Raw genomic sequence first — 57,420 nt, 5'->3', positions numbered from 1 at the left:
CTTAGCGGCGCTTGCATCGATGACCTGTCCGCTCAAACCAAGACTACCAAGCAGGACACTAGTTGCAATTAATGATGCACATACACGAAATTTAGGATTCATATCAGAATTCCACCTTTGTTAAATTAAGTTTCCGTTAGTTGTTAATCTATTACCCTTAATCATTATAAGGAAAGCTTTCAATGTATTGGTAACAAAGTGAATGACAATTTTGACTCCATGCCATAGGACCTATACATTCTCATGATTCTTTCCGGACGAACGCCGCTGCGCTAAGAAACACACCGAACAAGAGAGCACTTGAACCCGCAAGCAGCAGTAGTTCACTGCCTTGGACAACGTAAGCAAGAAGAATCAAACCGATGCCAACGAGTGCACTGTGAATGCTCGTCAGCAGCAGATGCAGCGCGCTTTTCCTGAAAAAATTCAGAAATAAAACAGCCGCGATGCCTGCAACAATCAAAGCAATAAACCCCATGCTCGTCAGATCACTCAAGCTGCTTCTTCCTTTCCGGGATACCCCATTTATAAAAAACGGGCCTAAACGGTATACAACCTCCTTATATATAACAACGAAAAGGATCCTGAAGTTGTGGTGGAATTCCTGAAAATCGGCCAATTCTTCCCACTTTGGGACTAATGTCTCATTCTGCTCTGCAAAAAAAAGAGCCCATCCCCTTTAGGGGACAGGCTTCCTTTATTACAAAAAGATGAAGAACCGAAGCTTATATTAACGACCGCTCTTCAGTTCGGTCCATAAACGATCATAGACGGAGAGCGAGTCACCGACATTATCGAGCCACTCGGTACGGCCCAGCTCCTCTTCCGTCAGGTTGATCATCGTATTGGCGCGGTATTCCTCGCTATGGAATTCCATTGCTTTGGTGTTCGGATTGCTGTATCCGATAAATTCATAGTTTTTGGCGCTGACTTCGGGCTCCATCATGAAGTTGATGAATTTCTCGGCCAGCTCCTTATTCTTCGCACCTTTAGGAATCGCGTAGTTGTCCGAGAATATGGTCGCTCCTTCTTCAGGCACCACGTACGCTACATCCGGATTCTCCGCCGCGATGAACGCCGCGTCTCCGGACCAAACCGTGGCAATCCAGCCTTCCTCCTGAATCATCTTCTGCTTAATATTGTCCGTATCAAACGCAAGGACATTCGGCAGCAGTGTCTTCAGCTCATCGGATGCAGCCGTGATTTCCGCCTCATCCGTGCTGCTGTTGGATTTCCCTTGCTTTTTCAGCGCCATGCCGATCATTTCCCGGTTGTCGTCCAGAAGCAGGACTTTGCCCTTGTATTCCGGATTCCAGAGGTCTTCCCAGCTGTTGATTTCGTCCTTCACATACTTCTTGTTATATGCAATTCCCGTTACGCCGGACGTGTATACGATCGAATATTTATTGCCCGGGTCATAAGACGGATCTTTGAAAGTATCCGTAATATTGACGAAGTTCGGGATATTATTCATGTCAAGCGGCTCAAGCAGCTCCGATTCAATCATCGTTTTGACCATATAATCGGACGGCTGAATGAGGTCATAACCGCTGCCGCCAGCCTTGATCTTAGCCAGCAGGTCTTCATTGTTCGCGTAGTTGTCGTAGGTTACCTTCACGTCGAACTTCTCCTCAAAGTCCTTCAGCACCTCCGGATCGAAGTTATCCGCCCAGCTGTAAATATGAAGCGTCTCCTTATCCGAGCCGCAGCCGGCCAGCAGTCCTACAGACAATACCGCAACCATGCCTGCCGCCAGCAGGCGGGTCCATCTTGATTTTTTCAATTCAATATCTCCTCTCTTTCCACTTGCATGTTTTAGTTTTATATCGAAAAAAGCGTTTCTATCGCTTAGATCGGTAATGTTTTGTGTTTCTTCTGCCCATTGCCGCGGTTAAGAATATATTGGGCTAACAGGATCAGCGTGATGCTGACCAGTATGAGCAGCGTGCACAGCGCGTTGATCTCTGGCGAGATGCCGCGTTTCACCTGAGCGTATATATAGATCGGCAGCGTTGTTGAGCTTGGGCCGGCGACGAAAAAGCTGACCATAAAATCGTCCAGCGACAGCGTGAAAGCAATCAATGCGCCGGAGATAATGCCCGGTGCAATCTGCGGCAGCGTGACGTGCCGGAACGTTTGCCAAGGCGTGGCGCCCAAATCCTGGGCCGCCTCATCCAGCTGTTTGCCCATGCCCGACAATCTGGCCGTTACCACAACATACACATACGACAAGCTGAACGTGATATGTGCGATGATCACCGTTGTCTTGCCAAGCGGCATGTTCAGTTGACTGAACAGCACCAGCAGCGACAGCCCCATAATAATATCCGGAATAATGACCGGCAGATACAGCAGGCCATTCATGCCGCTGCGGCCTTTACGCCCTAAATTCCGAAGCGAGAGCGCCGCTGCGGTCCCGAGCAGGGTGGAAACGATCGTCGAAATGACGGCCACCGTCAAACTGTTCATCAGCGCTTCCATCACGTGCCGATTCTGAAATAACGATACATACCAATCCATCGTAAAGCCTTCCCAATTGCCGCTAAGCCGCGTATCGTTAAAGGAATAGATGATAATCATGACGATGGGTACATAGATGAAAGCCATCATAAGGAAAGAGTGAACCCCGAGCAGCGGGTGATTCTTCTTTTTCACTTATCTCCCCTCCCCTACGCGTTGATGGCGGGCTTGCATGGCCCGGTTAAAGAGCAGGATCAGCACCAGGGACGTAATCACAAAAATAACCGATAACGCCGCTCCAAAGGGCCAGTTGCGCGCACCCAGAAACTGCTGCTGAATGATATTGCTGATCATGGAGGACTTGGCGCCTCCCAATATATCCGTAACGACAAACATCCCGGAAGTCGATACATAGACAAGAACCGCACCCGTCATGATGCCGGACTTGCTCTGTGGCAAGGTAATATGCCGAAATGCCTTCCATCTGGAAGCGCCCAGATCGCTGGCCGCATCCAGCAGACGTTTGTCCATCTGCTCCAAGGCCACGTAAATCGGCAGCACCATGAACGGAATGAAGTTATACACCATCCCGAGCAGTACGGCGCCGTACGTATACAGCATCTGAATCGGCTCGTCGATCCATCCCGCCCACAGCAGCAGGCTGTTTACCACGCCTTGCGTCCGGAGCAGCAGAACCCACGCATAGGTTCGGATCAAAAAGTTGATCCAGAACGGAACCGTGATCAGAATCAATCCCCAGGTTTGGATACGCGGGGAAGCGTTGGCTATATAATAGGCCAAAGGATAGCTGACTAACAAGCAGATCACCGTAGTCAGCAGCGACAGTACCAAGGTATCCCAGTAGATACCCAAATATAATGGATCAAAAAAAGTCTTGTATCCTTCCAGGCTGAAGGAAAACACGACATTCCCGAGCGAATCCCGCGAGAGAAAGGAAATGCCGACCACGATCAGCATCGGAACGATCAGGAACAGGGATAACCACAGCAGCACCGGAGTCAACAGGAACCTTGATTTCCTCATGGCCCGATGATCACCTCATCCTTGGCGTTCCAGTTCACCCCAACCCGTTCGCCAACCTCCCACGGATGGTCATCCGAAATATCGAGGGCAATCGTGACCTTCATCGGCTCATCGTCCAATTGGACCAGCAGCTTATGAACGCTGCCGAGGTACTGCACATCCTCAATCACGCCGCTCTTCTTGGCACCCGACTCCCGCTGGGGAATGAGTTTCTCCGGCCGTACGGCAAAAAGCCCCTCAGGCGAGGAGAAGACGTTATTCTCCCCTACAAACGTGGCGGCAAACAGCGTTTGCGGTCTCGCATAGATCTCGCGCGGCGTGCCGATTTGCTCTACCCGTCCATGGTTCATGATGACGATCCGGTCTGACAGCATCATGGCTTCCTCTTGGTCGTGCGTTACATATACAAACGTGATCCCGAGCGTCCGCTGCAAATGCTTGAGCTCGGACTGCAGGTTCTTCCGCAGCTGCAAATCCAGCGCGCCGAGCGGTTCATCCAGCAGCAGCACCTTCGGCTTGTTGGCGATGGCGCGCGCAATGGCCACGCGCTGCTGCTGTCCGCCGGACAGCTGGTGCGGGAAGCGTTCCCGCAAGGCGGTCAGCTGCGTCATCGCAACAGCCTCGTCCACGCGCTCCTTGATGAGCTGGCGCGGCATTTTTTTCATTTTCAGTCCAAAAGCGATATTATCTTCTACGGTCATATGCGGAAACAGAGCATAGTGTTGGAATACCAAATTCAAATCCCGCTTGTTCGCAGGCATATCCGTCACATTCTGACCCGCCAGCCATACCTGTCCTTCGGTCGGCTGCTCGAATCCTGCTATCATTCGGAGAATCGTCGTTTTGCCGCAGCCGCTGGGGCCCAGCAAAGTCAGGAATTCCCCTTCTTTAATGGAGAGCGACAGCGGATGCACGACCGCTTGTCCCTGAAAATGCTTCTCGATCTGGACAAGTTCAATCACATGCATCAACCCCTTCTTCAAAATGTGACCTGTTCGTTTCCATGTGTACATCCTATTACCAGTATGCACAAAAACGTTCTCCACTAAGAAGAAACGGTCCTACTGCCTGTTGTGCTCAGGTTGGCAGAATCCGTTTCTTAAGGGTGGAGGCGGTTAGAAATCTCTACTAAGAAAAAAAAGCCATATCCATGGGTATGGCTTTAAACGTTAGATCAAAGTTCAGTTTTTCGCATATTCACTATACCTCGTTTTCCCCCTATACACAACACTTTTCTGTGTATTTCGACAGGGGAAGGGCCGGATATGGCACCGGAAAATGGTATTTCATTTTTTAAAAAGACATGCTAAAAAAACCGTTCACCCGATAAAGGTGAACGGTTTTCTGTATGCTGCGTCGATTACAGCGACTATTTCAGCTGGTATTGCACGTACAGCTGCGTCGAGATTTTGATCTCGCCCGGCTTCACGGATGTGTTGGCGCCCGCGTCCGCTGCAACGGATTGTGCTTCCATCTGCATTTTTTCGAGACCGTAGATGGTATCTACGCCAACGGAACCTTCAACAATGTTCAGCACGATGCCCAGCTGGCGCTTGGAGGCTTTTGCCATCGCTTGGGCCTTCAGGTCTGCATTCGCCATCGCCTTATCAATTACTTGAGCTTCGAAGGCATCACGATTCTCAACCGAGAAACGGGCGTTGCCGATGGAATTGGCACCGGCATCGGATGCTGCATCGAGCAGGTCCCCGACTTTGCTCAGATCGCGAAGCGTAACTTCCAGGGAATGATAGGCGGTGTAATTTTTCACTTTACGTCCATTCTCATCGGAGTACGTATAGTTAGGCTGTACGTAGAACTGCTCGGTTTTGATATCCTTGTCGTCGATCTTCCAGGTTTCTTTCAACAGCTTCGTAATCTTATCCATTTTCAGCGCATTGCTCTTCTGTGCGGATTTTGCGGTTTCCGCATATGATTCTGCCCCGATGGAAAGATAAACGATATCTGGCTTCACCGAGATCTCGCCTTTACCAAGTACGGTAAGAAGGTTTTGCTGTGCTGCCTCCGCCGCGTGCACCTCGGTTGCTCCGCTCAACCCGACCCAAGCCGTGCTGCCAGTCAGCAGTGCGCCTGCAATCATGATAGAACCTACTTGTTTGACCCATCTTTTCATCTTTGTCAGCCTCCTTCGATATTGGCATCGCTGCCATGCTTGCCTTACCCTTCTAACGTGAGGGCATTGGTAAATGTTGCATCCGAATCGGAGCGTTTTGATATTTTTCTTGTAATAAATTTTTTACGCCCAATTCATTGGTATTTCTAGGCATGATTGGCTATTTAGCCAAATAAGATACCGAATGAAGCCGGAAGCTGCTGTTTAACATGGAAGCCTTAATGGGTAACTAACTTACACGGTGTTAAGAACAGGAGGTCATTATGAAATCATTGCGTGTATTCTACGTGTTCATGTCACTGCTGCTCCTCATGGCCGTTGGCGTTCCCTATGGATCGGTAAGCGCGGCGGGAGAGCCAGCCTCCGGCAAAACCTATCAGATCGGAACGGACGTTACGTTTGCCCCGTTTGAATTCCAGGATGCGAGCGGCAAATTTGTCGGCATCGATATGGATCTGCTGGATGCGATCGCGAAAGACCAGAACTTCAAATACGAGATCAAGCCGCTCGGCTTCAATGCGGCGGTTCAGGCGCTGGAAGCCAATCAGGTGGACGGCGTCATCGCGGGCATGAGTATCACGGATGAACGGAAGCAGAAATTCGATTTTTCCGATCCCTATTTTGATTCGGGCGTTGTCATGGCCATCCGCCAGGACCAGGAATCCATCAAATCCTATGAGGATTTAAGGGGGAAAAAGGTTGCTGTCAAAACCGGTACGGAGGGCTACAGCTTCGCGGAATCCATATCCTCCAAGTACGGCTTCACCATCGTGCCTTTTGACGATTCGGCCCAAATGTATGACGATGTCAAAACCGGCAATTCCGTTGCCTGCTTTGACGATTTTCCCGTACTCGCTTATGGAGTGGAACAGAACAACGGTCTGAAGATCGTTACGGAGATGGAGCCCGGCGCCTCCTACGGATTCGCCGTCAGCAAGGGACGGAACCAGGAGCTTCTGCAGAAGTTCAACGCTGGTTTGGTGAATCTGAAGGCAAGTGGAGAGTACGATCGCATTAAGGAAAAATATATCGGGGAGAATGCCGTAAGCGCACCGAATCAAAGCCGCTGGGGACTAATCGTGGAGTCGCTGCCTTCCCTGCTGAAGGGCCTTGGCAATACGCTGCTGCTGACCATCGTGTCGCTGTTTTTTGCGTTTTTCTTAGGGCTGATCTTTGGTTTCATGAAGGTCGGTCGCAATCGATGGCTCCGGGGCATCGCCACCGTATTCGTGGACATCTTCCGCGGCATTCCGCTGCTGGTGCTTGCCTTCTTCATCTACTTCGGCATTCCGCAGGCGTTCGGCTTTACGATGTCGCCGATCGTCGCAGCGGTCCTGACGCTGAGCTTGAATGCCGGCGCTTATGTCACGGAGATTATTCGCGGCGGCATTCAATCCATTGACCCCGGACAGCTGGAGGCGGCCCGCTCGCTCGGACTGCCATACCGCAAAGCCATGATGAAAATCATCATTCCACAGGCGATCAAAGTCATGATTCCGACCTTTATTAACCAGCTGGTGATCACGCTGAAGGATACGTCCATCCTGTCGGTGATCGGTCTGGTCGAGCTGACCCAATCCGGGAAGATCATCATTGCGAGAACGTTCGCCTCGTTTGATATCTGGCTCGTGGTGGCCATCATGTATTTGGTCGTGATCACGATTCTGACGAAAATTTCGGACCGTCTGGAAAGGAAGGTGCGTCATGGATAAAATCCGCATAGAAGGACTGAAGAAGAGCTTTGGCACGAACGAGGTGCTGAAGGGAATCGATATGCAAGTCCAGGAAGGCGAGGTTGTCTGCGTGATCGGGCCATCGGGCTCGGGCAAAAGCACCTTTCTGCGCTGCATCAACCGGCTGGAGGAAATTTCGGCTGGCAGGGTCTTTGTCCATGATCAGGATATCAATGACCCTAAAACGAACATCAATAAGGCGCGCGAGAACATCGGCATGGTGTTCCAGCATTTTAATCTCTTTCCGCACTTCAACGTGCTGAAGAACATTACCTTCGCCCCGGTCGAGCTGGGCAAGCAAAACGCCGCCGAGGCACGTGCCACGGCGCTGAAGCTGCTGGACCGAGTAGGCCTCTCGGATAAAGCGGAGGCTTTCCCGAGCCAGCTGTCCGGCGGTCAGAAGCAGCGCGTGGCGATCGCCCGGGCTTTGGCGATGAATCCCGACATCATGCTGTTCGACGAGCCGACCTCGGCGCTGGACCCGGAGATGGTCGGCGAGGTGCTAGGCGTCATGAAGGACCTGGCGCGCGAGGGCATGACGATGATGATCGTTACGCATGAGATGGGGTTTGCCCGCGAGGTTGCGGACCGGGTCATCTTCATGGACGGCGGGTATATCGTAGAGGAAGGTCCGCCGGAAGAGGTGTTCGGCAGCCCGAAGCATGAGCGGACGATCAGCTTTCTGGAGAAGGTGCTGTAACGGTGCAGCTGAACCAGCTGTGCGGCTGCATACACCTTGCCTGTGCGCACGGTGAGTGGCCTCGGGGTGCGCTTGGATGGCTGTCGACAGTTCAAAGCAGCACAGCAACCTATGGTCCGGCTGGCCCGTTAGAGTGAAACCTGGTTATTGTACGGCTATGGAATGATATCTGTATGTTATCGTGTGGCTATGGAATGACATCTGCCTATAATCGTACGGTTATGGTATGGCATCTGCCTATAATCGTACGGCTATGGTATGGCATCTGTATGTTATCGTACGACTATGGGGCATCTGCATGATATCGTACGACTATGGGGCATCTGCATGTTATCATTTAGAGCCCACTTCGATGGTTATACGATGGCTGCATGCTGCTTTAGAGCAGCTAACGGACCGAGAGGACCTTATTCGAGGGAAAATAGGGACTTTTCGAAAATTACCGGACCGAGGATCCGTTATTCCTTCAAAAAGGCGGCATTTGCCTATACAAATTCTTGAATAACGGATCTAGTGTCCGCTATTTCCAAATATGGCCGTGATTTCGGCAAATAAGGTCTATGGTGTCCGTTAAACTCCCGAGATTGCCAGGGAAATGTTTATACTACTCTCGCATCATCCCTGTAATGCCTTGAATCACTTATTGCTGGAGTTGCTTGAGTTGGTTGAGTTGGTTGACTTACTTGTAATGTCTGAACTACTTTTATTACTGGTTTGGCTTATAACGCTTATTTCTTGTATTGCGTGTAATGTGTGTAATGCTTGTATTGTGTGTACTCCTTGTAATGCTTGAATCATTTGCATCCTTACCTGTTTTTTTGTATTGCTTGCATTGATTGCTTTTGGTAATGCTTGACTTCCTGTATTCCTATTAATGGTTGAATTGCTCATATGGCTCATATGACTTGTATTGCTACTGCTTGCACGAACGCACTACCTGAACTGTTCCAGCAAATCACCTTCTACTCCCCGTCAGCGGAAAGCTTGTACATATCGCATCGCGTATAACTCCATAAGGAGTAAGGACGACAAGTTCTTACTCCTTATTTATGGCTATGACCCGTCCCCTACTAAAAGTGCCCAGAAGCCAGCCATGGTCCCACGCAGTGACCCCCTTTGCTCGGAACAGCCAAATCACTCCTGGTCCGTGCCCTCCCCAGCTCCTGAAGGAGAGCCCGCAACCATCACCGATTTCTTTGGTTATCCAGCCCCGGCTGCCTCAAACTTTATATAACTCTAAGCACCAAGCCGAACACGATCACTGCTTCGTATTGCCGGAACTCTTGTATGGCACCACCACGGTAAATGCCGATCCCTTCCCCGGCTCCGATTGGACCGTTATTCTCCCTTGGTGGATATCCACGATCCGCTTCACGATCGACAACCCAAGTCCGCTGCCGCCAGCCGCGCGATTACGCGATTTGTCCGCTTTGTAGAAGCGCTCGAAGATATGCAGCTGATCCGAGTCCGACATCCCGACCCCCGTATCGGTCATGGTAACCTCGGCTCCGTCTTCCCCTGCTTTCAGCACGATGGTGATCATGCCGTCCTCGGGCGTGAACTTGATGCTGTTGTGCAGCAAGTTGGTCCACACTTGACTCAGCAGATCCTCCGTCGCCTCAATCTCGACCTCGGCGAGATCCAGATCCACCTGAATCCGCTTCGCCAGCCACTGCGGCTCATGCGCCAATACGACGGCGCGCAGCTGCCCGTCGAGCCGGTAACGGGCCTTTTCAAAGGCAGGCTGATCGCCTTCCAGAGATGACAGCTTCAACAGATTGTCACTCAGCTGCGATAAGCGACGGCCCTCTCCCTCGATGATCTCCAGGTAACGAGCTCTCTTCTCCTCGGTGAGACGTGGATTTCGGAGCGCCCTTGCAAACCCACGAATCGAAGTGAGCGGGGATTGGATTTCATGGGACACGTTGGAGATGAAATCCTGCCGCATCGTCTCCATGCGCCCCAGCTCGCCGGCCATGTCGTTAATGCCGGAAGCAATCATCTTGAACTCCCCGCGCCATTGTTGTTCATCCATCTTCACACTGAAATCCCCTTGGGAGATCCGGCGCATGGCATCCGTTATGGAATTCAGCATGGCCATTTGCCGGTGCTTGAAGAACATCCCCACGACCAGCATGAACAGGAAGAAGATCATGACGCCGACAAACAAGTCGATCAGCTGGACGGCATAATCCCATGGCGGCGTCCCCGTCCAGTTGTAAACAAACCGCGTCACGTAGGTCGCCGCCGTCCATGACGCTCCCAAGACCGCGAAGATTAGGATGGTCTGAATCGTTTCCCGAACGATTTTCCACAAGATTTTGAACGGTCTCCTCATCAGCTCTCACCTGCCTCCAGGCGATACCCCAGGCCGCGCACCGTTCGAATCCTGAACCGGTACTTCTCCTCCGGGAACCGTTCCCGCAGGCGATTCACATGAACGTCCAGCGTGCGTTCGTTCCCTTCAAAGTCATACCCCCATATATCCTCGATCAGCCGGTCGCGCGTCAGTGTGCTCCCCGGATAACTGGCCAGCTTGAAGAGCAGCTCAAACTCCTTTAACGGCAAGGTAAAAACCTCATCGCCGGCTTTGGCCTCATAAGTTTTACGGTTCATCTGCAAGTTCCCGATCGTGACCGTCTGCGATGCGGCTACCTGATATCGCTTCAGCAGCGCTTTGACGCGTACGACAAGCTCCGCGGGTTCAAAAGGCTTCACGAGATAATCGTCCGTGCCCAGCTCAAAACCCTTCACGATCTGTCTCGTCTCCCCTTTTGCCGTCAGCATCAACACCGGAATGCCGGTATTCCTCCGAATCTCCCGGCATAGCTCCCATCCGTCCATATTAGGCATCATGATATCCATCACGACCAGATCGACCGAAACTTGCTCCATCACGGACAGGGCCTCGACGCCATCCGAGGCCTCCATCACCCCTTCCATCCCCGCCTCCTCCAGGAACACCTTGATAAGTTCGCGGATGTTCGGATCGTCGTCCACAACCAATATTTTTGCCATGATGGCCCCCCTTCCTTCTATGGCTCTACAAGCTGCCTTTAAGCCTCGATTGCCTCATTCATCTGCAGCTGCTGAACGGCAAACTCCCTGTACATATCATGCTGCCCGATCAATTCATCATGCGTTCCCCGGCCGGTCACCGTTCCTTTTTCTATAAATATGATCTGATCGGCCCCCACCACCGTGGATAACCGGTGCGCGATAATGATCGTCGTCCGTCCAGCCATGAGGTTCTTGAGTGCCTTCTGCACCTCGATCTCGGAACGGCTGTCCAGACTGGAGGTGGCTTCGTCCAGCATCAGGATCTTGGGATCCCGCAGCAGAGCCCTGGCGATGGCAATCCGCTGCCGCTGTCCGCCCGAGAGCTTCACGCCCCGTTCACCCACATCCGTATCAAAGCCGCTTGGCAGCTCATCGATAAATCCATCGGCATACGCCATTTCTGCCGCTCTTCGAAGCTCAGCGTCACTCACTTCCCGGTCCATTCCGTAACATAAGTTGTCGCGTATGGTTCCGGCAATCATCGGACTTTCCTGCGATACATAGCCGATCAATCCGCGCCAGGAACGTAAGGAGAAAGTATCTATGGGTGTCTTGCCCAAGCGAATCTGTCCCTTCTGGGGCAGGTAGAAGCGCTCCAGCATGGAGAACAGCGTCGTTTTCCCTCCGCCGCTCGGCCCGACCACGGCCGTGACCGTCCCCGGCTCCATCTGAAAGCTGATATCATGCAGCACAAGCTCATCGGGCTTATACCCGAACGAAAGGTTCTCGATCGACACCCGCTGGTTGGCATCCGCCACCTCGTCACCGGCCGTAATGGATTCTTCGTCTGCATCCAGGGTCTCCAATATTCGCTCCGTCGCTCCCTTCGCCTTCTGCAGCTGGGTAAAAAACGTCGTTAACTGCGTCATCGGCATGACGATCTGAATCAGGTACAGGATGAACGCAACCAGCTCTCCCGCGGTCAGTGCTCCGGTGGATACCTGCAGTCCGCCATACCCGATCACCACCACCAGCAGCATCATCAGCACAAAAGACATCAGCGGTGCGATCCAAGCAGAGACTACGCCTTCCTTGATACCGAAATTCAGCAGGTTGGTGATGCCTTTGTTCCCGTTCTCATACTCTCTATTCTCCGCATTCGAGGCTTTAACCAGCCGAATCTCCGACAGCACTTGGCTGATATTCGCCGTAAACGACGCCGTCTCGTCCTGCATGCCCAGCGATATTTTGTACATCTTCCTGCCGAGCGGGACAAGGATCAGCGCCGCAATCGGAATGACGATAAACATCGTCAGCGTCATTTTCCAGTTTAGATAAAGGAGCACCCCAATGGAACCCACAATGGAGATGATCCCGCTAAAGAATCCGGCCACATGGTCCGATATGAGGCTTTTGATCACTCCTGTATCATTCGTCATCCGGCTGACCGATTCCCCCGAACGGTTATGATCGAAATAGCGGATCGGCAGCACAAGCAGCTTTTTCCACAGCCGCTCCCTCAGGGCAGCCACCATCTTTTGTCCCGTATAGCTTAACAGAAAAATCGAGACCCCGGCAGCAATCGTCTGCACCACAAACGCGATGCCGAGCCCGATGATATGGGACCGATTCATATCCGTCAGCGAGAAGCCATCCACCAGGCTTTTCGTAAACATCGGTATGACAAGCCCGACCAAGGTTGAGATCACATTCAGCAGGATCGCCCCGATCAGCAGCAGCATCGGCGGTTTCGTTTCCTTCAATAACCGGAAGAACGCCTGGGAACCTGCTTTCTTGCTCCCGGCCTGTTCTTCGCGCTTGATTTCCTGTATAGCAGTACCCGTTGAACTCATTGTATTCCCTTCCCTTCCCATCCCTTTATATTGTCTGTAAGAAGAGAATATATCAGCAAGTTAAACTGAAGTTAAACGAAGGCTTACGATTCGGAAAACAACGCAAAATAACCCCACCAAGTGGAGCTTATGCTTCGATGCTTATTCCCAATGCTTTGACGGCGACCCCAAAAACGGATTTAAAAAAGGACGGATGTCTCCGCCCCTTCTCTTCCATCCATTCTTATGTACGCGACACACAAGCGAGAATCCAAAGGCAGCGCCTGATAGCAAAAAAAGCCTTGCTGTAACAAGACTTTTCTTAAACTTGAATCACGGTTACCCTATTGGTTCTCGAGTTCCTCTTTGCTCACCAAGTTCACGAGTGAAGTAACCGCTTGCTCAGCGTCAGCTCCCTCAGCACTAATGTAAACTTCCGTTCCTGAGCTGATCGCAAGGCTCATAATTCCCATGATACTTTTGGCATTTACTTTTTTATCATCTTTTTCAACAAAAATTTCAGATGAGTATTTATTCGCTTCCTGAACGAACAGCGCGGCCGGTCTGGCGTGAAGACCCGTCTTTAACCGAACGACTACCGGGTGCTTTGTCATGAAAATTACCCCCTATCTAATAAATCTGCTGCATTGAAAGCGCGATTGACATTTTATAATATTATACCATTTTACCATACAGGACACTAGAAGAAAAAATCTTAAGCATTCCGAATCTTTTCGGCCAATTCATCGATTTTGCGCAGACGGTGATTGACGCCTGATTTGCTGACGGTTCCTTTGAGCAATTCGCCGACTTCCTTCAGGTTCATATCCGGATGAGCCAGCCGAATCTCTGCCACTTCCCGCAGTTTATCGGGCAAATTCTCAAGACCCACTTCCTTTTGGAGCAGCTTGATGTTCTCAATCTGACGGACGGCCGCGCCGATCGTTTTGTTCAGGTTGGCGGTCTCGCAGTTCACGATCCGGTTCACCGAATTGCGCATGTCCCTCATAATGCGGACATCCTCGAACTTGAACAAAGCCTGATGGGCACCGATCAAATTGAGGAATTCGATGATTTTCTCGCCTTCCTTGATGTAGAAGATGAAACCCTTCTTCCGCTCGATGCAGCGTGCGTTCAGATGAAATTCATTCGCCAGGTCCACCAGGGACTGGCAATGCTCCTCATACATCGAGGCAATTTCCAGATGGTACGAAGACCCCTCCGGGTTGTTCACGGATCCGCCTGCCATGAAGGCCCCTCGCAGATAAGCCCGCTTACAGCAATTTTTGCGAACGATCTGCTCGTCGATGCGCGATTGAAACAGAAAGCCTTCGGAAACGATGCGAAGCTCTTTTAGAATCTCCTGAACCTGGGCGGGAATACGAACGATATATACGTTATTCTTCTTCAAACGCATTTTTTTACGCACCAAAAGTTCGGTATGCGCCTGGAAATGCTTCTTAATTAAGGAATAAATACGTCTTGCAATCGCGGCATTTTCCGTCGAAATATCCAGGATTACCTTTTTGTTCGAAAGCTGAACAGAGCCGTTCATCCGAATGAGCGCGGACAGTTCGGCTTTTTCACAGCAGCTCTGGCTTTCGATCATCGTCAGTTCTTTCTTCGTCTGTGCCGCAAAGGACAAGGTACTCACCCCTTTCGTGTAATCCAATCCTGTACCAGCTGAAAAATATGATTGCTCAGCTTGTCAGCGTCATGCCTTAAGTATGTTCTAAATAGCACAAGCTTATCGGCAATAAGTTTATATCCTCGGCTGGTCACCTCATCGCGGTCCAGCAGAACGGGCTTCGCGCCCTTCTGTGCATACTTGTCCTGAACCTGAGGCGGAATCTCACCATCATTAACAATAACATAATCGAACAGATGAAGACCAATATGGTCGTAAACGGCCTGCAAATGATCGCTCACCGTATAATTATCGGTTTCTCCCGGCTGCGTCATCACGTTGCACACAAACATTTTGATCGCTTCGGACGAGACAATGGCTTCGGCAAGCTTGGGAACCAGCAAATTGGGCAAAATGCTTGTGTACAGACTGCCCGGACCGATCAGAATCGCATCGGCCTGTTGAATCGCTTCCAGCGCTTCCGGCAGCGGTTCCACATGTTCCGGCTCCAGGAAGATCCGCTTGATGCGGCGCCCGGCCTCCGGGATTTTGGATTCGCCGGTCACAATCGTGCCGTCCTCCATCTCCGCATGCAGAATGACAGCTTCGCCCGCTGCGGGCAGCACCTGTCCGCGAACAACAAAAACCCGGCTCATCTCCTTGACTGCCGTGACAAAATCACCGTGCAAATCCGTCATGGCAGCCAGGATCAAATTGCCGAGGCTGTGCCCGGCCAGTCCCGAGCCATTCTTGAAACGGTATTTCAATATATCGGATAACAGCGGCTCCACATCCGCGAGTGCTGTCAGTACATTACGAATATCTCCCGGAGGCGGCATCTGCAACTCGCTACGCAGTATGCCGGAGCTACCCCCGTCATCCGCAACGGTGACGATGGCCGTAATATCGAGAGGCTTTTCTTTGAGTCCCCGCAGCATGACGGACAGCCCGGTTCCTCCACCCATCACGACGATGCGGGGGCGCTTTCTAGCTTGCACAGCCACATTTATCACTTCCCTTAATTAATGCCGATCCCGCTCAGAATCGCGGTGGCTCACCGATACCGTCTCCGTTTCGCTGACGCCCAGCATTTTGCCGAGATACTCGGCAATCGCTACGGAACGATGCTTCCCGCCGGTACAGCCAATGCCGATGATCACCTGACTCTTGCCTTCCTTGCGGTACTGCGGGATCAAGAAATGCAGCATATCGAGCAGTTTGGTCAGAAAAGCTTGCGTCTCCGGCCATTTCATGACGTACTCGTATACATCGCTGTTTTGGCCGGTATTGGGCCGCAGATGCTCCACATAATGCGGATTGGGCAGAAAACGCACATCAAACACCAGATCGGCGTCAATCGGAATACCGTACTTAAATCCAAAAGATGTAATGTTGACCGATAACGTGCTGCTCTCCAAATGCGTGAAGCGAGAGATGATCTTCTCCTTCAACCGCACAGGCTTCATGTTGCTGGTATCGATGACCTGGGTGGCCGAATTCTTCAGTTCATCCAGCATTTTGCGCTCCAATCGGATACCGTCAAGCGGCATGCCTTCCGGAGCGAGCGGATGGCGGCGACGGCTTTCCTTGTAACGCTGAACAAGCACGGAGTCCGTGGCATCCAGGAACAGAATCTCGCAGTGGATGGTGAAGTGGTCCTTGATGTAATTCAGCGACTCCGATAAAGCGGTGAAAAATTCGCGGCCACGCAGGTCGATGACCAATGCAACCTTGCCGATCTTACCCTTCGATTGATCGATCAGCTCCGCGAATTTCGGAATGAGCACCGGGGGCAGGTTATCGACGCAAAAGAATCCAAGATCCTCCAGACTTTGTACGGCCAAGGTCTTACCTGCTCCCGACATCCCGGTGATGATGATCAGGGTGGCCATGGATGATGTGTTGCTGCCGCGATCGGCTGCTTCCAGCATCAGCTTTCCCTCCCTTTATAAGTTTAGATCAGACGAAGTATGGTGAATAATACTACGAACGCAAGTGCAAACCGGCTGCGCCAACAACGCCGGCGTCGTTGCCAAGCTCAGCTGGAACGATCCGTACGCCGCGTTGAAGCGGTTCCGGTGTCAGTTTAGCAAATACGGCACGAACTTCATTAAACAGAATGTCCCCGGCTTTGGATACGCCGCCGCCGATGATAAACGCTTCGGGATTTAACACGGCCGCAACGGCTGCCATGGATTTGCCGAGGTAATAAGCTGCGCGATTCACGATGCGAATGGCGACTTCATCGCCCGCTTTCGCAGCATCAAACACTTCCTTCGCCGCAATGCTCTCCACATGCGCAAGGGAAGTGCGGTCGCCGCGCTCAACGGCATCCTTCGCCATGCGGATAATGCCGGTTGCCGATGAAACCGTCTCCAGGCAGCCCATTTCGCCGCATCCGCATTGAATGGCTTCCAGATCAGGCACGACCGAGATATGCCCAAGCTCGCCGGCCATGCCGCCGAAGCCTTGATAAATTTTGCCGTTTACAATAATGCCGCCGCCCACGCCGGTTCCCAGCGTGTAGCATACGCAGTTCTCAACGCCGCGTCCTGCGCCGCTCCAAGCCTCACCCAGGGCAGCCACATTGGCGTCGTTGTCTATTTTGACGGGCTTGCCGAGACGCTCTTCAAGCAGTGCGCGAATCGGTACATCTTTAAATCCTACATTCGGTGCCAGAATGATGATGCCTTCACGTATATTGGTAAACCCGGCGAAACCAGCTCCCACACCAGCAAGTTGATCCCAGCTGTATGGCGATTCTTCCACAATGTGACGCACATATTTCTCAATGTTGTCAATAACCGTGTCAACGCCTTTGGCTGTTTCCGTCGGCCCTTCGTACTTCTGCAGAAGATGCCCTTCTTCGTTACATATTCCAACTTTAATAGCTGTTCCGCCAAGATCGACACCGACGTAGATGTTCTCAGACATGTTTCAAGCCACCTTTTTCCTTCTATATTATAGATTGCTCCTACTGTACCCACTATAATTGAAGGCACTCCTGCGGTCAAGAGAAGACAACCGGACGTGAAACTGGAACCAGCCCTTTAAATTCGCATGTGTAAACGCATACACGCACATCCGAAATCGCCCCTGTTTGTTCATAATCTTGCTTCCCCAACTCCCCCCGATAAATCCAACATGACAAAAGTCACTCCGAAGTGATGACATCCTTTACTAACGGCAACTCCTTCGCTTTCGTATGATGAGAACAGATCATTTCGATTACGGAGGAGCGATTCCATGACAAACCCAATCCATGAACCTATTGCAGAGCTGCGGCAGGTAACCAAGATGTTTGGCAGCAAAAAAGCCGTCAACCAAGTGTCGTTTACGATAGAAAAAGGATCCATCACAGCCATTCTCGGTCCTAACGGCGCCGGCAAATCAACCGCCATCTCCATGATGCTGGGCCTTAAGGACGCCAGCGAAGGCAAGGTTCTCCTGTTCGGCCAAAGCCCGAAGGACTTGAAGGTCAGAGAGAAGATCGGCGCCATGCTCCAAGAAGTCAGCGTCATGGACGGGCTTCGCACACGCGAGATCATCAACCTCATTCGCGGCTATTATCCGAATCCGCTGTCGCTTGACGACATCGCCCTGCTAAGCGGGCTTACACCCGAGGAGCTTAACAAATGGGCCATTAAAATGTCCGGCGGCCAGAAACGCAAGCTCAGCTTTGCGCTGGCGATTGCAGGCAATCCCGAGCTGTTATTCTTCGACGAGCCGACGGTCGGCCTGGATACCTCGGCACGCCGGTTATTCTGGCAGACGGTGCGCAAGCTGGCCGATCAAGGAAAAACCATCCTGTTCACCACGCACTACCTGCAAGAGGCGGACGATATGGCAGACCGCATTCTGCTGTTCCATCAGGGTCAGGTGGCTGCAGACGGCACGCCGGAAGCGATCAAAGCCAAGCTGACCCGAAGGTCGGTCTCCTTTATCGTGGATGCAGACCACCGGCAGGTCAAGGAGCTGCTGCGTGAAGTACCCGGCGTCACCGATGTGTTTGAGAACAATGGCCGTTTGAACGCCGTCACGGATGATACGGACACGGCGCTGGCTGCCTTGTTCCGAGCCGGGCTCGCCGTACGCGACGTTCGCATCGATCAAGGAAGTCTGGATGAAGCATTTGACCAATTAACGATGGATCAAGGGGAGGCCGTATAATCATGACAACCTGGAAACTGATTACCTTACAATGCAGAATGGAATTGCTTCGGATGGTACGCAATCCGTATTATATTTTCTGGTCGCTGGCGATGCCGATCCTGTTCTATTTCATTTTTACCCGCGTCGTGAATACGGGGGCGGACGATGCCGGACAATGGCAGGCGCATTATCTCATGTCGATGGCATCCTTCAGCGTCATGGGGACCGCCATCATGTCCCTCGGCATACGACTCGTTCAGGAACGAGTACAGGGCTGGGCCGTATACATGCGTGTAACGCCGCTTCCCGGCAGCGTGTACTTCTTCGGCAAAATGTTTGTGCAGACGGTTATGCATCTGCTCTGCATCATCGTGATTTTCGTAGCCGGCTACCTGATTAACGGCGTCTCCCTCACCTTCGGACAGTGGCTGCTAAGCGGACTGTGGATTCTGATCGCATCCGTTCCGTTTCTTGCCATCGGCACCCTGATCGGCTCCATGAAACGGGTCGATACGGCAAGCGGCGTCAGCAACGGCATCTACTTGGGACTGGCCGTTACAGGCGGGATGTGGTTCCCGATCGAAGCGATGCCTTCTATCATGCAGGCCATCGGCAAGTGGATGCCTTCCTACCATTTCGGCGGAGGCGCCTGGTCGATCGTGCGCGGAGAAGCGCCGGGCCTGGACAATTTCATGGTTTTGGCAGGATATTTGGTCGTATTTATGTTACTATCCACCTATATTCGGAAAAAACAACAAGCCGATTAAGGAGATAGGATGATGGCTTCATGAAAAAATTGAAAGAGGCAAAATCCGCAGGGTTCGAGGTGTTTCCAACGCAGCTGGGGTTTTTCCCCTATTTATGGCTCATTTATATGTCCCTTCCCGTGATCAACATGCTGCGCGAGGAAGGCTGGAAGATGGGGATCGGCTTTGCGCTGATCGGCTTGTTTCTTGTCACCTACCGCCAGCTCTACTTCGCCGCGGGTACCCCTCGTTTCTTTGTGTGGCTGGGCATTCAGATGTCCATCATTTTCATTCTCTGCATGTGGTATCACCCGACCTACATGTACATGGGCTTTTTTACGGCCAATTTCATCGGCTGGTATACGGACCGGCGCAAATTCACGATATCCCTTGTGCTGTTTGGCATCATCGAGACGATTCCTTTAATCAAGAACGCGAGCATGCTAGGAAAGGATCTGCTCTTTATGATTCCTTTCTTTCTCATCATGCTGTTTTCGCCCTTCGGCATCCGCTCGCTGAACCGGCGACAGGAGTTGGAGAGGGAGCTCGCCGAGGCTAACGAGCAAATCCGTAATCTGATTAAAGGCGAAGAGCGGATGCGTATTGCCAGGGATCTTCACGACACCTTGGGTCATACCCTGTCTCTCATCACGTTGAAGAGCCAGCTTGTGGAGAAGCTGGCGGCGAAGGACCCCTTGAAGGCCCAACTGGAAGCCCGGGAGATCCAGAATACCTCGCGGGCCGCGCTTCGCCAAGTGCGTGAACTGGTATCCGACATGCGGACCGCCACCCTGCCCGAGGAATTATTGGAGGCCCAGATCATTCTGGAGAGCGCCGATATCCAGCTGGTCTCCACCGGTGATCCCAAGCTGGAGGGCATATCCGACTTGGCCCACAACATTCTGAGCCTCTGCTTGCGGGAAGCCGTGACCAACGTGGTAAAGCACAGCCAGGCAAGCCAATGCCGAATCGACATCGAGTCGCTGGATAATGAATGGCGGCTGTTGGTGGCGGACAACGGAATCGGCCTTAAGGGCAACGATGATGGGGCATCCAGTACCGACAGCAATGGCTTGAAGGGGATGGCGGAACGACTGTCCCTCATCGGGGGCACCGTTGAGGCCGTCTCCGACCCTCAAGGCACGAAATTGAGCATTCGCGTTCCGGTCATCATCAAGAACCGGAAGGAGGACACCACCCATGAGCATCAAAGTGCTGATAGCCGAGGACCAGCGAATGCTGCGCGGCGCTCTGGCTTCCTTGCTTGATTTTGAAGACGATATCGATGTGATCGGTCAAGCCGGCGACGGCGAGGAAGCCCTATCGCAGATTGCCATCCATCAACCGGATGTTTGCTTGCTGGATATCGAAATGCCTGTGCGCAGCGGCCTCGAGGTGGCGGAGGAAGTAAAGCGGCGCGGGTATGCCAGCCGGGTTATCATTCTGACTACGTTCGCCAGGCCCGGTTATTTCGAGCGGGCCGTACAGGCCGGGGTCCAGGGATACCTGCTCAAGGACGAACCCAGCGAACGGCTGGCGGAAGCCATCCGGAGAGTGATGGGTGGGCGCCGGGAAGTTTCCCCTGAACTCGTATTCGGGACGTTGTCCGGTGCGGGTGCCAATCCGCTTACCGAACGCGAACGGGAAGTGCTGCGGCTGGCCGCAGACGGAAACAGCTCCAATGATATCGCAGCGAAGCTGCACTTGTCCTACGGAACGGTCCGCAACTATATGTCCGAGATTCTAAGCAAGCTGAATGCCAAGAACCGGATCGAGGCTATCTCGTTGGCGGAAGAAAAGGGATGGATATAGGCCGGCAGCCCCTGGAAGCATTTGCGAGGCGCGGCCCGTATGGCTTAATACGGTTTGTAAACGACCGTCCCATAGAGAAACAGCCTCGGGCGAGTTCATTGCCCGGGGCTGTTTTTATCACTGTATCAATTGAATAAAGCTTCCTCTATGGTTTGCATCATTTCAAAAGCGCCGTCGCTGGCATTGGATGCCACGACCAACGTATGCCCGGTGTCCGGATAATACGCGGATCGGAAATTCACGCCAGGGTCGTAGCCCATGACATGATATTTGTACACATTTCCATTCTTCTCGGTGATCCAAACGCCAAGCCCATATTTCAGGTCACTCTCCGGGTCGTGCGAATGGGCAGCCAGCAGCTGCTCCGTCATCGATGCCGAGAGCAGCGTATTGGACAAGAGCCCTCTCCATAGCTTTGCCATGTCCGGCGCCGTCACATACGCCCCGCCATCGGCATAACCCTGAATCGGAATGGCATACTGATTCGTTCTCCACGTACCGTCCTCCTCATCGATATACCCGTAAGCCGTATTCGCGGGCAGACGATCCAGCGGGAAATATCCCGAATCGTTCATGCCGCAAGGCTCAAAAACAAACTGCTGGACATAATCCCGAAACGACAGGCCGGCATGCTGTTCAACGATCAGGCCAAGCAACACAAAGCCTGCATTGTTATAGTGGAATCTCTCGCCGGGTTGAAATTTCATCGGCTCATTCTGGAACAAAGGGAGAAAGTCCCTTCCACTCCGGAGCGTATACATCGGCACGGCCTTCCACAAATCCTCAAAGTCGTCCATGACCTCTTCATCAAAGTAATCGGGAATACCCGAGGTGTGGCTCAGTAGATGAAACACCGTAATCTCCGGGCTAACATGCGGCAGGCGAATATCCAGACACTCGCTCAGCTTGCTGTCCAGCGACAGCTTGCCTTGTTCAATAAGCTGGCAAACCGCAATCCCGGTGAACAGCTTGCAGCCTGAAGCGATGCCGAACCTGGTGTCCCCTTGATTCGGGATGCGGTCGGCCCGATTGGAATAGCCGAAGGCGGCATTCCATATGATGTTGCGATTTTGATCCGTTAAGAGCACCGTTCCTGAAAAATGGCTGTTGGCAGCCCATTCCTCCATTTTATGTATCATCTGTTGATCCCATCCTTTATCTAGGATAGGCATATTTTAACATGAATGAGCAAAGGGGATCCCGGTACAAGACCAGTTTAACGAAAAAATACCCTGAATTCCGGAATTGCGTTCCCGCCCATCAGAGGGAACCCCGCTCATGCCTGCACTGCTCCAGCTGCGTAACCGTGAGGCTGAAACGTTCCGGATCCACCGGCTTCAATAAATAATGGCGGGCATCCCACCCCGGCGATTCCGCGGCTTCGGCCGTCACATAGACGATACGAACGTCTGGTTCAAGCTGTACCAGTCTTTCACCTGCTTCCAGCCCGGTCATTCCAGGCATATCAATGTCCAAAAATACAATATCCGCCTTGCAGGATCACCATTGCTCTATTGCATCCTGAGCCCGGGTGAACATACCTGCCACCTGCAGGCGCCCATCACGTTCAATGAGCCGCTGCATCACGCGCCGCTTTTTGTTCATGACTGACCTACTTCTCTATATAAATGTTAGGATTCTGCCAACATAGAGCTGCAAAGCTACCCCATATATCGGCATTTGGAATCAAGATGAAGAATTCCCTATAATCTATTCTCTGCAAGCATGAAAAAAACCCTCCTGCCAACCGTGGCGAATTCATCATTTATGAATCCGGTTCACGGCTTGCTAGAAGGGCTGACTTATACAATTTACATATTGGACTAATATTTCGCCCACATGGTCAGCAGAATTACCGGGACCGCAAAAATAAGCAAACCGACCCCGATCATTGCGGCGACCTGCAGCATAAATGCTTGTTTGGATGGACCGGACGGCTGCGGTATTCCGCATTGAACGCAACGATTGGAGGCAGCATATACCTTACCGCCGCAGCTGACACAAATCCCATGATTCCTCATGATTAACGCTCCTTTGCTTGTTAAAACAACATCGACATCAAGACATTTCTATATCGGTTAACATGCTGTGATGAATCGAAGCCCGGCCGACCGCCATTAAAAAGCAATCATGGATGCCGGATTTTTTATTTGTGAATATTATCACATAAATACGATCACAAGTAAAGACATGAATCCTTTATGATCCATGTTATCGGAACCTCCCCCTTCTCCGGATAAGATCAAAGCCTGAAACCAGCACAAAACCAGGAAGCCTGCGGCTCCCTGGTGTATGCTTCTTTCCTGAAATCTAATCCGGACCACCCTGCGGGAGGGGGGTTATTTGTTCTTGGCATGCAATACCAAGTTTCCTACTCCACCAATCGCAAACAACAAGGAAACGATTCCGAATCCCCATTGCCATGAGCTTCGATCCGTTATGAAAACAACCACCAAGAACGCTATCGCGGCCAAAAAATTAAGCAGTGCCACGATCAAAAATTCTTTTTTCTTCATTGTTCATCCTCTACATTCCTACAGAATCAAGTCTGTCCAGTCTACGTGCCGCTGTCGTGATCATATCATATTTTGGGCTGCGAAGTATGATTGCTTATTCACGCTCACCGTATAAATGTTATCGTCTGCTCGGTCCACGGCGCACCATCAAAAGCCTTCGCCACTCCCTGAGCAACAATCTCCGCCTTCAGCACGTATTTCCACTTCACCGTAGCCGACCATGCTCCTTCGAACAAAAACGGACTCAATCGGATCTCATGTTCGCTGGCCCAGGCCGCCACGACCCTTTCCCCATCGATCGTCATATCGAAGCCCTCTTTGAACCATGGATGCTCCTGATCCTTGGAAACACCCGGCGCGTTCATGTTCACATAGAGCGAGATGTCGTCGCACAGCTGCAGCAGGCCAAACTGCCTGTGAATCACGGCTTCGCCCGGAAACGAATAATGATCACGCAGCCGTTTTTGCCGGTCCAGCTCGTCATGATAGAATTCCACCAGCGGCGCTTCGGTGGCGTTTTTCATAAATGACGCGAAATGAAGGCTGCAGAGATACCCTGCATACGGACTCATCGCTTCGATCTCATCTACGCCCTTGGTATACATTAGCATCTTCGGCATGACCGGATAATCGATAAAAGTGAACGGAGTCCGGCTTGCATCATTCCAGATCGGCGTATCATCCATCCGAAGCCAGGCGCGGTCATGCTCGGTTATAGCCAGCAGCACTTCTTCCCTAACCGTCTCATCCATAAACAGCTCTCTCCGAAAGCCCCGGGCCACATCGCCGGAGAAGCGGCCATGGTCGTCCTGGGTCGTCATAACAAAAGCATCTTCCGTCTCGCGAATGATCATCCGATCATCTCCCTTCGATTCGTCTTACCCCAGATACGCCTTTCGTTTCATCACCGCAATGATATCTCTGGATTGGCCTTGATGCACGCTCGTATCGAAGCACGAGATCAATTCCCAGCCGTCAATCCCGTAGCTGTTCAGTAAATCCTCGAATTCCTCTTCGTTCACTTTCCCCCCAAGGAATCCTCCGGTTTTGTATTTCAGCGTTTTGTATTCCCATTGATCCATAGTCGGCATCCCCCGTTATCCCATTGATTTTGACAACAAACCTCGAGACCTTCCAACCTGCAGACATCCATCAGTTCGTATCCCCGACATAGCAAACCGCTGAGCGTCCCGCTTTATCCATGAGCGGCTTGACCAGCGAGCGGGGATATATTCGAATCCCATCCAATGAAGACAAATCGATCCATTCCACGCCCACCTGGTATTCATCCGGGTTATGTCCTTGAAACAGATCCCCCTCATCCGCCAAACGGCATTCAAAATAAAACTCCACTTGGTGCACGTCGGAATCCCATTCCGCGAACTCGTGATTGGACCCTATGTATTCACGGACATGCAGCAGATCTTGAACTTCCACCCTGCGCCCGATTTCCTCCAGGCACTCCCTAACCACGGCTTGCACCAAGGTTTCGCCCTTCTCTTGCCCGCCGCCAGGGAACAGATAGAAGTCCCCCCATTGGTCTACATTCTTCGTTAAAAGGATTTGGTGATCTCGGACAATCATCGCTTTGGCCGAGTTTCGAATCGGTTTCATGGGCAATCTCCTTATCGTAACGTTTCTTTCTATTTTCTATTGTAGCAAAAATAAATCCTCTATAGGCGAACCCACTGTCTGCATATTGGTACAAACCGATAACAAGCCGGTATACCATGAGCATGCTCAAAGAATACCGGCTTGTTTTGCGCTGGAAGCATAACTCTCGTTCCGACTCTTTTTGCTAGCGCCTGTATGAGCCATCCTTCCGCTTCTTTAATACGATGACCGCCACGCACCCAACGATCAACAGGATCAGCCCTGCGGCAATCCAATCCTTGATGACCATCCACGAAACACGGGCACCCCCATACTCGCCCTCATAATGAGCCATAAGATAGCCGGCCTGCGTCTCAACCGCTATGGCGGTTTCGGGGGCGATTCCCTGGACCGCATAGTATTTCGTACCCTTCGGGTACACATTGGAGAAGTTACCGCCGTAGGTCCCTTCCCGATCCGTATGGTAGGTGACCTTACCCACCACGTCTCCAAGCGCAGACGCTTCCACGGGATTTTCCGACATGACATAGATCTTCCCGTCATTCACGACAAACGAATAAGCCCATGAGGCAAGCGCAGCGGGCGATGAACACATTACCAACAGCAGAAGCGTAATCAGCGATATTTTCATATACCTTTCCGTGCGAAGAAAATTCGGCATGGTCCACCTCGGATATCAGAGTCATGTACCTTCGTTCGTAATAGGAGGCTATTTCACCTGCTTGCTCCTGCCATCGACGATCAGCTCGATGCCCGGCTTGTTCGTCCCTCCCGACATACTGTAGGAAGGGTCCGGCTGGTCCAAGAAACCGTCAAAGGTTTCGCGAATTTCTATCCGGCCTCGCGGCCGAACCGGAACCACCTTAGGCTCGAAATCAATCACCCTTCCGCCAACATCCACGCTTAGCGGACGTACCGTAACCTGCCGCTCGGTGCCGTAACTGTAAATTTGAATCTGGCAGCGTGCCAGAATAACCTCGTTCTCTGTACGATATTCGCAGTTGCTGTCTTTTTTGGAATAGGCGACGGTGGATATTCCGCTCGAATTGAAATTGGCCACAAACATGACGGACTCCGATACGAATGGAAAAACGACGATCCATGCGATACAACCGATCATCACCCGGCTCATGATCTTCGGATAAAGCGGGCGATAAATGCTCGTTACCCGCAGAATGCCGATCGTCAATAAGATAAGACCTGCAATAACGGGCAGATGAAGACCATAGTTGCCTTGCTTAGTCCATGGGGAGATCCCTGCCCAACGGAACAGGTCATCCCCGAACGAATAGCCCAGATGCTGATTGGAAATGAAGAGCAAACCCAGGATGATGGCAGAAATGGAGAGGATTTTGCCTTTCAGTTGTATCTCCTCCTCGACGAATCCATTTTCCACATTATAACAAATAAGAAGACCCGTGGTAACCTGCTTTAATCCGCTTTATCCACGGGTTTATTCTCTACGATAGCGAGCCTTGTTCCACTCTTGGCCTCATGCAGCAGCTTCCGGTCGCGATGAATGAGACATAACAGCACGTGAAGGAACACAACTGCGTCCAGCAGCAATATCCCCAGCGCATACATCGCAAGCAGGACATTAGAACCGGTGACATTCACCGTAATGAACAAAGCATGGAACCCGCCCCATACCACATACAGCAGGCCGTTGCGGACAATCACTTCCTTCAGTTTCAGATGTTCGCCCGCTCCGCGGATCTGGACCCGGACGACCCATTTCCCCAGCGTCTGCCCCTGCATCATATAAGGCAGCACGATATAATATAAAATCACGGCAAAGAAGTATGCACCCCTCACGTTTATTACGGTCAGCAAGCCAATGATCGGCAGTATGACCGCTGCATCAATGCCAAAAGCAATGGCCCGGCGCGTATAACTGACCCGCTTCTGCGACAGATCCACCTTCTCATCCAGACGATCCAGGCGGGGCAGGTGATTTTTCATCCAATCGGCCAGCACGAGGCCCATCATTCCGCCCAGGGTATTCATCAGCAGATCGTCCACGTCAAACAATCGGTACGGGTGATCATAGAAGCCGTAAATGCCGGTCACCTGGGTTACCTCAAAGAACAACGACAAGCCGAACGAGGCCGTCAGACATGCAACCCAGGACGCTCTCGCATAATAACGAAGGAACATGCCGAACGGCACCACGAGTAAGACGTTAAACACGACCTGCAAGAAGGCTCTCTCCTTCAACAAATGCGTGTAAGTCGATGGCACGCCCCATACCACCTTGGTCTCCTTTAAGATGTCCTGTATGAAATTCAGCGGCATCCACTGCATAACCGAGGCCACATCCATCGGAGCATTATGGCGCGAGGCAGGCAAAGGAAGGAGCACAAGATACACTGCGTTCATCATGTACAGCAGGAATAAATACAGCAGAAATCCCCGGAATTTATTAAAATAACCATATTTGCGATACTGCACGACCAGAAAGGGAACTGCGCACAGCAAAGCCGCTATGGGAAAGGTTAAAAATGCATAGGATATCGGAAATAGATAGGCTTCCAGCATGCTCTCGTTCACTCCCTCCGTGATGTTCTACTTATAAAGTACAGGACCAAGTTTAAATGACGGGGATTCCTTCGTTTAAAATGCGTTTAAAAAACGCATAACCGCATCAAGGCCGACATGCCTGTCAGCCTCGCGCGTCGCAAACCGAATAACCCACACCATCAGTGTGGGCATGTCACCATATACAAGACGCATGGATTCAATGTCATCGGAATAACATGGTCGTTATTCCCGCCTTACGCGTTTATGTTGACGGGAGTCGGCCCCAGTCCTGCTTCCATGAAGTCCCGTTATTCCTTCCGTTTGCCGACGGCTTTTCCAAAGCTAATCTTTCGCGGAAGTCCCAGCTTGAATTCTTCACGGTGCCCATTCCACTCTATCTGGATCGTTAGATCCTTGTTCGGGTTCATCATATCGAGCAGATGCGCCAAATCCAGCGCACCCTTGGTCTCCTTCATGGCAGCATGGTCGGTCCCCACGACGATTCCGCCTTCCTGGAAGCGGCCCGTCATGTCCTCCAGCCGATAGTTAATCTGCCCATGTTCCAGAGGCTCCTTCCCCGAGTACTGAAGCTTCAGCTTTCCGCCAAGCGCATCCTGAAACACGGTAAGCTTCGCATTGACCTTATCCTGATGGGAAACGACATAAGTCGCTTTCCAAGACTCACCCTTACCTATCAAGGTCATGGTTTTATTTCGATTCACGGGACACCCCTCCTCACGCGGAACGACCAGCTATCTCGATTAGGCTTATATACATGATAACGAGCAAAAGAATGAAATGGTTTTTCAACTTTTCAAATAATGGAGGATTGTTGGTGGTTATCATCGACTCGGACCGGATCTGCCGCGCTCCGCCCGATACTCCATAATCCAGCAGTCCCGCAGCTCTCCCTCATGCTGTTCATGCTTCTCCAGCAGCCTGACCTTCCGAAAGCCGCACTTCTCGTAACAAGCGATGGCCCGTTCATTCCAAGCCTGCGGGTCCATCACGATCCGGTCGGCCTGCCTCTGAAACACGAGGTAATCCACCATGGAAGTCACAAGCTTCGTACCGATGCCCTTATTCCAATAATTCGGCTCCCCGATGAATTGATCCGTGGCGAATGTTCTGCCGACCGCATCGTTCCCGTCATACCCATACTCGCTTAACGTATCTTCATCGAGAAGATAGAACTGGATATACCCGATCGGCTTTCCCTCATATTCGATAATGCAGCGAGTCTCATCATCATCCACATAGAAATGCCCCCGCACCCGCTCCACGTCGTGGGGATTGTCCCGTCCCTCGTAATACTGCAGCACATCCGGATTGGACAGCCAAGAAGCTAAGGACGATTCATCTTTCTCCTCCAGCTCGCGAACCGTAATCGGCCCTGCCTCATACACCAGCATCGTTATTCCTCCATCCTTCTCATTAGAACATTCCATTTTTCGTTTCAGATTACATCCGCAACCATCGTAATAGAGGTTCCGCACATGCCTGCCTCCTGGAATCCGAAACGCTCATACAATTTTATAGCTGCGGCATTCTCCGGAGCGACGCTTAACGATACCTTTTGAATCCCCCGCTCCTTCATCCCACTGAACAATTCCTTCATCAGGGCGGTTCCTAGTCCTTGCCCGCGGGATTCGGGAATCAGCGCCATGCCCAGTTCCGGGATGTCATCGCTCACGTAACCGAACCCTTTGTTCCCTTCATCAAAATACCGGATGGTAATTGAGCCTGACGGCTTGCCTGCTGCATTCACGGCAATGTAGCCCAGATCGCCCGCGCGCCCCCAGTCCTCCAAGTATTTTTTCATGAACGGCTCCTCAAGAATATCCCGGCTAAAAGGCTCCCCTCCCTCGGGCACATACAGGGACTCGTACAGCATCTCCCGCAAAAAGGGTGCGTCCTCCCGGCCTGCGACTCGAATATGATATGAATTCAATGTACATCTCCCTTTCTGCCTAGATTATCTCCGTCAGCGCCGTCCATAATGCCAGTCTTTCCGCATCGAAATCGGTCCGGCCGTAATGGTCGAGGAAAACGTCCCTGTAGTCATCACTACCCAGATTATACCGCAGGGTCCATATTCCCCAGTAGAGGTCATAATGAAGGTCCCCAAATCCGCCGTTGCCCAGATCGATATAACCTTCAAGCTGAAAATCCCTCATGATCAGATTCGGCAGACAATAATCGCCGTGGAGCAGCACATCATGTTCCGCCGTTCCCTGCAGCGTCTCAAGGCATGACAGCGCCTGATCCCTTCCGCCCTGAAGCCCAACAATATCCCCCGATTTGTTCATGATCCCTTCCTGATACTCTTGCACAAGTTCAGCGGTTCGATTCGGATAAGGACAGTCGGTGGCAGATACAGAATGGAGATAACGCAAACTTTCCCCGAACACGGCAGCCAGCCTGTTCGGATCCTTCAGATGGCCACCCGACACCCCATCATCCCCTTTCAGGGCGGCGGTCAGCAGGTAATCGTTCTCACCCTGCTGTTCATAAGCCAGCACCTTGGGAGCCAGGCCTTTTCCGTGTAAGTAATCCGTCATGACCCCTTCTCTCTGTAATTCATCCCGTTTCGTTATCTTCAAAAACATCGGTTGGCTCGCTCCCTCGATGTACAGGGTTTTGGCCTGTTTTGAGGAGCTGCTGTCGTAGACGACGGCTGTCTGAAAATAGGGCTGCAAGCTTACAGGCAACGTCTTCATATCGAATGGAATACGTATTTTTTTCATCGTTCCTCCACGCCGGCTAATCCCCTCTGCCGGCCACAGTCCAATAGAATAAAGACGTCCCCATGGGAACGCCTTCGGATCTGTATTGTATGAATTGGCGATTCACCGGTCTAATCCTTCCCTATCAGCCGGTATTTTTTCGTTTAAACTATTTGGATCCCTGTTTATCAGAATGGAACTCCCTCGAAGTACACCACCTCGGCCAGCCGAATATGCAGTGCTTTGTTGTCCCCGATCGTCAGTTGGACATGGTCGACCACCACACCGGATAAAATCCCCTCGACTTTCCCCGCAGTGGTCATGATGACCACCTTGGCCCCTTTATGCCGGAGCAGATGGTCAATAAATACCGGTTCAACCAACGTAGCGTAGTGCATCGGCTGCGGGATTGCCGGGGTCCGGGGCGCGTAATACGGCGGTATAGGCTGGAGTGGAGGGTAGGCATAGTATCCCGGTGCATAACCTGCAGACGGCGCCGGATAACCGGCTGTGTTGACATGGTTGTTCAATGTAAGACCTCCCTTGCGATATGAATCCTACATCTTTATGTATGACCGGAAAGGGGCCGCTATGTTATCCCCCTCATATTTGTATAAAAAAGCAAGGATGTCTTTGATCTCAATTGCCACCCGTTACGCCTTCTGAGCAATCAACTTACTCATCGCATGCCGGTGCGGTATACCCGATGAGTTGCAATCAAAAATGACCTCCGGGCAGCTGTGAATCAGCCAATCGTGATAATGCATCATAAGCTCTCCGGACTTCCAGTCATAAGCATACGGCTCATCCTCGGGAGGAGGCGCAATGAACGGCTTCTGCACGAATACATTCAGGCAGTGGAATCCCTCTGCCGAGGTGAATTTTTTGTAATTGGCAAGAATGTCCTCGCGATACTCGGGTCGGATATAATGCAGCACGCCGCTGGAATACAGCACGTCAAACTCCGAATCCAGACGGTAATCCGATATATCCGCCTTGAATACGTTCACGTGTACCCCGATGTGATCGGCCAATCGCTTCGTTTTCTCGATCCCCGCATCCGAAATGTCGAATGCCGTGACCTCATACCCGTTGCGGGCAAAAAACACGGCATCCTTCCCTTCCCCGCACCCGATATCCAGCAGCCTTACTCTTTTTGTCGGCGGGATCATTTCAAGCACCTGATAACAGGCTGCGTTCGGTTCCGTGCCCCAATAGTACTCCGGCGTTTTGTACTCTTCTTCATAGATGCTGATCGGCTTGCCCGTCGAAGAATAACCAAACAGCTTATCGATGCTGACGTCCAGCAGCCGGGACAGCTCCGGAAGCAGCGCGATATCGGGCATGGTCTGCCCGGTCTCCCATTTGGATACCGCCTGGAACGTAACGCCCAGCTTATGCGCCAATCCTTCCTGGGTAAGTCTCCGTTCTTTACGGTAACGATTAATATTTTTGGCCAACATGTCTCTCATATGGATCACGCTCCTATATAACCACATTGTAGGGACGTTGTGCGGGGCATACAATAACCTGGTCATTGAATCCCGGAAGGATTCAACCGCCCGTTGAAATCATCCAATTCCAGGAACTTGGCGATGCAGGCGTGGTACAATAAACCTGTTTATAACACCACTATCGAAATCATAAGGGAGAACGCTCGTGAACATTAGAAAGCTGAATACTCATGAAGAAACGCCCCCTATGGACCTGCTCCTTCTTGCGGATCCATCGATAAGGCTTGTCAAAGAATACGTAAACCGCGGTCACTGCTATGTCGCTGAAGAAAGCTCACAACCCATCGGGGTCTACGTCCTGCTGCCCACCAGACCCGATACCATCGAACTGGTGAACGTTGCCGTAAGCGAGAATCTGCACGGCCGGGGCTATGGCAAACAGCTCGTGAATCATGCCGTTGATCAGGCCCGGGAGCTCGGATATGCCACGATTGAAGTAGGAACAGGGAGTACCGGGGTGGCACAGCTGGCGCTGTACCAGAAATGCGGATTTCGAATGACAGGCATCGACCGGGACTTTTTTGTCCGTCATTATGATGAAGAAATCTACGAGAACGGCATGCGGCTCCGGGACATGGTGCGGATGTCCTTAGATTTGTAAGGTGATTCGGGTTGTGCTATGCACCGTTCCTCCATTCGGTGAATAGGCTATCGCATATTGATTTTTGGAGGAGAACCTATTGAGCATGAGTCACAATCCGAGACATCTCGCTTGGCACGAAACACTGGAGATTCATGAATTAACTGCCTTTCAGGCGAATCACTTGATGGCGTTCAAGATGTCAGTGCATGATATCAAAGACCCGGAGCTCCATGGACTGTATATGGAAGCGATCCAAGGGGTTGAACAGAACCTGAAGGAGCTTCTGCCTTATTATTCGGAAGCGCCCACGGGAACCCGCAGTCTCTCCGGTGCCGATCTGACGGCGTATTACGCAGGTCATCTGCTGGGGTTTGCCAAAACCTCGGTCCGAAGCTACGCCATTGCCATTACCGAGGCAGCAACTCCAAGCGTAAGAGAAACACTTCAGAAGCAGTTGAACAAAGCCATTGAACTGCACGGAAAAATCTTCTACTTCATGTATGCGCGCGGCCTGTATCCGTCTTACAATTTGAAGCAGCTGCTGGAGAATGACGTGAAAAATGCGAACAAAGCGCTGAGCTTGTAACTCAGCAAAAAAAGCCCCTGGCTAAACAGGTACGGATTTTACGAGATGTTCTCTCGCAAACCCGTCCGCCGTATAGCTCTGGGGCTTCTTCTTTTCAATAGATAATCCCTTAGGCAAGGAATTACTTATTCAGCGTCTCGCTCCAATCATGGACCATGTGGCCCTCGAGATATTTCTCGCAATCCATAGCGGCCATACAGCCTGTTCCTGCAGCCGTGATGGCTTGGCGATAACGCGTATCCTGAACGTCGCCGCAGGCGAATACGCCCGGGATGTTCGTCTCGGTCGTTCCTGGTTTAACCAAGATGTAGCCGGTCGGATCGGTTGTGATCTGATTGCCTAGGAAGCCCGTGTTCGGCGTATGTCCGATAGCCACGAACACGCCTTCTGCTTCGATCAGTTCTTCCTCGCCCGTTTCGTTGTTGCGGACCTTCAGCCCTTTAACTCCGGTATCGCTGGTTACCACCTCAACCGGCGTGCGGTCCAAAGCCCACTGGATCTTCTCGTTCTCTCGCGCGCGATCCTGCATGATCTTGGATGCACGCAGCTCGGTGCGGCGGTTCACCACCGTTACGCTGGAAGCGAAACGCGTCAGGAAGCTGGCCTCCTCCATTGCGGAGTCGCCGCCGCCGATGACAATGATTTTTTTCCCGCGGAAGAAGAACCCGTCGCATGTGGCGCATGTACTTACGCCCCGTCCAACGTTCTCCTGCTCTCCCGGAATTCCGAGATACTTCGCGGAAGCTCCCGTCGAGATAATCACGGACTCGGCCAGAAGCTCGCCCATGCCCTCGACATTCACCTTGAACGGACGCTCGGAGAAATCAACGGACTCGACCCAGGCACTCTTGAACTCTGCACCGAAGCGTTCCGCTTGTTGACGCATATTATCCATCAGCTCGGGACCCATGATGCCCTGCGGGAATCCAGGGAAGTTCTCGACCTCCGTCGTTGTCGTCAGCTGGCCTCCCGGTTGCATTCCTTCGATCACGAGCGGCTTCAAGTTTGCGCGTGCCAAGTAGATGGCTGCCGTCAATCCGGCAGGTCCTGTTCCGATTACGATTGATTTGTACATAGATACGGCCTCCTTTAAGGTGTCGATTTCTGTTGCATGCTATTATCCTATTCAGGACTTACGGAATCTTCATGTACCATCATGTACCAAGGTCTCCTAAGTATCCGAATATGGGCTCTTACTTAAATGTTTTCCGTAAATGGCCGGAAACTATCATCCGGTTGTGCTTTCGTTTCACATACGCTGTCCATTTGACGTGCATAACGGCTCACGGTGGATGGGGAAATCCCGTAACGGACAGCCACCTGTTCATAAGTCAGGGTACGTCCGCGCTTCTTGGCCGTCAGATATTCCAATGCCGCTGCCCAGCCCTCGACATTCCGAATGTTCGGAATATCCGGGTACAGCCGGCTCAGGAATTCGGACCAGAGATTCTCCATCTCTTTTTTCCAAAAGGCGTCAACCCGCATGTCCATGGTTTGCTCGGCCTTCTCCAGCACCGCCTTCCAGGAAGGCAGCCAATCCGGCAGCACCTCGCGGGTCTTGCCCCCGGATAAATCGCGATCGTCGCGACGCTCCTTCAACCGATTGCTTGCGGCCTCCATCTGCTGGAGCACCAGGCGGGCGGCATCCTTCAACTCCGCGTCCTCTCCCGGTTCCTGCAGGAACGATTGCAGCGCATGCTGCACCTCTTCATCGGCGATCAATTCCAGCGTCCGGATCACCTGCAGCTTGGTCTGGGGATCGCCATGCCGGAGCGCCCAGAAGAACGATGAACGAATCAGCGGATTCTGCTTCGCTTCCTCCGTCAGTTTATCGCCGTCATGCTCCCAGCGTTTGAACTGCTCTTCGAACGGAAGGTGATAGTGGTAACTCACTTTCATCTGATCGGTACCGGTTTCTTTACGCTTTTGCAGCTGGGCCAAATAGAAATCCGGAATCACCGAATCTCCGTCCAGCTTCAGCGCCTGCCGCCAATATTTCTCGGCCTTGTCGTAATAACCGCTGTTGCAGGCCGCAACGGCCGTATAATGATACAGGCTTGGATCTCCGTTAAACTCATCCTCTTTCAGCAATCGGCGAAAATGACCGTAGGCAATTTCGTGCTGCCCCAATATGCCCATCGTCGTAGCAAGCTTAAACACATGCTCCAGATGAAACGGAACCGTTACCGTTAGCATGTCCATCAATCGGTCGCGCTGCTCCTGATTTCCCTCATGCTGAAAGAAGATGGCCAGATTGCATAAACCGTGCAGATTGCCCGGCTCCTGATCCAGCACCTCGCCAATGGTGCGCTTCGCGGTATCGAAACGTCCCATATAGTAGTAAGCCAGGGCCAAATTGTTGCGCGCAGCCAGAAAATCCGGATTATCCTTGACGATTTCCTCCAACAGCTTGACCGCTTGGGCGAATTTCCCTTCCTCCAGCAGTGCCCGGGCATGCTCATGTTCGACCACGCCTTCGCGGCTCTTGATCCGGTTCAGCTTGGCAGGACGATTCAGCTCGTAATGGAGCAGCTCCATCATTTCCTCGGCCTCATCCAGAAATTGACCGTTAGGATCTTCCTCCAGATAGGTGACAAGCGCTTCTTCCGCCTTCTCAAACTGTTCCATATTGGCATAATTGTTCGCCATATAGAAATAGCATTCCGTCATCAACGGGTCAACCTGCTCCAGAATATGAGCCAGCACATCGTTGGAGGCTTTATAATCTCCCGTCTCTGATAATATACCCGCCATATTGCAATGATTCACCGGATTATCGGGTTCATATTCAACAGCTTTGCGAAAATATTTCAGAGCCTTGTCATATTGGTAACGATCTAGCGAACGAACCGCGCGATCGAAGAAGAAATTAGCATTCATTTCGATAGATATAACATTGTGGGGGTCACTGGACCCATATGGATGACCATTCACGAAAAGCAAGGCACCTCCTTTAACTTGCTCCTCTATCCACAACAGTATAACACAAGTTACGACGTCATTTGCAGAAAAAAGACACCAGTTTACACACCGGCGTCTTTGAATAAAGTGGCGATCGATCCGCCCTCGATGATTATGTGAGTGGCCTGGGCCAGCATAGGCGCAACAGACAGCACCTTTAACCGCATCTTGCAGTGATGGTCCGGGAGCACGATGGAGTCCGTGACCACGATCTCCTCGATATGAGCATGGTCGAGACGGTCAAGTGCTTCACCGGAGAACAGGCCATGGGTCGCGCACACAATGGCATCATTGGCTCCCCGTTCCTTTAAGCTTTCCACCACCTGCACGATGGTGGTTCCCGTGTCAATCAAGTCTTCGATAATAATCGGCGTGCGTCCCGCCACGTCCCCAATGACATGGGTAATAACCGCTTCGTTATGGGCAGGACGCTGCTTGACCATCATGGCAAACGGCGATCCCAGGCGGCTCGAAAGCTTCTCGGCCGTCTTCGCCCGTCCGGCATCGGGAGAAACGATAACCGGATTCTCGATATTCTTGGACTTCAGATACTCCGTAATCAAATCCAGCGCAGTCAGATGATCCACCGGTATATTGAAGAACCCCTGGATGGCAGGTGCATGCAGATCAATGGTTATCACGCGGTTGGCACCGGCTGTGGTTAGCACGTCGGCTACCATTTTGGCCGATATCGGCTCTCGCGGCGCGGCCTTTCGTTCCTGTCTGGCATAACCGTAATACGGAACAATGATGTTGATCGTTCTGGCGGAAGCACGCTTGGCGGCATCAATCATCACGAGCAGCTCTACGAACATTTCGTTGATAGGGTGAGAAAAGGACTGCAGCAGAAAAACGTCGCAATTGCGGATGCTTTCTTCATAGTGGACATAAACCTCGCCGCTTTGAAAGCGGGAAATCTTGATCTTTCCCAATTCAACGCCCAACTGCTGGCTGATGCTGGCGGCAAGCGCCGGATTGGAAGTTCCGGCGAACAATCGTAATGAACGATACATGAGGACCTCCTGACGAGAGTGGTTAGTAGTCGGCGGATGCAACGATGGATTGAAAGCGTTATCGTCAAATCAGGCCGTTCCCGCCTCCGCAACCCGTCGAGGGTAGTCTGGAGGGGAAAACAGCCGTCTGCAATGAACCTGTTTGCAATTAGTGCTTGTCTTTATTATACATCGTTTCCTTCCACATTCCAAAGCACCATCTCCCGCTTCCGGTTACGGAAGGTCGCAAGCTCCCGAACGCCAAGCTCCGACAACAGTGCCCGGGCCTGATCCAGATGCTCGCCAAGCTTCATGGGCTGATGAGCATCCGACCCTAAAGTCAACGGAATGCCCAGCTTGATCGCTTCCTCCAGCATTCGCCGGCTTGGAAACATCTCCTCGCAGGCCTTTGATAAACCGGATGCGTTCAGCTCCATCGCCTTCCCGCTCCGGGCCACGGCCGCAAGCGTTGCTTGCTCCAATGCGATCACGTCCGACTTCTGTTCGGGGCCCGGCCCATAACCGAACCGCTTGATCACGTCCAGATGGCCCATGATATCGTAGAAGCCGGTTGCGGCAGCCTTCTGCACCGCATCATAATATTGTCGATAGACTTCAAGCGGATCCTTGCCCTCCCAGCCCTGGGTCTGGCGGTAATCCGTGATGTCCCATTCGCCAAGAAAATGAACCGATCCGATGACATAATCCCACGGATAGTCCTTCACGATCCGCTCGATCTGTTCTTCATAGCCCTCGATATAATCGCCTTCGAGTCCGATCCGAATGTCAATCTGCCCTCTGTAGCGCTCTTTCAGCTGCAGGCATTCTTCCACGTAACGCGGCAGCTCGTCCATCGGCATGGCCATCTCCGGATAGTATGCCTCCGGATTCACGTGTATCAAAGGCATATGGTCCGATAAGCCCAGTTGATCCATCCCGAGTTCGATAGCGCGCCGTACATACTCCTCCAGCTGCCCTTCGGCGTGTCCGCACCGGGCATGGTGGGTATGGTAATCAATATGCATCGGTAAGCCTCCTAATCGCGGCGCGGCCGTTCATGCCGGCGGCTCAGCTCATCCATGATCTCATCCAGCGGGAGCTTCCGCTCCTGAAGGAGTACCAGTAGGTGATAGATCAGATCGCTGACTTCAAGCTTCAGCTCGGCGTTGTCTTTATTTTTGGCGGCAATGATCGTTTCGGAAGCTTCTTCGCCCACCTTCTTAAGGATTTTGTCCACGCCTTTATCGAACAGGTAGGTCGTATAGGCCCCTTCCGGCCGTTCCACCTCACGCTGGGCAATGACCTCTTCCAGCTCGGCAAGTACCGCGAAGCGCTCGCCGGACGCAGCCGTCCCCTGGCTCGCAGGCTCGCTATCCTGCCCTTGAGCGGTAATCTCATTGTGGAAGCAGGTCGTTTGTCCGGTATGACAGGCAGGTCCATTCGGATTCACCTGCAGCAAGAGGGTGTCTCCGTCACAGTCGTAACTCATGGAAACGACCGTCTGGACGTTGCCGGAAGTTGCCCCCTTATGCCACAGCTCTTCGCGCGAACGGCTCCAGAACCAAGTCTCGCCGCTTTCCAGCGTCAATCGAAGCGATTCCCGGTTCATATAAGCCATCATCAGCACCTGCTTGCTCTCTGCATCCTGTACAATCGCCGGCACCAGGCCCGCGGCATCCCAACGGATGTGCTCGCTGACCTGCTCCAGGGATAAATCTTTCAACATATCTTCGCTCACCGTATATCCACTCCTTTTTGGCTAAGCTGCAACTTGAGATGAGGGATCGAGATCTCTTTATAGTGAAAAATCGTGGCGGCAAGACCCGCATCCGCCTTGCCCTGAGTGAATACGTCATAGAAGTGATCCTCTTTGCCGGCGCCGCCGGACGCGATGACCGGGATCTGCACTGTCGAGGCGACGGCCGATGTCAGCGGCAGATCGAAGCCGTCCTTCGTTCCGTCCGCATCCATGCTGGTCAACAGAATCTCCCCCGCACCCAGGCTTTCCGCCTGCTTCACCCAATCAAGCGCCTTGATGCCGGAAGGCATACGTCCACCGTGCGTATACACTTCCCATTCTCCCCACGCATCGTTGTACTTGGCGTCGATCGCCACGACGATGCATTGGGACCCGAATTTGCGCGCCCCGGCGGAGATGAGCTCCGGCTGCTTGACCGCTGCCGTATTTATCCCGATTTTATCCGCACCCGCCCGCAGAATCCGCTTCATGTCCTCTACGGACGAAATGCCTCCGCCCACGGTAAAAGGAATGGCGATTTCCCCTGCCGTTCTCCGAACGACTTCTTCCATCGTTGCCCGGCCTTCAACCGAAGCCGATATATCCAAAAAGACAAGCTCATCTGCGCCTTCCCGGTCGTAGAGCGCCGCCAATTCCACGGGATCGCCCGCATCGCGGAGATTCACAAAGTTTACGCCCTTTACCACCCGACCGTCCTTCACGTCCAGGCAAGGTATGATCCGTTTTGCCAGCATGCCTTTCCCCTCTTCCCCTATATGAACTCTATCGATCTCTGATGATTCGAATAGACACTGGTTCAAATCCTCATTGAATACGCGTAATAGCCTCTTTCAGGTCAATATTGCCTGTATACAGCGCCTTGCCCACGATCGCTCCGCCTACACCGTCGCCGCTGTGCGCGCTGAGCGCCAGCAGATCGTCCAGCTTCGTCACGCCGCCAGAAGCGATGACCGAGCGGCCGCTGGCTTTGGCCAGCGAGACAATCGCCTCTACGTTCGGCCCCTGCATCATTCCATCGCGGGAAATGTCGGTGAAGATGAAGGTTTCCGCCCCTTTGGCTGCTAATTCTTTTGCCAATACTTCGGCTTGAACCTCCGACGTTTCCAGCCAGCCTCTCGTTGCGACGTATCCGTTGCGCGCGTCGATTCCGATGGCTACCTTATCCCCGTACTTGCCCAGCACCGCTTCCGTAAAGACGCGGTCTTCGATCGCCGCCGTGCCGATGATCACCCGGCTGACGCCAAGTGACAGCAGCCGCTCAACATCCGCCAGCGTGCGCAGGCCTCCGCCTACTTGAACCGGAACCTGAACGCTGGATGCAATCTTCCCGATAATGCCGTCGTTCACCGGCTGACCTGCCTTCGCACCGTCCAAATCCACGAGATGAATAAATGTGCCGCCTTGCTCTTCCCACGATTTGGCTACCTCGAGCGGATTGTCATTGTATACCGTTTCTTGATTATAATCGCCTTGGACCAGCCTGACGCATTTGCCGCCGCGAATATCGATTGCCGGATATATGATAAAAGAGGACATCCCCATTCCCACTTTCCAATTGGTCTATTCGTTCGCCTTACGTTAAAGCCAAAAAATTGCGAAGCAGGCTCATCCCAAGCTCTCCGCTCTTCTCGGGATGGAACTGCATGCCGTACACCGAACCGCGGCCCACGATGGCCGTTACTGGCTGACCGTAATCGGTAACCGCCAGCAAATCAGACTGAACCTCAGGAAGAACATGATACGAGTGGACAAAATACACATGACCTTCCTCAAGTCCCGCAAACAGCGGGTGCTCCCGCTTCCTGAACTGCAATGAATTCCAGCCCATATGCGGCACCTTGTAGTCCCCACCCGCAAACCGCACAACCGATCCGGGCAGTATATCCAGCCCTTCATACTTGCCATGCTCCTCGCTCCGGCTGAACAGGAGCTGCATGCCGAGGCAGATCCCCAGCAGCGGTTTTCCCGACTCCGCTGCTTCCTTCATGACCGAGTCCAGCGAGGCTTCGCGGAGCTGCTCCATGGCATCTCCGAATGCGCCGACTCCGGGCAGAATGATGCCATCCGCCGCCAGAAGCTCCTCCCGCTCCCCCGTAACGAGCGGCTGATACCCAAGCCGCTCTACCGCTTTGCTCACGCTGTGCAGATTGCCCATGCCGTAATCCACGATTGCAATGGCCATCGTTTAGAGCACTCCCTTCGTGGACGGTACGCCGGTCACCCGCGGATCCACGGTGGTCGCCTCATCCAATGCACGGCCGAGCGCCTTAAACACCGCTTCAATCATATGATGGGTATTGTGTCCGTAATGAACGATGACATGCAGCGTGATCCGGGCTTCCAGCGCCAATTTCCACAGAAATTCATGGACAAGCTCGGTATGAAAAGAGCCTACCTGCTGCGAAGGATACTCCGCCCGGTACTCAAAATGCGGGCGGTTGCTGATATCCACGATAACTTGAGCAAGCGCCTCATCCATCGGCACAAACACGCTGGCATAACGTTTGATGCCTTTTTTATCACCCAGCGCTTCGCGGAACGTCTGCCCTAAGCAGATCCCGATATCCTCCACCGTGTGGTGGTCATCGATCTCGATATCGCCCTTTGCCTTGACGCGAAGATCAAACTGGCCATGCTTTGTGAACAAATCAAGCATATGATTCAGAAACGGCACATCGGTCTCCAATTCCGAAATCCCGGTCCCATCGACATTGAAATCCAGGGCAATGTCGGTCTCATTGGTTTTGCGGCTCACGCCGGCTGATCTTGCTGCTGCATCCAAACTGCTCACGTGGATTGCCTCCTCTATACGGAATATTTATGATGAACAAAAGATGCTTGTTCTGGTCTGATTTCTTATCGCTCTTGTTCAAGCCGGATTTCGATCGCCCGGGCATGGCCCTCAAGCCCTTCGCGCCGGGCCAGCTCCATGATCTGCTCGCCGTCGCGCAGCAGCGCTTCTTTACTGTAGTAGATCAAGCTTGATTTCTTAATGAAATCGTCCAGATCCACTGGCGATGCGAACCGTGCCGTCCCATTCGTCGGAATGATATGGTTCGGTCCTGCAAAATAATCGCCTACCGGCTCCGAGCTGTACGGTCCCAGGAAAATCGCGCCTGCGTTCTCGATCTGGCCTACGATCGCCATCGGCTCCTCCGTCACGATCTCCAGATGCTCCGGCGCTAAAGAGTTAATGACTTCAATCCCTTCCTGAAGGGATTCCGTGACAATCACCGCGCCATAGCTGTCCACGGAAGCGCGGGCGATGTCCCGCCGCGGCAGCAGCTCAAGCTGCCGCTCTACTTCGGCGGCAACGGCTTCGCCCAGATTTCGGGAAGGCGTCACGAGAATGGCCGATGCCATCTCGTCATGCTCAGCTTGGGAAAGCAGATCCGCTGCAATATACGAAGCATCTGCATGTTCATCGGCCAATACCGCAATCTCGCTTGGACCGGCCAGGCTGTCAATATTGACTGCGCCGTACACTTCACGTTTGGCCAGGGCAACGTAAATATTGCCGGGCCCGCAAATCTTATCCACGGGGGAAATGGTCTCCGTGCCGTAGGCCAATGCCGCAATGGCTTGTGCTCCTCCTACGCGGTAGATTTCCGTAACGCCTGCCTCCGCTGCAGCCACCAGAATATAGGGATTGATTCCGTCCTTCCCGCCGGTTGCCGGGGGAGTGACCATGACGATTTCGGGCACGCCTGCCACTTGGGCCGGGATCACGTTCATCAGCACGGATGAAGGATAGGCTGCCTTTCCACCGGGCACATAGACACCGACGCGCTTCAACGGACGAATGATTTGTCCCAAGATGCTGCCGTCCGGCTGTAGATCCATCCAGGAATTCCGCTTCTGCTTCACATGAAATGCGCGAATGTTGTCTGCCGCGGCTTGTATCGCCTTCACGAACGAAGGCTCCACATGATCATAAGCTGCCTTGAGTTCCTCATCCGTTACGCGAAGCTGACCTGCTGTCAGACGGACACGGTCCAATTGTTCGGTATGCCGCAGCAAGGCGGCATCTCCTTCGGACCGAATATCCCGCACAATCGCCTTCACGACTTCATTCTGCTCTGGTGTGCCGTAATCATTTTCCCGTTTCAGCTCAAAGTCCCGTGCTGATACTACCTTCATCTTAATCTCCCCCAATCCCGCTCCATCATGTTACATGCATAGCGTTTCTTAATGAATGAAGGATGATCCATTCGATCATCCATGCTCATCCAGTTGGTGCCTTATTTCTTAGCGCTAAATATTCGCTCCCTCAGACATAATGACCGTTTGCAGCCGATCGCACAATGCCTGAATTTCATCATTCTTCATCCGATAACTGACGCGATTGGCAATCAGGCGGCTTGTAATTTCAAAGATGCTGGTCATCTCTACAAGTCCGTTCTCTTTAAGCGTTTGGCCTGTTTCCACCATATCCACGATTCGGTCTGCCAAGCCGATGAGCGGTGCAAGCTCGATGGAACCGTTCAGTTTAACCACTTCAACCTGCTGGCCCTGCTCACGGAAATACTGTGAAGCCACGTTCGGATATTTGGTGGCAACCCGCTGTCGTATGCCCGGCTTCCAGTCCGGCAAGCCGATGACCGACATCCTGCACCGCGCAATGCCGAGATCAAGCAGCTCATAAACGTCCTTGTTCTCTTCCATCAGCACGTCCTTGCCGACGATACCGATATCCGCCACGCCGTATTCCACATAAGTCGGCACATCCACCGGCTTCGCCAGGATAAATTCCATTCCTGCCTCCGGCAAGGGAATGACCAGCTTGCGCGTCTCATCCACGTCGAGGGGTATCGGAAGTCCGGCTGAACGGAACAGCGCGGATGCTTTTTTATATATGCGCCCTTTGGGCATCGCTACTTTCAACGTTTCCGCCACGTTCGAATCCTCCTGACCTTAAACTTATATGATAATCGTAATAGATCCGCTTCCTATCGAAGGGTAATGACCTCTCGGTATCCTCTATTGAGCAGACTGCCGGACGCAACGGGTGCCTCGGCATCTCGGGCATTAGCCGAATCCGGTATGATCGAAGTGATGACGGAATGTCCCTGCGCCCGAAGTTCTGAGGCTTTAGCCAGTCCTTCCTTTCGATGGGAAGCCGTGTACCGGATCAGAATGGGCAATTCCTCGACAATCTCCTCTCCTTGCACCCCATCGAGAATGCGATTGGTCTTGAGTGCAAAGCCTGTTGCCGGAACGGCACGGCCAAACTGCCGAAGCAGCTTGTCGTAACGACCGCCGCTTGCGACGGGAGAGCCCAGCTCCGCAGCATAACCCTCGAACGTCATTCCCGTGTAATAGGAGAAGTCTCCGAGCATCGTCAAGTCAAACAGAACATGTCTGGAGACGTCGTAAGCCTCGAGCACTTCCCATACCTTGCTCAGATGCTCGATAGAAGCTCTCGCGAGTTCATTGCTGCTAATCTCGAGAGCTTGCCCGGCAATCTCCCTGCCTCCGCGCAGCTTCAGGATTCCCTCCAGCTGGTCCTGCTGTACCTCCGTCAGGCTCAGGCTGGCAATGGTGTTGCGGTATCCGACGTAGTCGCGGTTCAGCAAATCCTGCTTCAGGCTCTCCTGATCCTCCGTCCGATCCGGCAGCACTTCTTGAAGCAGGCCATTCAGATAACCCATATGACCCATCGCGATTTTGAATTTCTCCACGCCTGCCGCCTTCAGGGATTCGATGGCCAGCGCAATCACTTCGGCATCGGCTTCCGGCGTATCATCGCCCACAAGCTCGACGCCGGTCTGGAAGAATTCCGCTTCCCGCCCCGCTTCCTCCTCAATGGCGCGAAATACATTGGCATGGTAAGACAAACGTACCGGAAGCGGCTCATCCTTCAGCAGCGAGGACATGACCCGCGCTATGGGAGCGGTCAGATCGGAACGCAGCACCATCGTCGTGCCGCGTTTATTCAATAGTTTAAACAGCTTCTGGTCCGACGTAGAGCTTGCCACGCCTACCGTATCGTAATATTCCATCGTTGGTGTCATAATCTGCCGGTAACCCCAGCGGTCCATGCATGCAAGCACTTCGCGTTCAATCCGACGCAGCTTGGTGACCGCATGAGGAAGATAATCACGAACACCTGCCGGTTTCTCGAAGCCTTTCGGTTTAGACATGACGCTCCACCTCAAATTCAGTAAAAGTCTTTAATATGGTAAAGTGGTACCTTGCTAATAAATTAAAGGATATTGGCTATATTACCATGAATCCTGCCTGATCGTCAATGCATACGCATGCGTTCTGCTATGTATCGTTCTCTGTCGGTACCCGCCTTACGCATCAATAGATCCGTCTAACTTCTGGGTATAATTGTAACACAAGAACGGACCAGCGTGGCTTGCTTGTCTAATTGGCTGAACCCCTGCATGGATCCGGATGGCGCCAATACAAAAAAACCGCCCGGCAGCCCGGACGGCTTTGCTTCATGATGAAGGATAAGAAGTTTTAACATTAGGCCTGATGTTCCTATAGATCGACCGATTTCTTGCTGTCGCCCGTAACGGTGTCTTTTCTCTGCGATGGTGTCGCAGGTGCTTTCGAGGATGGCTTCAATGATCGAGGAACGCTGCCCAGCAGCATCCACGACCCTGGAATCCACCGGAACACCGTCTGCACCACTAACGCACTGACGATCAATGCCGTTACCATCCCGCCGTATATCCAGATCAGATAATCATCGGTTACCGGATTCAGCTTCGGATCGAATTCCCGATACAGGAACAGCCAGAGCGGGTGCACGAGATAGATCGCGAAAGACAGCTCGCCAATCCGCGTCAGCACTTTCACGATGAGTTTCCAGCCGCTGCTATACAGCCAGCTCGCCAGCTGCATCAGCACTATCGCGGAGAACACGGTGTGCAGATTCCACAACAGCTCGTACAACAGGGAATCATATTTGGCGCCATGCAATCTCTGATTGTACCAAATCTGCACATGCGTCAGCGCCATCGCGAGCCAGCCGGCCCATAACACGATCGTGCCTGCTCTTTGACCAGAGGTTTGCTTTTTCCATGATGACGTCAGCCAGCCCTTGAATTTATCGTAATTCATCGCCAGATAAGCGCCCAGCATATAGTAGGCTAAATACGAAATGGCCAAGCTGCCTTTAAACGTGTACTGCAGCTCGTATTTGTTCCAGATGATGAAACCCCATTGCAGCAGGAATCCGATCGGCACTGCCCACCTTACGAGAAACCGTGAGGATTTGAACAGCTTGAGGAAGATCGGAAACAGAATATAGAACTGCAAACTGATAAATACAAAGTATAAGTGCGTATAATTCTGCCCTCGAGCCAAGCGTTCAAAGAATAGCGGCATCTGTGCCCATAGATCAAACGAACTGTTCAGCATCCCGTTCTGATACATCCGCACAAAGAAGTAGATGATCGAGAACAACACGTACGGCAGCAAAATGTACAAGAGCCGCCGTTTATAGAAGTTTTTGATCAAGTCCTTGGTCAGCGGCCGGTCCGCATAGTTATAGAACAGCACAAAGCTGCTTAGGAATATAAAAGAGGGTGTACCGTATTTAAAGAAAATATTCAAGAAATTAATAATATAATAGAATCGCGAATCAATCGCATCCACCGTTGCAAATGAAGTCGCATGAACGTGAAGCACGCCCAGGATGGCCAGCGCACGATATATATCGAGCTGCGGCAGCCTTTCCTTTTTGTTCAGCGTTGCACCCATGTCAGGCGTCGCCTCCTTGTTTTCGAGTTTGTTGATAGAGTCAATGTATGCGAATGGACGGGCAAAAAAGTCCCTCAAGGCCATCATACCCCGGGGACTATTGTTCGCTTTGTGTCAGGTTATCCTTTACTCATTCTACAACAATTCAGCAAGCTTGAGAACCTGACTTGTCACATTACCTCAAATTGACTCGCTTTCCGTCGATGCCCTCTTCAGTTCTCGCAATGGATTCCCGCCTACAAAAACACCAGGTGCCACATCCTTATGTACGACAGATCCCGCAGCAACGACCGCACCGTCTCCGATCGTAACCCCAGGCAAAATCGTGGTATTCGCGCCGATGAGCACGTTCTCCCCGATCCGCACTTCACCCAAACGATATTCCTTTATTAAATACTCGTGAGCCAGAATGGTCGTGTTGTAGCCGATGACCGAATTCTCGCCGATGGTTATTTTCTCCGGAAAAAACACATCCACCATGACCATCAAGCCAAACGCGGTATGCTTCCCCACTTTCATCCCGAGCATATGGCGATAGATCCAATTCTTCATAGGCAGGATAGGACAATACCGGGCGATCTGGATAAAAATGAAGTTCTTGACGCCCTTGAACGGGCTCACGGTGCGGTAGATTTGCCATAACGCGTTGGGGCCTTCTACAGGATAACGGGTAATCTTTCTGGCCATGCTGCCAAAACTCCTATTCCTCTTGAAGTCCTACGATTTCATACAGATCTCTCATATCCTTCAATATAAAATCCGGCCCGTACTCCATCAGCTTTTGCTCACCCTTGAGGGACCAAGCTACAGCGGCGGCCTTCACGCCCGCCGCCTTGGCAGACTGAATGTCCACCGGACTGTCACCGATCATCAAAGTGGTGGCCGGATTGGCCCCCAGCTGCTCAATCGCCGTCAGAACGGGCTCCGGATGCGGTTTCGGATGCTCCACGTCGTTTACCGTAACAATCGCCGACATGAAGCGCTCCAGATCGTACTTCTCCAGCGTCATCATGGTGGAAGGACGGATCTTCGTGGTTACGATCCCGAGCGAAAGCCCGTGACGATGAAGACGCTCCACGACTTCGTTCACATGCGGGAATGGTCTGACCATGTCATCATGATGGATCGTGTTGAAAGAGCGATAGGCTTTGATAAGCGGACTGACATCCTCGACGCCCCCTGAGAAAGCCTGCAGCTGCTGTTCCAGCGTGGTTCCCATATGCGGAATGATCTGCTCTCTGGTCAACGGTCCCGGGGCCTGCGCCTCGAAAACATGCATAAACGATGAGATAATCAATTCATTCGTGTCGATAATGGTGCCGTCCAAATCAAACAGTACGGTTTCGATCATGCTGCAACTACTCCTTTTTGTCCTCCGTATCCGGTTTTATTGTCGGAGTGTCTTCTTCTGCCCGTGGTGAGGATTTGACTTCTGTCTCCTCTGCTTGGGTAACAACGTCTTTATCCGCCATTTCCTCCGGTCCTGCGGCCTGTTTATGCTGTTTAGCAGGAGCCGGCGCAGAAGACTTGACGGTTTTGTTCGTTTGAAGATCGGCTTCCGGCGTTGGACCTGCTCCCGTCTTCGTCGACACGATCGGGTCCAAATAACGCACATTGGCGCGGCCCGTCACACGGCGCACTATGATCAGCACGATGCCTCCGATGACGATCAACACGGACAGCAGCTGGGAGATTCGAATGTTGCCATAAGCCGGATCCAGGTGGCCCAGTTCAAAGCCCATCCAAGTCATCGGTGCCCATAACGTATTGTTAATGAAATCGGCAAGTCCTGTGGCGCCTTGGAAAGCCAAGCTGTCCGTCCGCACCGCTTCAATAAAGAACCGGCCGATGGAATACCAGATGAAGTATCCGATGAAGAGTTCGCCTGCCCGCAGAAATTTCTGTCTGCGAATGATAAGCAGTATGACGATACCCAACAGGTTCCACAGCGATTCATATAAGAAGGTAGGGTGATGGAATACGCCCTGTACGTTCATTTGATTCACGATAAAATCAGGCAAATGCAGCTCTCCGCGCAAGAAAGACTCGCTGACAGGACCGCCATAGGCCTCCTGGTTAACGAAGTTACCCCAGCGTCCAATGATCTGGCCGGCCAACAAGGACGGCGCACAGATATCGGCAATTCGCCAGAAGTTGTAGCCTTTTCGGCGAACATAGATCAACGCACAGATAATGGCGCCGATCAAGGCGCCGAATATCGCAATCCCGCCATTCCATATTTTGAACACATCCAGGAAGTTATCCTTATAGTCTTCCCATTTAAAAGCTACATAATAAATACGAGCACCGATAATAGCGGAAGGAACCCCAAGCAAGAGCAAATCCATGAAAAATTCCTGCGGAATGCCAAAACGCTTCCCCTCGCGAATGGCCAGCAGCAGACCTGCCAAGGCACCCAGGCCCAAAATCAAGCCATACCAATGAACACGCAGCGATCCGATGGAGAACGCCACCGGATCGATGAGCAATGTTTGCATCACTTATAACCCTCCCTAGTCCTAGTCCAAATCGTCCATATCTTCAGCAATCGTTGCCGTCAGCTTGTTCGTAAACTGCAGTGCAGCATTCAGTCCCATTTGCTTCAATCTGTAGTTCATAGCTGCCACTTCAATAATAACCGCAAGGTTACGTCCTGGACGAACCGGAATGGTGACCAGAGGGATATCCGTCTCTATAATTCGTGTTGTCTCTTCATCTAATCCCAGACGATCATACTGTTTATCCTGCTGCCAGGCTTCCAATCGAACAACAAGCGTAATCCGTTTATTATTCCGAACGGCGCCTGCACCGAATAACGTCATAACGTTAATAATACCGACCCCGCGAATCTCCAGCAGATGGCGAATCAGCTCAGGCGCTGTTCCATGCAGCTGAAAATCCGACGTCTGGCGGATCTCCACCGCGTCGTCCGCGATTAAGCGGTGTCCGCGTTTAACGAGCTCCAGAGCCGTTTCGCTTTTCCCGATACCGCTCGAGCCCGTAATCAGCATCCCCACGCCATACACATCGCACAATACCCCGTGGATGGTCGTCGTTGGCGCAAGTCTGCGTTCCAGGAAACTCGTGAATCGGCTTGTCAGGATGGTCGTCGCCATGCTGCTGCGCAGCACGGGCAAACCTCTTTCATTGCCGAGCTCCACCAGCTCTTCCGGCACTTCCAGGGAACGCGTAACCACGATGCAAGGCGTTTCTTCCGTACACAGGCTGCGCATGCGTTCTTTCCGCTCTTCCGGCTTCAGCATTCCGAAGAAAGCCAGCTCCGTGCGCCCCATAAGCTGAACCCGTTCCCGCGGATGATATTCAAAATAACCGGCCATTTCCAATCCCGGGCGATTCAGATCGTCCGTTGTAATCTGACGTTTCAAGCCTTCTTCACCTGCGATGACCTCCAGCTGAAACTGCTGGACCAGCTCGGATACCTTCACTTTCTTGGCCATGGTATTACCCCTCTTCTTCCATTGTATGTTGACATCACAACGCAACCGGCATGCTGCTATCGGCTCGTTTTGGATGATATATTTCATGATCGGTTACTTTACTAATTAAATAGGACGTCACAAGCCTTGCCGGCGGTCGGTCAGGCTTCATGGAATACGCCCCAACAACCCATACGTTCAATGCTTATGTATGCCTTGCTTTGTGCTTATCTTATCGAAAAAAGCCAATGAATGCAATTCTAACCGGCTATCCGATAGCAGGACATTGGACTTATCCAGGAGTGATGCGACGCTGCTACGGCATACTGCGACTAAAAAAAAGGATGTTCTATTACTAAAGATAATTCTCTTTTTATATCGACAATTGGTTGTCTGCTTTACACACTTTTACCCTAGGACCACTTCTACCGTCTGCTAGAACTGCCTGAACCCTTCAGATAAGGGCAGAAACTGCCTAGTTTTATGTCTTTTTCTCCTAAAAAAACCGCCCCTTGAGGGGCGGTTTTCAAGAGATCTCGATTGCTGAAGATTAATCTTCGAGCAATACGTTCAATTCAGACTCTTTATCAAAGATATGAACTTTGTTCATGTCGAGTGCCAATTTCACATTGTCGCCTTCGCGAGTAGTCGAACGTCCGTCTACACGGCCGATAACTGTGTCGGTGCCCAAGCCGCTGAGGTACAAGAGCATTTCGTGACCAAGGTTCTCGGTAACGTCCACTTTCGCTGTGAAGATTGTGTTCGGGGAAGCTTCCAGGAATACTGGCTCTTCATGAATATCTTCCGGACGAACACCCATGATTACTTCTTTGCCAATCATGGATTTATTTTTGAGCAATTGTGCTTTACCGCCTGGAACTTGAACGTTCAAGCCCTGGGAAGTGAAGTATACGCCACCGTTTTGCTCGGACAATTTACCGTTGATGAAGTTCATGGTTGGGGAACCAATGAAACCAGCAACGAACAGGTTGTTCGGATTGTTGTACAGTTGCTCTGGGGAATCCGCTTGTTGAATGATGCCATCCTGCATAACAACGATACGGTCACCCATCGTCATAGCTTCTGTTTGGTCATGCGTTACATAGATACAAGTGGTTTCAAGACGCTTCACCAGCTTAGTAATTTCAGCACGCATCTGACCGCGGAGCTTCGCATCCAAGTTGGAAAGCGGCTCATCCATCAAGAAGACTTGTGGATCACGGACAATTGCACGGCCCAAGGCAACACGCTGACGCTGACCACCGGAAAGAGCTTTCGGTTTACGCTCGAGCAAATGCTCGATATCCAGGATTTTCGCTGCTTCACGTACACGCTTATCGATTTCGTCTTTCTTCACTTTACGGAGTTTCAAACCGAATGCCATGTTCTGATATACGTTCATATGCGGATACAAGGCGTAGGATTGGAATACCATCGCGATGTCACGATCTTTAGGTGCTACATCGTTAACAACGCGGTCGCCAATGTAAAGTTTACCCTCGGAAATTTCCTCAAGACCTGCGATCATACGAAGTGTCGTAGACTTACCGCAACCGGAAGGACCTACCAATACCAAGAATTCTTTATCTTTAATATCCAAATTAACGTCAATTACAGTTGCTTTATCCGCACCTGCATACTTTTTGTAAATATGCTCTAAGCGTACACCAGCCATGTGCATTTGCCCCCTCATATGAATGTTATGAAATCGAATACAATTAATTTATAATCTTATATTACCCCATAGGCACCTGACTTGCTATACACAATCTGCACAAAAAACCTATTTCCTTTTCGTCACTTTATACAATAGAAGCGTTATTTTCACCAATACCGCGTCACTGAAGCTGCGAACGTCAAGCCCCGTCTCCTGTTTGATCTTATCCAGTCGGTACAGCAGCGTATTTCGGTGAATATACAGGTGTTTGGCCGTCTCGCTCACATTGCAGTCCAATTCAAAAAAAGACTCCAGCGTCGATAAAGTCTCACTGTCCTCGAATAAGTCGGTATGTCCGGCAGCGTACTCCCGCAGGAATTGATTCCGTTGATACTCAGGAATGCTGTAGACCAGACGTTCCAGATGAAGACCGGTCGACAGATGAATATGCTCCTTGACCTGAAAAGTACGCCCGATGGTCATGGTCTCTCGCAGCATGCCAACCGTCTGCGGCAAAGCATGAAGCGCATTGACTGCCGGGATCGCCGAAATATGAAAATCGCCCACCCATTCCGTTGAAATGAGCTCGTACAGCCCCATACAGAATAAGGACAGCAAATCCTGATCGGCTTCCGAGGATGCTTCCTCTTTATCATCCGTCGTTATGCCGCCCAACAGCTCTTGATTGGCAAGGATAATCCATTCCTTATCCAGCAGCGGCACAAGAACGATATCCCCGTCAAAATAACTGCGCAACAACCGCAGCAGCGCTTTATAACTTGGCGTGGGAGCATGCTCGCTCTCATGAATGAGTAGAAAGGGGACCATTTCCTCCGTCAAGCTTGTCCGAATCAGCATCTCATCCGGTAGTTCAGCAAGCAGCTCGCCGGCTTGAAGGCGCTCTTTCAACCAACCGCCCAACTGCTGGGCGCGCCGTTCTTCTTCAACCTTGGCTGCATTCTTTGACATCGCGCCTGAAGGCGCTTCCTGAAGGTTCGCCAATAAAAGAGCGACAAGCCCAATCTCCGACTCCGTCAAAGCATTGGAATCCGCCACGAGGACTCGGCTCAGATCCTGTTGATTAACGGGAAACCAAATCTCACCAAGCTCCTTATGCACATAAGCACCATCAACCATTCGTGTTGTGTTTGAGCTTACTTTTTCTCCATGGCGATTTGAACTTGCAGCACTTTCTTCTCGACCTAATCGGTCACCGTATCGCGAAGTGATCGCCATCGATTCCGTGAGCCATAGCGATTCCTGCTCATTCAATGTTTTTAAGCCGAGTGAGGTACCCAAGGTCTGCTCCAGTTTCTGAACGATATGCTCCATCTCCACCATTGATGACTCCACCACTTTATCGTTTTTTCTTATTTTAGCATATCATCCTGCACAAACGACAATTCCTTCTCTTTAAGTCCGTGTGCCTTGGGAAATAGTTCAGTAAAAACAACACAAAAAGAGCCGTCAACAACGTTGACGACCCTTTCGGATGAGCCATGAAGGACTCGAACCTTCGACACCCTGATTAAAAGTCAGGTGCTCTACCAACTGAGCTAATGGCTCTTATTACTGGTGGAGGATGATGGATTCGAACCACCGAACTCGGACGAGAACAGATTTACAGTCTGCTGCGTTTGGCCACTTCGCTAATCCTCCAAAATATAAAGGTGGCTCGGGACGGAATCGAACCGCCGACACGAGGATTTTCAGTCCTCTGCTCTACCGACTGAGCTACCGAGCCAAACATGAATAACATTAAAATAAAGTGCGGAGTGTAACACTTCCCACTTTAATCTGTGGAAAACCGACCATTTTTATTCCTTAAGAGTAATAATGGCGGAACTGACGGGATACTCTCTCTTCGTTCGAGACTGCGAAGTCTGTGCTAACGAGGATATGCTCCGACGAACCCGGTTATGGACTCTCATCCCTGAAGCTTGTAAATAATGGCGGAACTGACGGGATTCGAACCCGCGATCTCCTGCGTGACAGGCAGGCATGTTAGGCCTCTACACCACAGTTCCGCATTATTAAAGATGGTGCCGGCGAGAGGACTTGAACCCCCAACCTACTGATTACAAGTCAGTTGCTCTACCAATTGAGCTACACCGGCATGGTAAGGTAATAAAAATATACATGGTGGAGGCTGAGGGGATCGAACCCCCGACCCTCTGCTTGTAAGGCAGATGCTCTCCCAGCTGAGCTAAGCCTCCAGGTATGTATGGTAGCGGCGGAGGGGATCGAACCCCCGACCTCACGGGTATGAACCGTACGCTCTAGCCAGCTGAGCTACACCGCCATATAAACCTTATTGCATCCAAGTTATTCAAATGGCGGAGAGAGAGGGATTCGAACCCTCGCACCGCTTACGCAGTCTAACCCCTTAGCAGAGGGTCCCCTTATAGCCACTTGGGTATCTCTCCATCATAACTTGTATGCAGTTACAGAGATTGATTCCCTGAAAACTAGATACGAAACGAATTTGCAGCACATTGAAATATATTTGGATAAGCCCTCGACCGATTAGTATTGGTCAGCTCCATGCATTGCTGCACTTCCACCTCCAACCTATCTACCTCGTCGTCTTCAAGGGGTCTTACATACTGGGAAATCTCATCTTGAGGGGGGCTTCACGCTTAGATGCTTTCAGCGCTTATCCCGTCCGTACGTAGCTACCCAGCCATGCTCCTGGCGGAACAACTGGTGCACCAGCGGTACGTCCATCCCGGTCCTCTCGTACTAAGGACAGCTCCTCTCAAATTTCCTACGCCCACGACAGATAGGGACCGAACTGTCTCACGACGTTCTGAACCCAGCTCGCGTACCGCTTTAATGGGCGAACAGCCCAACCCTTGGGACCTACTTCAGCCCCAGGATGCGATGAGCCGACATCGAGGTGCCAAACCTCCCCGTCGATGTGGACTCTTGGGGGAGATAAGCCTGTTATCCCCAGGGTAGCTTTTATCCGTTGAGCGATGGCCCTTCCATGCGGTACCACCGGATCACTAAGCCCGACTTTCGTCCCTGCTCGACTTGTAGGTCTCGCAGTCAAGCTCCCTTATGCCTTTGCACTCTTCGAATGATTTCCAACCATTCTGAGGGAACCTTGGGGCGCCTCCGTTACTCTTTAGGAGGCGACCGCCCCAGTCAAACTGCCCGCCTGACACTGTCCCCGTACCGGATCACGGTACTAGGTTAGAACCTAGATACGATCAGGGTGGTATCCCAACGTCGCCTCCACACAAGCTGGCGCTCATGCTTCTTAGGCTCCCACCTATCCTGTACAGATCGTACCCAAATCCAATATCAAGCTGCAGTAAAGCTCCATGGGGTCTTTCCGTCTTGTCGCGGGTAACCTGCATCTTCACAGGTATTAAAATTTCACCGGATCTCTCGTTGAGACAGCGCCCAAGTCGTTACGCCATTCGTGCGGGTCAGAATTTACCTGACAAGGAATTTCGCTACCTTAGGACCGTTATAGTTACGGCCGCCGTTTACTGGGGCTTCGGTTCACAGCTTCGGATTGCTCCTAACCGCTCCCCTTAACCTTCCAGCACCGGGCAGGCGTCAGCCCGTATACTTCGCCTTACGGCTTCGCACAGACCTGTGTTTTTGCTAAACAGTCGCTTGGGCCTTTTCACTGCGGCCCCCTCGGGCTATTCACCCTACCGAGGCACCCCTTCTCCCGAAGTTACGGGGTCATTTTGCCGAGTTCCTTAACGAGAGTTCTTCCGCGCGCCTTAGAATTCTCTTCTCGCCTACCTGTGTCGGTTTGCGGTACGGGCACCTTCACCTGACTAGAGGCTTTTCTTGGCAGTGTGAGATCATGACCTTCGCTACTGTAATTTTCACTCCCCATCACAGCCCAGCCTTATCGATGTGCGGATTTGCCTACACATCAGCCTCACTGCTTGGACGGACATCCATCAGTCCGCGTCACTACCCTCCTGCGTCACCCCATCGTTCATAACGGTTTACGGTGGTACAGGAATTTCAACCTGTTGTCCTTCGATTACGCCTTTCGGCCTCACCTTAGGTCCCGACTTACCCTGAGCGGACGAGCCTTCCTCAGGAAACCTTGGGCTTTCGGCGGATCAGATTCTCACTGATCTTTTCGTTACTCATACCGGCATTCTCACTTGTATGCTGTCCAGCGCTCCTTACGGTACACCTTCAACCTGCATACAACGCTCCCCTACCCCTGATGCATAAGCATCAAGCCATAGCTTCGGTGGTGTGTTTAGCCCCGTTACATTTTCGGCGCAGAGTCACTCGACCAGTGAGCTATTACGCACTCTTTAAATGGTGGCTGCTTCTAAGCCAACATCCTGGTTGTCTGTGCAACTCCACATCCTTTCCCACTTAACACACACTTGGGGACCTTAGCTGATGGTCTGGGCTGTTTCCCTTTTGACAATGGATCTTAGCACTCACTGTCTGACTCCCGGATATAAGTCTATGGCATTCGGAGTTTGACTGAGCTTGGTAACCCTTGCGGGCCCCGCACCCAATCAGTGCTCTACCTCCACGACTCTTCATTCCGAGGCTAGCCCTAAAGCTATTTCGGGGAGAACCAGCTATCTCCGAGTTCGATTGGAATTTCTCCGCTACCCCCACCTCATCCCCGCATTTTTCAACATACGTGGGTTCGGGCCTCCAGTGCGTGTTACCGCACCTTCACCCTGGACAGGGGTAGATCACACGGTTTCGGGTCTACGCCCACATACTAATATCGCCCTATTCAGACTCGCTTTCGCTGCGGCTACGGCTTCTCGCCTTAACCTTGCATGGGAACGTAACTCGCCGGTTCATTCTACAAAAGGCACGCCATCACCCATAGATCGGGCTCTGACTTCTTGTAAGCACACGGTTTCAGGTTCTATTTCACTCCCCTTCCGGGGTGCTTTTCACCTTTCCCTCACGGTACTGCTTCACTATCGGTCGCTAGGGAGTATTTAGCCTTAGCAGATGGTCCTGCTGGATTCATACGGGGTTTCACGTGCCCCGCACTACTCGGGATCCGTCTCGGAGGGAATATACTTTCGGCTACAGGGCTTTTACCTCTTATAGCGGGCCTTTCCAGACCTCTTCGCCTAATAAATTCCTTTGTAACTCCATGTGAGACGTCCCACAACCCCAGAGAGCAAGCTCTCTGGTTTAGGCTGTTCCGCGTTCGCTCGCCGCTACTGACGGAATCACTCTTGTTTTCTCTTCCTCCAGGTACTTAGATGTTTCAGTTCCCTGGGTATGCCTCCTCGCATCCTATGTATTCAGATACGGGTAACTGACTATTACATCAGCTGGGTTTCCCCATTCGGACATCCCCGGATCGAAGCTTGCTTACAGCTCCCCGAGGCAGTATCGTTGTTCGCCACGTCCTTCTTCGGCTCCTAGCGCCTAGGCATCCTCCGTGTGCTCTTAGTAGCTTAACCAACTGCTCCGGTTATTGTGCTCATCGCTCTGTTGTCCGCTTGTTTCCTGATCTATTAAACGAGTCAATAGGTAGAAACAAACTTCCAAAGGATCGATGATCCCAAAACCTTCGCGCTACTTTTTATTAAACTTGTTTGACACAAGTTCAGCTAAAAGGATATTT

Annotated in this window: 58 protein-coding genes, 8 tRNA genes and 1 rRNA gene (1 of these 67 running past the window's edge); 8 read left to right on the top strand and 59 right to left on the bottom strand. The window is 52.0% G+C overall.

Annotation, left to right across the window (positions count from 1 at the left end):
* The 7 genes from GYMC10_RS01065 to GYMC10_RS01035 form a co-directional block, all read right to left on the bottom strand.
* On the bottom strand, positions 1-102 hold the beginning of the coding sequence (locus GYMC10_RS01065) for a PdaC/SigV domain-containing protein (protein WP_009593665.1). 972 nt of this gene lie to the left of the window's left edge; 102 of the gene's 1,074 nt are visible here — the first part of the coding sequence; the start codon lies at positions 100-102; its stop codon lies off the left edge, out of view.
* Positions 103-241: 139 nt separating this feature from the next.
* Positions 242-496, bottom strand: coding sequence for a hypothetical protein (locus GYMC10_RS01060; protein WP_009593646.1), 255 nt, complete (start codon positions 494-496; stop codon positions 242-244).
* 234 nt (positions 497-730) lie between these two features.
* On the bottom strand, positions 731-1,783 hold the full coding sequence (locus GYMC10_RS01055) for a PotD/PotF family extracellular solute-binding protein (RefSeq protein ID WP_012818435.1): 1,053 nt from the start codon (positions 1,781-1,783) through the stop codon (positions 731-733).
* A 65-nt stretch (positions 1,784-1,848) separates the two neighbouring features.
* On the bottom strand, positions 1,849-2,610 hold the full coding sequence (locus GYMC10_RS01050; protein WP_175320787.1) for an ABC transporter permease: 762 nt from the start codon (positions 2,608-2,610) through the stop codon (positions 1,849-1,851).
* Between the two features lie 45 nt (positions 2,611-2,655).
* A complete protein-coding gene (locus tag GYMC10_RS01045) occupies positions 2,656-3,504 on the bottom strand; it encodes an ABC transporter permease (RefSeq protein ID WP_009593648.1) in 849 nt (282 codons plus the stop codon).
* On the bottom strand, positions 3,501-4,472 hold the full coding sequence (locus GYMC10_RS01040) for an ABC transporter ATP-binding protein (protein ID WP_009593655.1): 972 nt from the start codon (positions 4,470-4,472) through the stop codon (positions 3,501-3,503). The genes GYMC10_RS01045 and GYMC10_RS01040 overlap by 4 nt, the downstream gene beginning before the upstream one ends.
* A 401-nt stretch (positions 4,473-4,873) precedes the next feature.
* Positions 4,874-5,635 (bottom strand): SIMPL domain-containing protein, encoded by a 762-nt coding sequence (locus tag GYMC10_RS01035; protein WP_012818434.1) that lies wholly within the window; start codon positions 5,633-5,635, stop codon positions 4,874-4,876.
* Positions 5,636-5,907: 272 nt separating this feature from the next.
* Between GYMC10_RS01035 and GYMC10_RS01030 the strand changes: the two genes are divergently transcribed.
* Both GYMC10_RS01030 and GYMC10_RS01025 read left to right on the top strand, forming a co-directional pair.
* Positions 5,908-7,347: an amino acid ABC transporter substrate-binding protein/permease gene (locus tag GYMC10_RS01030; RefSeq protein ID WP_410002335.1), complete on the top strand. Its 1,440-nt coding sequence runs from the start codon at positions 5,908-5,910 to the stop codon at positions 7,345-7,347.
* The gene (locus GYMC10_RS01025) at positions 7,340-8,068 is read left to right on the top strand and encodes an amino acid ABC transporter ATP-binding protein (RefSeq protein ID WP_012818432.1); all 729 of its coding nucleotides are present in this window, start codon (positions 7,340-7,342) and stop codon (positions 8,066-8,068) included. The genes GYMC10_RS01030 and GYMC10_RS01025 overlap by 8 nt, the downstream gene beginning before the upstream one ends.
* Before the next feature lie 1,258 nt (positions 8,069-9,326).
* Here the strand turns inward: GYMC10_RS01025 and GYMC10_RS01020 are convergent.
* The 8 genes from GYMC10_RS01020 to GYMC10_RS00985 all read right to left on the bottom strand — a co-directional run bounded on the left by GYMC10_RS01020 (position 9,327) and on the right by GYMC10_RS00985 (position 17,461).
* Positions 9,327-10,406: a sensor histidine kinase gene (locus GYMC10_RS01020; RefSeq protein WP_012818431.1), complete on the bottom strand. Its 1,080-nt coding sequence runs from the start codon at positions 10,404-10,406 to the stop codon at positions 9,327-9,329.
* Positions 10,406-11,086 carry a response regulator transcription factor gene (locus GYMC10_RS01015; RefSeq protein ID WP_012818430.1) on the bottom strand — a complete coding sequence of 227 codons (681 nt, stop codon included), beginning with the start codon at positions 11,084-11,086 and terminating at the stop codon, positions 10,406-10,408. Before GYMC10_RS01015 ends, GYMC10_RS01020 begins: the two co-directional genes overlap by 1 nt.
* Before the next feature lie 38 nt (positions 11,087-11,124).
* Complete coding sequence (locus tag GYMC10_RS01010) at positions 11,125-12,921, bottom strand: ABC transporter ATP-binding protein (protein ID WP_012818429.1); 1,797 nt, start codon at positions 12,919-12,921, stop codon at positions 11,125-11,127.
* 323 nt (positions 12,922-13,244) lie between these two features.
* Positions 13,245-13,514 (bottom strand): HPr family phosphocarrier protein, encoded by a 270-nt coding sequence (locus GYMC10_RS01005; RefSeq protein ID WP_006207570.1) that lies wholly within the window; start codon positions 13,512-13,514, stop codon positions 13,245-13,247.
* Positions 13,515-13,615: 101 nt separating this feature from the next.
* On the bottom strand, positions 13,616-14,545 hold the full coding sequence (gene whiA / locus GYMC10_RS01000; protein ID WP_009593666.1) for a DNA-binding protein WhiA: 930 nt from the start codon (positions 14,543-14,545) through the stop codon (positions 13,616-13,618).
* 5 nt (positions 14,546-14,550) lie between these two features.
* Positions 14,551-15,492, bottom strand: coding sequence for a uridine diphosphate-N-acetylglucosamine-binding protein YvcK (yvcK, locus tag GYMC10_RS00995; protein WP_175320789.1), 942 nt, complete (start codon positions 15,490-15,492; stop codon positions 14,551-14,553).
* Between the two features lie 57 nt (positions 15,493-15,549).
* Entirely contained in the window at positions 15,550-16,458 is a 909-nt protein-coding gene (gene rapZ, locus GYMC10_RS00990; RefSeq protein ID WP_009593644.1) for an RNase adapter RapZ, read from the bottom strand.
* Between the two features lie 52 nt (positions 16,459-16,510).
* Positions 16,511-17,461 (bottom strand): ROK family glucokinase, encoded by a 951-nt coding sequence (locus tag GYMC10_RS00985; RefSeq protein ID WP_009593637.1) that lies wholly within the window; start codon positions 17,459-17,461, stop codon positions 16,511-16,513.
* A gap of 312 nt (positions 17,462-17,773) precedes the next feature.
* On the opposite strand from GYMC10_RS00985, the gene GYMC10_RS00980 reads away from it, so the two are divergent.
* The 4 genes from GYMC10_RS00980 to GYMC10_RS00965 are packed head-to-tail and all read left to right on the top strand — an operon-like array spanning position 17,774 to position 21,237.
* Positions 17,774-18,697: an ABC transporter ATP-binding protein gene (locus GYMC10_RS00980; RefSeq protein WP_012818426.1), complete on the top strand. Its 924-nt coding sequence runs from the start codon at positions 17,774-17,776 to the stop codon at positions 18,695-18,697.
* Between the two features lie 2 nt (positions 18,698-18,699).
* Positions 18,700-19,446 carry an ABC transporter permease gene (locus tag GYMC10_RS00975; RefSeq protein WP_012818425.1) on the top strand — a complete coding sequence of 249 codons (747 nt, stop codon included), beginning with the start codon at positions 18,700-18,702 and terminating at the stop codon, positions 19,444-19,446.
* Positions 19,447-19,466: 20 nt separating this feature from the next.
* Entirely contained in the window at positions 19,467-20,693 is a 1,227-nt protein-coding gene (locus tag GYMC10_RS00970) for a sensor histidine kinase (protein WP_012818424.1), read from the top strand.
* Complete coding sequence (locus GYMC10_RS00965; protein WP_012818423.1) at positions 20,626-21,237, top strand: response regulator transcription factor; 612 nt, start codon at positions 20,626-20,628, stop codon at positions 21,235-21,237. Before GYMC10_RS00970 ends, GYMC10_RS00965 begins: the two co-directional genes overlap by 68 nt.
* A gap of 125 nt (positions 21,238-21,362) precedes the next feature.
* Here the strand turns inward: GYMC10_RS00965 and GYMC10_RS00960 are convergent, their stop codons facing one another.
* The 16 genes from GYMC10_RS00960 to GYMC10_RS00890 all read right to left on the bottom strand — a co-directional run bounded on the left by GYMC10_RS00960 (position 21,363) and on the right by GYMC10_RS00890 (position 32,085).
* A complete protein-coding gene (locus GYMC10_RS00960) occupies positions 21,363-22,376 on the bottom strand; it encodes a serine hydrolase domain-containing protein (protein ID WP_012818422.1) in 1,014 nt (337 codons plus the stop codon).
* A gap of 121 nt (positions 22,377-22,497) precedes the next feature.
* Complete coding sequence (locus tag GYMC10_RS00955) at positions 22,498-22,722, bottom strand: LytR/AlgR family response regulator transcription factor (protein WP_260871485.1); 225 nt, start codon at positions 22,720-22,722, stop codon at positions 22,498-22,500.
* Positions 22,723-23,060: 338 nt separating this feature from the next.
* Positions 23,061-23,258: a hypothetical protein gene (locus GYMC10_RS00950; protein ID WP_012818421.1), complete on the bottom strand. Its 198-nt coding sequence runs from the start codon at positions 23,256-23,258 to the stop codon at positions 23,061-23,063.
* 318 nt (positions 23,259-23,576) lie between these two features.
* A complete protein-coding gene (locus tag GYMC10_RS32125) occupies positions 23,577-23,753 on the bottom strand; it encodes a hypothetical protein (RefSeq protein ID WP_009595674.1) in 177 nt (58 codons plus the stop codon).
* Positions 23,754-23,857: 104 nt separating this feature from the next.
* Positions 23,858-24,607, bottom strand: coding sequence for a DUF3891 family protein (locus GYMC10_RS00945; protein WP_012818420.1), 750 nt, complete (start codon positions 24,605-24,607; stop codon positions 23,858-23,860).
* Between the two features lie 24 nt (positions 24,608-24,631).
* Positions 24,632-24,835: a DUF4177 domain-containing protein gene (locus tag GYMC10_RS00940; protein ID WP_009595662.1), complete on the bottom strand. Its 204-nt coding sequence runs from the start codon at positions 24,833-24,835 to the stop codon at positions 24,632-24,634.
* Between the two features lie 70 nt (positions 24,836-24,905).
* Positions 24,906-25,367, bottom strand: a complete 462-nt coding sequence (locus tag GYMC10_RS00935) for an NUDIX domain-containing protein (RefSeq protein WP_012818419.1) — start codon at positions 25,365-25,367, stop codon at positions 24,906-24,908.
* A gap of 184 nt (positions 25,368-25,551) precedes the next feature.
* Positions 25,552-26,028, bottom strand: coding sequence for a hypothetical protein (locus GYMC10_RS00930; RefSeq protein ID WP_012818418.1), 477 nt, complete (start codon positions 26,026-26,028; stop codon positions 25,552-25,554).
* Between the two features lie 48 nt (positions 26,029-26,076).
* The gene (locus GYMC10_RS00925; RefSeq protein WP_012818417.1) at positions 26,077-26,763 is read right to left on the bottom strand and encodes a hypothetical protein; all 687 of its coding nucleotides are present in this window, start codon (positions 26,761-26,763) and stop codon (positions 26,077-26,079) included.
* Positions 26,764-26,798: 35 nt separating this feature from the next.
* Positions 26,799-27,905: a VanZ family protein gene (locus tag GYMC10_RS00920; protein ID WP_012818416.1), complete on the bottom strand. Its 1,107-nt coding sequence runs from the start codon at positions 27,903-27,905 to the stop codon at positions 26,799-26,801.
* Positions 27,906-28,195: 290 nt separating this feature from the next.
* Positions 28,196-28,609 (bottom strand): hypothetical protein, encoded by a 414-nt coding sequence (locus GYMC10_RS00915; RefSeq protein ID WP_012818415.1) that lies wholly within the window; start codon positions 28,607-28,609, stop codon positions 28,196-28,198.
* A 120-nt stretch (positions 28,610-28,729) separates the two neighbouring features.
* Positions 28,730-29,299 (bottom strand): GNAT family N-acetyltransferase, encoded by a 570-nt coding sequence (locus GYMC10_RS00910; protein WP_012818414.1) that lies wholly within the window; start codon positions 29,297-29,299, stop codon positions 28,730-28,732.
* Positions 29,300-29,343: 44 nt separating this feature from the next.
* The gene (locus tag GYMC10_RS00905) at positions 29,344-29,838 is read right to left on the bottom strand and encodes a GNAT family N-acetyltransferase (protein ID WP_012818413.1); all 495 of its coding nucleotides are present in this window, start codon (positions 29,836-29,838) and stop codon (positions 29,344-29,346) included.
* 19 nt (positions 29,839-29,857) lie between these two features.
* On the bottom strand, positions 29,858-30,634 hold the full coding sequence (locus tag GYMC10_RS00900) for an aminoglycoside 3'-phosphotransferase (RefSeq protein WP_012818412.1): 777 nt from the start codon (positions 30,632-30,634) through the stop codon (positions 29,858-29,860).
* A 167-nt stretch (positions 30,635-30,801) separates the two neighbouring features.
* Positions 30,802-31,143 (bottom strand): DUF2642 domain-containing protein, encoded by a 342-nt coding sequence (locus tag GYMC10_RS00895; protein WP_012818411.1) that lies wholly within the window; start codon positions 31,141-31,143, stop codon positions 30,802-30,804.
* Positions 31,144-31,266: 123 nt separating this feature from the next.
* A complete protein-coding gene (locus tag GYMC10_RS00890) occupies positions 31,267-32,085 on the bottom strand; it encodes a methyltransferase domain-containing protein (protein WP_012818409.1) in 819 nt (272 codons plus the stop codon).
* Positions 32,086-32,272: 187 nt separating this feature from the next.
* On the opposite strand from GYMC10_RS00890, the gene GYMC10_RS00885 reads away from it, so the two are divergent.
* Both GYMC10_RS00885 and GYMC10_RS00880 read left to right on the top strand, forming a co-directional pair.
* Positions 32,273-32,728 (top strand): GNAT family N-acetyltransferase, encoded by a 456-nt coding sequence (locus GYMC10_RS00885; protein ID WP_012818408.1) that lies wholly within the window; start codon positions 32,273-32,275, stop codon positions 32,726-32,728.
* 85 nt (positions 32,729-32,813) lie between these two features.
* The gene (locus GYMC10_RS00880; RefSeq protein WP_012818407.1) at positions 32,814-33,296 is read left to right on the top strand and encodes a spore coat protein; all 483 of its coding nucleotides are present in this window, start codon (positions 32,814-32,816) and stop codon (positions 33,294-33,296) included.
* Between the two features lie 121 nt (positions 33,297-33,417).
* On the opposite strand, the gene trxB is transcribed toward GYMC10_RS00880, so the two are convergent.
* The 28 genes from trxB to GYMC10_RS00740 all read right to left on the bottom strand — a co-directional run bounded on the left by trxB (position 33,418) and on the right by GYMC10_RS00740 (position 57,256).
* Positions 33,418-34,371: a thioredoxin-disulfide reductase gene (gene trxB, locus GYMC10_RS00875; protein WP_012818406.1), complete on the bottom strand. Its 954-nt coding sequence runs from the start codon at positions 34,369-34,371 to the stop codon at positions 33,418-33,420.
* Between the two features lie 122 nt (positions 34,372-34,493).
* Positions 34,494-36,176: a tetratricopeptide repeat protein gene (locus GYMC10_RS00870; RefSeq protein WP_251500858.1), complete on the bottom strand. Its 1,683-nt coding sequence runs from the start codon at positions 36,174-36,176 to the stop codon at positions 34,494-34,496.
* Between the two features lie 143 nt (positions 36,177-36,319).
* Entirely contained in the window at positions 36,320-37,270 is a 951-nt protein-coding gene (locus tag GYMC10_RS00865; protein WP_012818404.1) for a ribose-phosphate diphosphokinase, read from the bottom strand.
* A gap of 164 nt (positions 37,271-37,434) precedes the next feature.
* Positions 37,435-38,274, bottom strand: coding sequence for a histidinol-phosphatase HisJ (gene hisJ / locus GYMC10_RS00860; RefSeq protein WP_012818403.1), 840 nt, complete (start codon positions 38,272-38,274; stop codon positions 37,435-37,437).
* 11 nt (positions 38,275-38,285) lie between these two features.
* Positions 38,286-38,987, bottom strand: a complete 702-nt coding sequence (hisIE, locus tag GYMC10_RS00855) for a bifunctional phosphoribosyl-AMP cyclohydrolase/phosphoribosyl-ATP diphosphatase HisIE (protein ID WP_012818402.1) — start codon at positions 38,985-38,987, stop codon at positions 38,286-38,288.
* Positions 38,984-39,742, bottom strand: coding sequence for an imidazole glycerol phosphate synthase subunit HisF (hisF, locus tag GYMC10_RS00850; RefSeq protein WP_012818401.1), 759 nt, complete (start codon positions 39,740-39,742; stop codon positions 38,984-38,986). Before hisF ends, hisIE begins: the two co-directional genes overlap by 4 nt.
* Before the next feature lie 70 nt (positions 39,743-39,812).
* Positions 39,813-40,544, bottom strand: a complete 732-nt coding sequence (gene hisA / locus GYMC10_RS00845) for a 1-(5-phosphoribosyl)-5-[(5-phosphoribosylamino)methylideneamino]imidazole-4-carboxamide isomerase (RefSeq protein ID WP_187293006.1) — start codon at positions 40,542-40,544, stop codon at positions 39,813-39,815.
* Between the two features lie 37 nt (positions 40,545-40,581).
* Positions 40,582-41,190: an imidazole glycerol phosphate synthase subunit HisH gene (hisH, locus tag GYMC10_RS00840; protein WP_012818399.1), complete on the bottom strand. Its 609-nt coding sequence runs from the start codon at positions 41,188-41,190 to the stop codon at positions 40,582-40,584.
* A 3-nt stretch (positions 41,191-41,193) separates the two neighbouring features.
* Positions 41,194-41,799 carry an imidazoleglycerol-phosphate dehydratase HisB gene (gene hisB / locus GYMC10_RS00835; protein ID WP_009595657.1) on the bottom strand — a complete coding sequence of 202 codons (606 nt, stop codon included), beginning with the start codon at positions 41,797-41,799 and terminating at the stop codon, positions 41,194-41,196.
* A gap of 65 nt (positions 41,800-41,864) precedes the next feature.
* Positions 41,865-43,148, bottom strand: coding sequence for a histidinol dehydrogenase (gene hisD, locus GYMC10_RS00830; RefSeq protein WP_012818398.1), 1,284 nt, complete (start codon positions 43,146-43,148; stop codon positions 41,865-41,867).
* Positions 43,149-43,262: 114 nt separating this feature from the next.
* Positions 43,263-43,904, bottom strand: coding sequence for an ATP phosphoribosyltransferase (gene hisG, locus GYMC10_RS00825; protein ID WP_012818397.1), 642 nt, complete (start codon positions 43,902-43,904; stop codon positions 43,263-43,265).
* A 53-nt stretch (positions 43,905-43,957) separates the two neighbouring features.
* Positions 43,958-45,151 carry an ATP phosphoribosyltransferase regulatory subunit gene (locus GYMC10_RS00820; protein WP_012818396.1) on the bottom strand — a complete coding sequence of 398 codons (1,194 nt, stop codon included), beginning with the start codon at positions 45,149-45,151 and terminating at the stop codon, positions 43,958-43,960.
* A 349-nt stretch (positions 45,152-45,500) separates the two neighbouring features.
* Positions 45,501-46,727: an acyltransferase gene (locus tag GYMC10_RS00815; protein ID WP_012818395.1), complete on the bottom strand. Its 1,227-nt coding sequence runs from the start codon at positions 46,725-46,727 to the stop codon at positions 45,501-45,503.
* A 180-nt stretch (positions 46,728-46,907) separates the two neighbouring features.
* A complete protein-coding gene (locus GYMC10_RS00810; protein ID WP_012818394.1) occupies positions 46,908-47,414 on the bottom strand; it encodes an acyltransferase in 507 nt (168 codons plus the stop codon).
* Positions 47,415-47,427: 13 nt separating this feature from the next.
* The gene (gene ppaX, locus GYMC10_RS00805) at positions 47,428-48,078 is read right to left on the bottom strand and encodes a pyrophosphatase PpaX (protein WP_012818393.1); all 651 of its coding nucleotides are present in this window, start codon (positions 48,076-48,078) and stop codon (positions 47,428-47,430) included.
* A 7-nt stretch (positions 48,079-48,085) separates the two neighbouring features.
* Positions 48,086-49,225, bottom strand: coding sequence for a prolipoprotein diacylglyceryl transferase (gene lgt / locus GYMC10_RS00800; RefSeq protein ID WP_012818392.1), 1,140 nt, complete (start codon positions 49,223-49,225; stop codon positions 48,086-48,088).
* A 21-nt stretch (positions 49,226-49,246) separates the two neighbouring features.
* A complete protein-coding gene (gene hprK / locus GYMC10_RS00795; RefSeq protein WP_009595669.1) occupies positions 49,247-50,185 on the bottom strand; it encodes an HPr(Ser) kinase/phosphatase in 939 nt (312 codons plus the stop codon).
* 529 nt (positions 50,186-50,714) lie between these two features.
* Positions 50,715-51,839 carry an ABC transporter ATP-binding protein gene (locus GYMC10_RS00790; protein ID WP_012818391.1) on the bottom strand — a complete coding sequence of 375 codons (1,125 nt, stop codon included), beginning with the start codon at positions 51,837-51,839 and terminating at the stop codon, positions 50,715-50,717.
* A 108-nt stretch (positions 51,840-51,947) separates the two neighbouring features.
* Entirely contained in the window at positions 51,948-53,162 is a 1,215-nt protein-coding gene (locus GYMC10_RS00785; RefSeq protein WP_012818390.1) for a PucR family transcriptional regulator, read from the bottom strand.
* A 152-nt stretch (positions 53,163-53,314) separates the two neighbouring features.
* Positions 53,315-53,387: transfer RNA gene (locus GYMC10_RS00780), tRNA-Lys, on the bottom strand.
* Between the two features lie 7 nt (positions 53,388-53,394).
* Positions 53,395-53,480 (bottom strand) — tRNA-Tyr (locus GYMC10_RS00775).
* A 12-nt stretch (positions 53,481-53,492) separates the two neighbouring features.
* Positions 53,493-53,565 (bottom strand) — tRNA-Phe (locus GYMC10_RS00770).
* A 206-nt stretch (positions 53,566-53,771) separates the two neighbouring features.
* Positions 53,772-53,848, bottom strand: a tRNA-Asp gene (locus tag GYMC10_RS00765).
* Positions 53,849-53,861: 13 nt separating this feature from the next.
* Positions 53,862-53,937 (bottom strand) — tRNA-Thr (locus GYMC10_RS00760).
* A 24-nt stretch (positions 53,938-53,961) separates the two neighbouring features.
* Positions 53,962-54,037: transfer RNA gene (locus GYMC10_RS00755), tRNA-Val, on the bottom strand.
* A gap of 9 nt (positions 54,038-54,046) precedes the next feature.
* Positions 54,047-54,123: transfer RNA gene (locus GYMC10_RS00750), tRNA-Met, on the bottom strand.
* Between the two features lie 32 nt (positions 54,124-54,155).
* Positions 54,156-54,247: transfer RNA gene (locus GYMC10_RS00745), tRNA-Ser, on the bottom strand.
* Positions 54,248-54,327: 80 nt separating this feature from the next.
* Positions 54,328-57,256, bottom strand: a 23S ribosomal RNA gene (locus tag GYMC10_RS00740).
* Positions 57,257-57,420: the final 164 nt, after the last annotated feature.

Source organism: Paenibacillus sp. Y412MC10 (genome assembly GCF_000024685.1).
GTDB lineage: Bacteria > Bacillota > Bacilli > Paenibacillales > Paenibacillaceae > Paenibacillus_AQ > Paenibacillus_AQ lautus_A.
The sequence above is the reverse complement of the archived record's forward strand: the minus strand, read 5'-3'. Positions and strand labels throughout refer to the sequence as shown.

Excerpts from the sequence above, each read along its gene's own strand:
- GYMC10_RS00815 (WP_012818395.1), bottom strand. The coding sequence starts at position 46,727 with ATGGGTGCAACGCTGAACAAAAAGGAAAGGCTGCCGCAGCTCGATATA.
- GYMC10_RS01010 (WP_012818429.1), bottom strand. The coding sequence starts at position 12,921 with ATGAGTTCAACGGGTACTGCTATACAGGAAATCAAGCGCGAAGAACAG.
- hisD (WP_012818398.1), bottom strand. The coding sequence starts at position 43,148 with ATGAAGGTAGTATCAGCACGGGACTTTGAGCTGAAACGGGAAAATGAT.
- GYMC10_RS00790 (WP_012818391.1), bottom strand. The coding sequence starts at position 51,839 with ATGGCTGGTGTACGCTTAGAGCATATTTACAAAAAGTATGCAGGTGCG.
- GYMC10_RS00950 (WP_012818421.1), bottom strand. The coding sequence starts at position 23,258 with ATGAGGAATCATGGGATTTGTGTCAGCTGCGGCGGTAAGGTATATGCT.
- GYMC10_RS00900 (WP_012818412.1), bottom strand. The coding sequence starts at position 30,634 with ATGAAAAAAATACGTATTCCATTCGATATGAAGACGTTGCCTGTAAGC.
- GYMC10_RS00870 (WP_251500858.1), bottom strand. The coding sequence starts at position 36,176 with ATGAATGCTAATTTCTTCTTCGATCGCGCGGTTCGTTCGCTAGATCGT.
- hisF (WP_012818401.1), bottom strand. The coding sequence starts at position 39,742 with ATGCTGGCAAAACGGATCATACCTTGCCTGGACGTGAAGGACGGTCGG.
- hprK (WP_009595669.1), bottom strand. The coding sequence starts at position 50,185 with ATGGCCAAGAAAGTGAAGGTATCCGAGCTGGTCCAGCAGTTTCAGCTG.
- GYMC10_RS00940 (WP_009595662.1), bottom strand. The coding sequence starts at position 24,835 with ATGGATCAATGGGAATACAAAACGCTGAAATACAAAACCGGAGGATTC.
- trxB (WP_012818406.1), bottom strand. The coding sequence starts at position 34,371 with ATGTACAAATCAATCGTAATCGGAACAGGACCTGCCGGATTGACGGCA.
- GYMC10_RS01015 (WP_012818430.1), bottom strand. The coding sequence starts at position 11,086 with ATGGCAAAAATATTGGTTGTGGACGACGATCCGAACATCCGCGAACTT.
- rapZ (WP_009593644.1), bottom strand. The coding sequence starts at position 16,458 with ATGCTGGAAGCAGCCGATCGCGGCAGCAACACATCATCCATGGCCACC.
- yvcK (WP_175320789.1), bottom strand. The coding sequence starts at position 15,492 with ATGGGTGGAGGAACCGGGCTGTCCGTCATGCTGCGGGGACTCAAAGAA.
- GYMC10_RS00945 (WP_012818420.1), bottom strand. The coding sequence starts at position 24,607 with ATGATCATTCGCGAGACGGAAGATGCTTTTGTTATGACGACCCAGGAC.
- GYMC10_RS00880 (WP_012818407.1), top strand. The coding sequence starts at position 32,814 with ATGAGTCACAATCCGAGACATCTCGCTTGGCACGAAACACTGGAGATT.
- GYMC10_RS01025 (WP_012818432.1), top strand. The coding sequence starts at position 7,340 with ATGGATAAAATCCGCATAGAAGGACTGAAGAAGAGCTTTGGCACGAAC.
- GYMC10_RS00910 (WP_012818414.1), bottom strand. The coding sequence starts at position 29,299 with ATGCTGGTGTATGAGGCAGGGCCGATTACGGTTCGCGAGCTGGAGGAG.
- GYMC10_RS00960 (WP_012818422.1), bottom strand. The coding sequence starts at position 22,376 with ATGATACATAAAATGGAGGAATGGGCTGCCAACAGCCATTTTTCAGGA.
- GYMC10_RS01040 (WP_009593655.1), bottom strand. The coding sequence starts at position 4,472 with ATGCATGTGATTGAACTTGTCCAGATCGAGAAGCATTTTCAGGGACAA.
- hisA (WP_187293006.1), bottom strand. The coding sequence starts at position 40,544 with ATGTCCTCTTTTATCATATATCCGGCAATCGATATTCGCGGCGGCAAA.
- GYMC10_RS00865 (WP_012818404.1), bottom strand. The coding sequence starts at position 37,270 with ATGTATCGTTCATTACGATTGTTCGCCGGAACTTCCAATCCGGCGCTT.
- GYMC10_RS00890 (WP_012818409.1), bottom strand. The coding sequence starts at position 32,085 with ATGAGAGACATGTTGGCCAAAAATATTAATCGTTACCGTAAAGAACGG.
- GYMC10_RS00965 (WP_012818423.1), top strand. The coding sequence starts at position 20,626 with ATGAGCATCAAAGTGCTGATAGCCGAGGACCAGCGAATGCTGCGCGGC.
- hisH (WP_012818399.1), bottom strand. The coding sequence starts at position 41,190 with ATGGCCATTGCAATCGTGGATTACGGCATGGGCAATCTGCACAGCGTG.
- GYMC10_RS01005 (WP_006207570.1), bottom strand. The coding sequence starts at position 13,514 with ATGACAAAGCACCCGGTAGTCGTTCGGTTAAAGACGGGTCTTCACGCC.
- GYMC10_RS32125 (WP_009595674.1), bottom strand. The coding sequence starts at position 23,753 with ATGAAGAAAAAAGAATTTTTGATCGTGGCACTGCTTAATTTTTTGGCC.
- GYMC10_RS00920 (WP_012818416.1), bottom strand. The coding sequence starts at position 27,905 with ATGCTGGAAGCCTATCTATTTCCGATATCCTATGCATTTTTAACCTTT.
- GYMC10_RS00935 (WP_012818419.1), bottom strand. The coding sequence starts at position 25,367 with ATGAAACCGATTCGAAACTCGGCCAAAGCGATGATTGTCCGAGATCAC.
- ppaX (WP_012818393.1), bottom strand. The coding sequence starts at position 48,078 with ATGATCGAAACCGTACTGTTTGATTTGGACGGCACCATTATCGACACG.
- GYMC10_RS00810 (WP_012818394.1), bottom strand. The coding sequence starts at position 47,414 with ATGGCCAGAAAGATTACCCGTTATCCTGTAGAAGGCCCCAACGCGTTA.
- GYMC10_RS00970 (WP_012818424.1), top strand. The coding sequence starts at position 19,467 with ATGAAAAAATTGAAAGAGGCAAAATCCGCAGGGTTCGAGGTGTTTCCA.
- GYMC10_RS01020 (WP_012818431.1), bottom strand. The coding sequence starts at position 10,406 with ATGAGGAGACCGTTCAAAATCTTGTGGAAAATCGTTCGGGAAACGATT.
- GYMC10_RS01035 (WP_012818434.1), bottom strand. The coding sequence starts at position 5,635 with ATGAAAAGATGGGTCAAACAAGTAGGTTCTATCATGATTGCAGGCGCA.
- hisJ (WP_012818403.1), bottom strand. The coding sequence starts at position 38,274 with ATGCATATTGATTACCATACCCACCATGCCCGGTGCGGACACGCCGAA.
- GYMC10_RS00980 (WP_012818426.1), top strand. The coding sequence starts at position 17,774 with ATGACAAACCCAATCCATGAACCTATTGCAGAGCTGCGGCAGGTAACC.
- GYMC10_RS00785 (WP_012818390.1), bottom strand. The coding sequence starts at position 53,162 with ATGGTGGAGATGGAGCATATCGTTCAGAAACTGGAGCAGACCTTGGGT.
- lgt (WP_012818392.1), bottom strand. The coding sequence starts at position 49,225 with ATGCAAACATTGCTCATCGATCCGGTGGCGTTCTCCATCGGATCGCTG.
- GYMC10_RS00930 (WP_012818418.1), bottom strand. The coding sequence starts at position 26,028 with ATGCCGAATTTTCTTCGCACGGAAAGGTATATGAAAATATCGCTGATT.
- GYMC10_RS00975 (WP_012818425.1), top strand. The coding sequence starts at position 18,700 with ATGACAACCTGGAAACTGATTACCTTACAATGCAGAATGGAATTGCTT.
- GYMC10_RS00820 (WP_012818396.1), bottom strand. The coding sequence starts at position 45,151 with ATGTCTAAACCGAAAGGCTTCGAGAAACCGGCAGGTGTTCGTGATTAT.
- GYMC10_RS00985 (WP_009593637.1), bottom strand. The coding sequence starts at position 17,461 with ATGTCTGAGAACATCTACGTCGGTGTCGATCTTGGCGGAACAGCTATT.
- GYMC10_RS01045 (WP_009593648.1), bottom strand. The coding sequence starts at position 3,504 with ATGAGGAAATCAAGGTTCCTGTTGACTCCGGTGCTGCTGTGGTTATCC.
- GYMC10_RS01050 (WP_175320787.1), bottom strand. The coding sequence starts at position 2,610 with ATGATGGCTTTCATCTATGTACCCATCGTCATGATTATCATCTATTCC.